Source organism: Rhizobium sp. PK7-22, assembly GCF_056530405.1.
The window spans coordinates 685001-742671 of record NZ_CP096514.1 but is presented as its reverse complement, the minus strand read 5'-3'; the positions used below and the strand labels follow the sequence as shown (position 1 = coordinate 742671).

Genomic DNA, 57671 nt, shown 5'->3' with positions numbered 1-57671 from the left:
TGCTGATCGAGCTTTCGTGCCCGACGGAAGAGACGCTCAACGTCAGCCGCAACGTGATCGCCGAGCACCTGTTCTACTTCAGCGGAGACGATCCGCTGGAGCTGACCTGGTCGGAGCCCGCGCCGCTGGGGCAGCTCCCGAACATTCACGAGGTCACGGTCGTTTCGGCCGAGGATGTGACGCCGAGGATGCGCCGCGTGACCTTTGCCTGTAACGACCTTTCACCCTTTCTCGGCGGCGACATGCATGTGCGTCTGCTGGTGCCGCCGAAGGGCCGGACGCCGGTCTGGCCTGGGCTGCGCGACGATGGCCGCGTCAAATGGCCGGAGGGCGAGGACGCGATTCTGGTGCGGATCTACACCATCCGCGGCATCGATCTGGCGCGCGGGCAGCTGTGGATCGACTTCGTGCAGCATCCGGAGCCCGGCGTTTCGACGCCCGGCGCCGATTTTGCCCGGGATGCGCAGCCGGGAGAGAGAGTGGCACTGCTGGGACCCGGCGGCGGCGACCTGCCCGTGGCGACCTCCCTGCTTCTGGCCGGCGACGAGAGCGCGCTTCCAGCCATCGCCCGTATTGCCGCCGAGATGCCGGCCGGCACTCGCATGAAGGCGATCATCGAAGTGCAGGACGCGGCGGAAGAGCAGCCGCTTCCCGCGGCCGGTTCGCTGGAAGTGCAGTGGCTGCACCGGAAGGGCTATGCCGCCGGCGCCGAGCACGTGCTGGCGGAAGCGATCAAGACCGCTGCCGCTTCGCTCGACGAGGAGGCCTATGTCTGGGTGGCCTGCGAGAAGGAGGACGTCCGCTCCATCCGCAGCTTCCTCAAGAGCCGTGGGCACAGCCGGAAGCGGATGTATGCCGCCTGGTACTGGGAGCGTGGCGTTTCGGGGGCCTAAGAGGCGGGACCGTCCGGTCTCCGGGCGCGGACCTAAGGGCGGCATGTCCTGCGACGGCCAGCGGAAATTGGCATTCGCCTCATCCGCCGGCCGTTACCCAGACGTCACATCAGCCAGTTCGGCAGGAACAGAACGATCTGCGGGAACAGGATCATCACGACGACGAGCAGCAGAACGGCCGCCGCCAGCGGGATCATCTCGACGGTGTATTCCTTGTAGGAACAGCGCAGGATGCCGCAGACCGTGAACATGGACACGCCGACCGGCGGGGTCATGCCTCCGAACGTGACGAGCGTCATCATGATCAGTCCGAAATGCACCGGATCGATCCCGGCGGCCATGATCACCGGCACCAGAATAGGCGTCAGAAGCATGACGAGAACCGTTGCTTCGACAAGCATTCCGAGCGCCAGAAGGAAGCCGCTGATGACGAAGAGCAGCACCGTCGGATCGGTGATCGTCGTCAGCGAGAATTCGGCGATGCTCTGCGGGACCCGCTCGAAGGTGATGACGTAGCCGAAGGCGCCTGAGAAGAGGATGATCAGCATGATCATGCCGATGTCGCGCACACTGCGCACCAGCGCATCGATGAGGGCGCGAATGGTGAGTTCCCGGTAGATCACGAAGCCGATGAACAGCGCATAGGCGACCGCGAAAGCGCCGGCCTCGGACGGTGTGAAAAAGCCGAAGCGGATACCGACCAGCAGCCAGACAGGGAAAAGGACGGCCCAGAAGCTCCGCTTGAAATCCCTCCAGACCTCGCGCAGCGCCGGCGGCCGGTCATTCTCGGGCTGGTATCCGCGACGGGCGGAAATCCACCAGGTTGCCGCCATGAGCAGCACCGTCAGGAGCACGCCGGGCACGATGCCGGCAATGAACAGGCGTCCGATCGAGACTTCACCCAGATAGCCGTAAAGGATGAGACCAAGGCTTGGCGGAAGGGTGGCCGTGATCAGGCCGCCGATGGAGAGCACCGCTGCGGTAAAGCCGCGATGGTATCCCTTGGCGACCATCGGCTCCCCCAGAATGCGGGCCTGCATCGCCGCATCCGCGACGGCGGACCCGGAAACGCCACCCATCAGGGCGCTAAGGATCAGCGTGCTCTGCGCCAGCCCGCCCCGCATCCAGCCGGCGAGCGTCGTCGCCAGCGACACCAGCCGGGAGGTGATCCCGGCGCTGTTCATCAGATTGCCGAGCAGAATGAACAATGGGACCGACAGAAGCGGAAACGACTGACTTGAAGCCACGATTCGCTGCACCGCAGTGCTGTCGGGCAGGAAGACGGAGGGCAGCAGGAAATAGGCGGAGCCGGCAATCCCGATGGCGAATGCGACCGGCATTCCCAGAGCGATGAAGGCGAGCGCGCCGATCAGTACGAAAGTCGAGATCACAGAGGATACTCCTCGGGTGCATCGGGATCAAAGAGTCCCAGCCAGCCCTTTTCAACAATGCGACGCAGGGTGGAAATGATCATCAGCGACGCCCCTATCGGCAAGGCCAAGGTGACGACGCCATAGCTGAGACCGGATCCGCCGAGCTCGCGCGACCAATTGCCTGCAGCCAGATGGAAGCCGTGCCAGGCAACCCAGGCGAGGAAGATGAGGATCAATACCCCGGAGAAAATCGACAGCGCCTTGCGGCCCCTGGCCGATGCCATGTCGAACATCGCCGAGACCCGGATATGCTCCCCCTGCCGCATGCAGAGATCGGCCCCAAACATGCAGGTCCAGATCAGGAACAGCTGGGCGAACTGCGGCGCCGAGGTCAGCGGCAGGCCGATACTGCGACCGACGGCCGCGACGAGCACCGCGACAACCGTTGCGGTCAGAAAGAGCAGGGTGACGACAAGCTCGACCCTGTCGTACAGACGCCACATCATTTTCCATTCCCTTGCATCAACAAAGATAGTTTTCCGCAGGCGGGTGCGTGTGGCCCGCCTGCGGATGTCTTGAACCTGTGCTTACTGCGCCTTCGGCAGGTAGGGCTCCAGCGCCTTGCGCGCCTCGACAAGCCCGACCTCTTCGTAGACCTTGGCCGTGGCTTCGCGGAACGGCGCCAGATCGACCTCGTTGAAGGTCACGCCGGCCGCTTCCATCATCGTCTGAACTTCTGCGAGCTTGTCAGCGGTCATACGGGTGGCTTCTTCACCAGCCGACTTCAGCTCTTCGCTGATGATGGTGCGGATGTCTTCGGGAAGAGCGGACCACCACTGTTCGGAGGTCGCCAGACCCGTGAAGAGCTGGATGTGGTTGGTGAGGGCGACATTGGTCGTTACCTCATGCAACTTAATACCGGCGGCACCTGTCAACTGCGCCTCAGCGCCGTCGATGGCCCCGAGCTGCAGCGCGGAATAGACCTCTGACCAGGCCATGGGAGCCGCGGTTGCGCCCATCGCCGACACGGTCGCGATCCAGCTCGGCGCGTCGATCGTGCGAACACGAACGCCGTTCAGATCCGCCGGCTTTTCGATCAGCTTCTTGGTGAACATCTGACGGGTTCCCTGGAACCAGTTGTAGTTCAGGAGCCGCAGTCCGGCGTCGTCGGCAAGCGTCTCGACCCACTCCTGGTACACCGGGGACTCGGTGATGGACGCATACTGCGTATAATCGTCGACCAGGTAAGGCGCGGCGAGAATGCCGAGTTCCGCCATAAAGGGTGCCAGACGACCGGCATCGACGAGAACGGCGATCGGCGCGCCGCTGCGGATCTGCTCCAGAACGTCGTTGTCTTCGCCCAGCTGCGAGCTGGGGTAGATGGTGACGTCGATACGGCCTTCCGAGCGCTCTTCGATGCGCTTTTCGGCGCCCTGCATGGCGATAACGAGCGGATCCGTCACCGGCTGCGAGGTCGAAAGGCTGAACTGGAACTCCTGCGCGAACACCGGTCCGGACAGGAGCGTGAGAGCGCCTGCGAGTACTGTTGTGTGTTTCAGAAAGTTCATCATGTGGTTTCCTCCCTTGAATGATGAAACGTTAGTCGGCCTGGTGATGGTCCAGGACCCAGACGCCGGCGCGGGCGCCTTCGGTCACGAAGAGCAGGACGTGGTAGATCAGGCGGCTGAGCGCGTCGTCCCAGAGGACGTTGCCGGCGCCGTCGAGCTGGTTGATCCAATGAATACCGCCTGGGCTGAAGTAGTGGGAGAAGATCAGCCTCTCCACCTCTCGGGCGCGATCGGCGGCTCCCGGGTATCCTTGCAGATGGCGCAGGGCGGCAAGTTTTCCCGCCTCGGTCAGCGGCCACAGCAGATGGGTGGCCTCGGTGACACTGCCTCTGGCGTCCACCGCATCGAAGGGGGCGCCGTCAAGGGCATCTCCCGAGTGTCTTACGCCATGGCTGTCGGCAAATGCGGCCATTCGGTCAGCAAGCGGCTTGACCTTGTGATCACCGCCCAGCTCGATGAAGCGCTCCAGCAACCATGCCCATTCATACTGGTGCCCCGGCTCCCGCCGCTCACCTTCGGCGCCTTCAAGAGGCGAAAGATCGTGGGCCACGAATTCGCGGACTGCACCGGTCGAGGCGTCGATGAAATGGCGCTCTGCCAAGGCGACATAGTCCGTCGCGCGCTGCAGCCATGAGCTCTGGCCGGTGAGTTCGTAAGCCTGCAGCAGTGCCTCGAGCATATGCATCTGAGGGTTCTGAGCGCGCCGGTCGCCGACGCGCGCACCTCGAGCGGCCATGACATCATCTTCGTAAAGCGCACCGGTCGCCGGCTCCACCAAGGTCTCGATGAAGCTCCACAGGTCGTCGATCGCATCGCTGTCGACCAGTGCCGGATCCGCCTTCTGCAGCGTCACGAGCGCCAGAAGCGCAAAGGACTGGTCGTAGGCGCGGCAGACGGCGCCCTTCGGATCGGTCCCCGGGTCGCCGTTCGGTTCGACGGAATATCTGTAGCCGCCATGGGGCAGGCGCAGGTGCGTGGTCATGAAGGCGTGGACGTCGCGGGCTGCAAGCAGGAGGGTTTCATTGCCGGTGACGAGGTAGAGATGGGCCAGTGCGAAGATCGTTCTCGCATGGACCAGGGCCGTCTTGGGTTCGCCCTGGACCGGGTGACCGTCTCTGTCCAGCCGCTCGACGACGCCGCCGAACTGCCGATCCTGCGCCACGCCGATCCAGGCCGGCACGAAGTCGTGAGCAAAGTCCCGTGCCGTGATCATGGCTGCACGCCCTCCTCGACCTCGAAGAAGTGCGGCAAAGCCTGGGCCATGACGGGAAGGTCGTTAAGGATCTGACGGAGATGATTGCGCATGGCTGCTTCCGCAGCATCCGGGTCGCCCGTGCGTATGGCTTCCACCACCTGCAAATGCTGCGCAATCAGCTGGTCGTGAGGGAAGTGGCGCGCGTTCAGGTAGCGCATCCTGTCCATCTGCGTTTTCAGCGGCTGGATGATCTGCCAGCCTTTCGCCTGCCCGGCAGCTTCCGCCAGTCGCTTGTGGAACTGTTCGTCCAGCGCCAGGAAAGCCTGTGGCTCGAGCCCGTCCATGACCCGCTCCTGCTCCTGCAGAAGCGTTTCAAGTTCGCTCAGGAGCTGTGCCGTGGGACGGGTCGCCACGAGGCGAACGATGTCGGACTCGACGGCTTCGCGCACGAAGCGGGCAGACATCACCGCATCGACCCGGATCCGGCTGACGAAGGTGCCGCGCTGCGGGCGGATCTCCAGCAGTGATTCTTCCGCCAGCTTGATGAAGGCCTCCCGAACCGGCTGCCGGCTGACGCCGAACAGGGCCGCGACGTCAACTTCCGACAGACGCGAACCCGGCGGCAGTTCACCACGCAAGATCCATTCCCGCACCACATGCCACAGCTGCGGACCGACGGCAGCGTCGAACGCGACCTTCGGCGGCACCGGGAACATGGTTGCAACGCGGGAATTCATCAGATCCTCCAATCCTCACCCGAACAATGGAGGCAACTGCCATACTAGTCAACCCATATCATTGATGCTAGGGATCCTCCCCGAAAACGGAGCGAAGCGGGAGGCAAATACGTGCGGCAGACATGGCGTTGGTTCGGCCCGATGGATCGTGTGTCCATCGATGACATGATGCAGGCAGGCGTGGAGGGTGTGGTTTCCGCCCTGCATCATGTGCCCACCGGAGCGACCTGGACCGCCGAGGACATTGCCAAGCGGCAGGCCGAAATTGCCCGCATGAGGGATGGTTCCGCCTCGGGGCTTACCTGGGACGTGGTCGAAAGCATTCCCGTTTCGGAGGACATCAAACGGCAGACCGGGGCGTGGAAAGACCACATTGCGGCGTGGAAAACGTCCCTGCAGAACCTGCAGGCGGCCGGCATCACCACCGTCTGCTACAACTTCATGCCGGTGCTCGACTGGACCCGCACGGATCTGGCTCACCGACGGCCCAATGGCGCCACCTGCATGCGGTTCGACCTGATCGATTTTGCAGCCTTCGACATCCACGTTCTGAAACGGGCGGGGGCCGCGGAAAGTTTTCCGGCGGAGGTGGTCGAGGCGGCGCGGAGGCGTTATGCGGCCATGTCCGATGGCCAGCAGGAGCAACTGGCGCGCAACGTGGTGTTCGGCCTTCCGGGCGCCGCCGAGAGCTTCTCGCTGGATGACGTGCGCGATCATCTGGCCGCCTATGCCGGCCTCGACGAGGAGCGCCTGCGCGGTCATCTGATCGACTTCCTGTCGGAGGTCGCTCCGGTCGCCGAAGATCTCGGCATGCGGCTCTGCTGCCATCCGGACGACCCGCCGTTTCCGCTGCTGGGGCTTCCCCGCGTGATGTCGACGGAAGCGCACTACCGGCGGGTTCTGGATGCCGTCGATCTGCCCGCCAACGGCGTGACCCTGTGTTCCGGCTCGCTGGGCGCGCGCCCCGACAACGACCTTCCCGGAATGATGGAGCGGCTCGGCGATCGGGTGCACTTCCTGCATCTTCGCAACGTCACCCGCGAAAGCGACGAGGTGATGGGCAGTTTTTACGAGGCCGAGCACCTGGGTGGCGAAACCGATATGGTGGCGCTGATCGCCGCCGCCTTGCGGGAAGAGGACAAGCGCCGCAAGGCCGGACGCTCCGACGTCTCCATCCCCTTCCGGCCGGACCACGGCCAGGACATCCTCGACGACCTCGGCCGTTCCGCCCAGCCGGGCTACCCGGCCATCGGCAGGCTGAAGGGACTGGCAGAGCTTCGCGGCATCGCCGTGGCACTGTCGCATCCGACAGAAGGGCTGAAGTAGCAGCTACGGCTGCTAAGACGCCGGGGTGAACCTTGCGACAAGCGAATGGCTCTCGCCCGGATAGGTGAGGCGGACATAGGTCAGGGGACCGGAGCCGCTCCAGGTTCGACGTTCGATGAGGAGACAGGGGCTCCCCTTGGCAATGTCGAGCATCGCAGCCATTTCGGCAGTTGCGGCAATGGCATGGATGCGGTGTTCGGCGGTGCTCCAGGGCACCTCGCCGAGCAGCCATTGTCCAGGCGAAACCCTGTCGAAATCCGCCTCCGCCGCGTCGGGGACATTGGTCAGGTTGATCAGGCGTTCCTCGACGCAGAACTGTCGTTCGCCGGCAAAGTGGATGCAGACGATGTCCAGGACGTCCGCTGGGGCGCTCACATCGAAGACCTGCAGGTCGCCACCGGCGGCCGGCCGTATCGCCCGATGCTTTACCGCGAAAGAATAGGGCAGGTTCAGGGACCTGACCTCGGCTTCGATGTCGGTGATCTCCAGCACCGCGGACTGCGCCTGAGGTCGCGCCACGAAGCTGCCGGACTTCTTTCGCCGCTTGATCAGGCCGGATTTGGCCAGCTGCGTCATGACCTTGTTCACGGTCATGCGCGAGCAATCGTATTGAGCGGCCAGTTCGACCTCGAAGGGAAGACGATGGCCCGGCGGCCATTCACCGGAGACGATCTTGCCTTCTACGTCGCTCAGTATGCGCTGGTGCAGGGTCAGGTTGGGGGAAATTGCCGCCGTCACGTATGGGTGCTTTCAATCAACGAGTGTCCGGTTTAGCACAGCAGGAGCCGGCACAGGACAGGAATTGTCGCCTGCCTCCGGCGAGCCCTCTACGCCCGCAGGAGATCCACCATGGTCGCTCGGAACCGTGCCTCGACGGCGTCCCGCCTGATGTGGCGCCCCCCCGAGACCTGCTTGCGGCCACGGGCCCAGACCGCTTCGACGGAGACGCCGCCCGCAAAGATCCAGTGGTCGAGCAGCCGGTCCTCCTGGAGGTAGGGAACAGCGTCTGCGTCGAGCGCGACGATATCGGCGTCGCCGCCGACGTGGAGACCCGCGTTCGACTGCAGTGCGGCACCGCCGCCAAGGTGCGCCGTCTCGAACAGCTTTCTTCCGGTCGAGCCGCCGGCGTCCGCGATGACGTTTCGGCTGCGACGGGTCAGGCGCTGCGAGTACTCCAGGGTCCGAAGCTCTTCCGGCACCGACACAAGAACATTCGAATCCGATCCGACGCCATAGCGACCGCCCTCCGCCAGGAACAGCGGGGCATTGAAGACGCCGTCACCCAGGTTGGCTTCCGTGATGGGGCAAAGGCCGGCGATGGCACCGCTTCGCGCCATACGCCGCGTTTCCGCGTCGGACATGTGCGTTGCATGGATCAGGCACCAGCGATCATCCACCGGCATCCTGTCGAGCAGCCATTCCACCGGCCGCGCGCCTGACCAGGCGAGGCAATCCTCGATCTCCTTCACCTGCTCGGCGACGTGAATATGGATCGGCCCGCCACCGGCAAGCGGAATCAGCTCAACCAGCTGCTGCTCCGTCACGGCCCTGAGACTGTGGGGGGCGATGCCAAGCACGCCACCCGGAAGGGAGCCGACGACCTTCGCACAGCCCTCCATCAGCCGGTTGAAGCTCTCCAGCGAATGGATGAAACGGCGCTGCCCTTCGACGGGCGGCTGTCCGCCGAAGCCAGAATGGGCATAGAAGACGGGAAGAAGCGTCAGCCCGATACCCGCCTCCTCCGAAGCCGCGCCGATGCGCGCCGCCATTTCCGCACTGTCGCTGTAATGGGTTCCATCCTCCTGGTGGTGGAGGTAGTGGAACTCGCCGACGCGGGCAAAGCCCGCCTCGAGCATTTCGATGTAGAGCTGCGATGCAACGGCTTCGACATGCTCGGGCGTCATCGTCAGGGCGAAGTGGTACATGGTGGTCCGCCAACTCCAGAAGCTGTCATCCCCCGGGCCGCGAACTTCCGCCAGCCCCGCCATGGCGCGCTGAAAGGCGTGGCTGTGCAGGTTGGCGAGCGCGGGAACCACGACGGTCTGGCGGTCGTCTTCAGGCTGAGGCTCGACACCAGGCTGCACATCCGCGATCCTGCCATCGACGATCCGAAAGCGGACGTCGGACTTCCACCCCTCGGGAAGAAGTGCAGACCTGGCATGAATTGTGGTCATCGGGTCCATCTACAGCTCCATTCGTCCACCGGCGTTCTCTCTCGAAAAACCGGACCTTGTCAAAGAGGACTCTATGTATATACATTAGTGTTCGGAAGAGGAAGATCGACAGATGGACGGACAACGCAGCCTTTGGACGAATGCACGCATCGCCACGCTCGACCCCGGACATGCGGGCCTCGGCGTCATCGAGGGTGGCGCCATCCTGGTGGAGGCTGGGCGCATCGTGTGGATTGGCAGCGTCAGCGAAATCCCCCGCGCCGCGGAGGGCGCCATTGTCCATGACATCGAGGGACGGTGGGTCACGCCGGGGCTGATCGATTGCCACACCCACATCGTCTTCGGCGGCGACCGGGCCATGGAGTTCGAGATGCGGCTCGAGGGCGCCACCTACGAAGAGGTCGCCCGCGCCGGCGGCGGCATCGTGTCCTCGGTCAAGGCCACCAACGCGCTCTCGGTTGAGAGCCTGGTGGATGCTGCCCTGCCGCGACTGGACACGCTTCTCTCCGAAGGCGTTTCGACGATCGAGATCAAGTCGGGCTATGGGCTCTCGATCACCGGCGAACTCAACATGCTGCGGGCGGCCCGTGCGCTGGAGAGGATCCGTTCCGTCCGGGTGGTGACTTCGTACCTGGCGGCGCACGCCACGCCTCCCACCTACAAGGGGCGGAACGCAGACTATATCGCAGAGGTCGTGCTGCCAGGAATGGAGCAGGGCCATGCGGAAGGACTGATCGACGCCGTCGACGGTTTCTGTGAAGGCATCGCCTTTTCCGTCGACGAAATGCGGGGCGTCTTCGACAGGGCGAAAGCGCTTGGTCTTCCGGTCAAGCTGCATGCGGAACAGCTCTCGGATCTCGGCGGCGCCCGGATGGCGGCCTCCTATGGTGCGCTTTCGGCCGACCATCTGGAATATCTCGACGCCGAAGGTGCCGCCGCCATGGCGACATCGGGCACCGTCGCCGTTCTTCTACCGGGCGCCTTCTACGCCATCAACGAGACCCGCAAGCCGCCGGTCCAGGCGCTGCGCGACGCCGGTGTGCCGATCGCCGTCGCAACCGACTGCAATCCCGGCACGTCTCCGCTCACCTCCCTGCTTCTTGCCATGAACATGTCGGCGACCCTCTTCCGGCTGACGGTGGAGGAATGCCTCGCCGGCACGACACGCGAGGCCGCGCGGGCGCTGGGCCTGCTCAGCGAGACCGGCACTCTGGAAGCGGGCAAGTCGGCGGACTTCGCCATATGGGACATCGAGCGCCCGGCGGAGCTGGTGTACCGGATGGGCTTCAACCCGCTTTACCGCCGCATCTTCAAGGGACAAGAGGTCAGCGCATGACGATCACACTCCATCCGGGGAAGGTCTCCCTCGCCGAACTCTCGGAGATCTACTGGAGCAATGCCAGCGCCCTGCTCGATCGCGCCTTCGATGCCGGCATCGAGAGGAGCGCCCGGCGCATCGCGGAAATCGCCGCAGGCAACGCCCCCGTCTATGGGGTCAACACCGGGTTCGGAAAGCTTGCCTCGATCAAGATCGACAGTGCCTACCTAGCCAGGCTACAGCGAAACCTCATCCTCTCCCATTGCTGCGGGCTCGGCAGCCCGCTGCCGGAGAATATCGTGCGCCTGATCATGGCGCTCAAGCTGATCTCGCTCGGCCGGGGTGCATCGGGGGTTCGCCTGGAGCTGGTGCGACTGCTGGAAGGCATGCTGGACAAGGGGGTCGTTCCCGTCATTCCGGAAAAGGGATCGGTCGGCGCATCGGGCGATCTGGCACCGCTGGCGCATATGGCCGCCGTGATGATGGGCGAAAGCAAGGCCGTCTTCGACGGCGACATGCTTCCGGCCGCAGAGGCATTGCGCAAGGCCGGCCTCCAACCGATCGAGCTTGCTGCCAAGGAAGGGCTGGCGCTGATCAACGGGACGCAGGTATCGACGGCGCTGGCGCTGGCCGGCCTGTTCCGGGCGCACCGTGCGGCCCAGACGGCGCTCGTCACCGGGGCCCTGTCGACGGATGCCGCCATGGGCTCGTCCGCGCCCTTCCATCCCGAAATCCACACCCTGCGCGGTCACCAGGGTCAGATCGATGCGGGAGCCGCCCTTCGCCACCTGCTCGAGGGGTCGGAGATCCGCGCCAGCCATGTGGACGGCGACGAGCGCGTCCAGGATCCCTATTGCATCCGCTGCCAGCCGCAGGTCGACGGCGCCTGCCTCGACCTTCTGCGGCAGGTTGCCTGTACGCTGCAGATCGAGGCGAATGCCGTGACCGACAACCCGCTGGTGCTGTCCGACGACGAGGTCGTGTCCGGCGGTAATTTCCATGCGGAGCCGGTGGCCTTCGCTGCCGACCAGATCGCGCTGGCCATCTGCGAAATCGGCGCGATTGCGCAGCGCCGCATCGCACTGCTGGTCGATCCGGCGCTGTCCTACGGGCTGCCCGCCTTCCTCTCGAAAAAGCCCGGCCTCAATTCCGGAATGATGATCGCAGAGGTCACCTCTGCGGCGCTCATGAGCGAGAACAAGCAGATGTCGCATCCGGCATCGGTGGACTCGACGCCCACCTCCGCCAACCAGGAGGACCATGTGTCGATGGCCTGCCACGGGGCGCGCCGGCTGCTGCCGATGACGGAGAACCTGTTCGGCATCCTGGGCATCGAGGCTCTGGCCGCGGTGCAGGGCGTTGAACTGCGCGGGCCGCTGAAATCGAGCCCGGAACTGCAGAAGATCGTGGCTGTCGTGCGTGCGTCGGTCCCGGCGCTGGAGGAGGATCGCTACATGGCGGATGATCTTTACGCAGCGAGCCAGCTGGTTGCCTCCGGAAGGCTGGTCGACGTCGTGACGCCCAACATTCTGCCGGTTCTGGAGGTTCGATCATGAGCGTGTTCGAGGTCGCAAGAGGCAGTTCGCCGGTCATCCTCGCCTTCCCCCATACGGGCACGGCCGTCCCTGCCGACATCCGGGCAAGACTGAACGACAATGGCCGACTGCTCGCCGATACGGACTGGCATATCCACGAGCTCTATGCAGGCCTTCTGGACGACGCCACGACGGTGCGGGCGACCTTCCACCGCTATGTGATCGACGCCAACCGCGACCCGGCGGGTACGAGCCTCTATCCCGGCCAGAACACCACGGGGCTGATCCCCGAGACCGATTTCGACGGCAACGCCATCTGGAACCTGGGCGGTGAGCCGACGGCGGCGGATGTCTCCGCGCGGCTTGAGCAGTTCCATGCGCCCTATCATGCGGCACTCGCCGCGGAGATCGAGCGGGTCAAGGCGATCCATGGAGTGGCTGTCCTCTACGACTGCCACTCGATCCGGTCGCAGATCCCCTTCCTCTTCGAGGGCACCCTTCCCGACTTCAACATCGGCACCAATTCCGGCACCTCCTGCGCCCTGGAATTCGAGCGTGTCACGGCAGAGATCGCCGGCTACGCCGCAGGCTTCACCAGTATCGTCAACGGCCGCTTCAAGGGCGGCTGGACGATACGGCATTACGGAGCGCCCGCGACCGGTGTGCATGCGATCCAGATGGAACTTGCCCAGTTGACCCACCTGGCGAGGGAAACCGTGCCGTTCGCCTACGACGAGGACAAGGCCGGAAAGCTGCGGGAGCACCTGAAGGCCATTCTCTTGCGGCTGGAAGCGGTCGCCTACGAACTGAAAGCAATGGGGAACCGACCATGACCAATCCGCGTCACAATATCCGCGATGTCCGGGCCCCGCGCGGCTCCGCACTCAACGCCAAGAGCTGGATGACGGAAGCGCCGCTGCGCATGCTGATGAACAATCTGGATCCGGATGTGGCCGAGAACCCGCACGAGCTGGTCGTCTACGGCGGCATTGGCCGGGCGGCGCGCACCTGGGACGATTTCGACCGCATCGTCGCAACGCTGAAGACTTTGAACGAGGACGAGACGCTGATCGTCCAGTCCGGCAAGCCGGTCGGCGTCTTCCGCACCCACAAGGATGCGCCGCGCGTGCTGATCGCCAACTCCAACCTCGTTCCCCACTGGGCGACCTGGGATCATTTCAACGAACTGGATAAGAAGGGGTTGGCCATGTACGGCCAGATGACCGCCGGCTCGTGGATCTACATCGGCACGCAGGGCATCGTGCAGGGCACCTATGAAACCTTCGTGGAAGCCGGCCGCCAGCATTACGGCGGCAGCCTGAAGGGCAAATGGATCCTGACCGGCGGGCTGGGGGGCATGGGCGGAGCCCAACCGCTCGCTGCCGTCATGGCCGGGGCCTGCTGCCTGGCCGTGGAATGTGACGAAACCCGCATCGATTTTCGCCTGCGCACCCGCTATGTAGACGAAAAGGCAAAGACGCTGGACGAGGCGCTGGACCTGATCGATCGCTGGACGAAGGCGGGCGAGGCGAAGTCCGTCGGTCTCGTCGGCAATGCTGCCGAAATCTTTCCCGAGCTGGTGCGCCGGATGAAGGCCGGTGGCGCGCGCCCGGACATCGTCACCGACCAGACTTCGGCGCATGATCCCCGCAACGGATACCTGCCGATCGGCTGGACCGTCGAGGAAGCCAAGGCCAAGCGCGAGAGCGATCCGAAGAGCGTCGAAACCGCGGCACGCGCGTCCATGAAGGCGCATGTGGAAGCCATGGTCGCCTTCTGGGATGCGGGCGTTCCCACCCTCGACTACGGCAACAACATCCGTCAGGTCGCCAAGGACGAGGGCCTGGAGAATGCCTTTGCCTTCCCGGGCTTCGTGCCGGCCTATATCCGCCCGCTCTTCTGCCGCGGCATCGGTCCGTTCCGCTGGGCTGCCCTCTCCGGCGATCCCGAGGACATCTACAAGACCGACGCCAAGGTGAAGGAACTGCTGCCGGACAACACGCATCTGCACAACTGGCTGGACATGGCGCGCGAGCGGATCGCATTCCAGGGCCTGCCGGCGCGAATCTGCTGGGTGGGTCTCGGCGACCGCCACAAGCTCGGCCTCGCCTTCAACGAGATGGTCCGCACCGGCGAGCTCGCGGCCCCCATCGTCATCGGCCGCGACCATCTCGATTCGGGCTCGGTCGCCTCGCCCAACCGCGAGACGGAAGCGATGAAAGACGGCTCGGACGCGGTGTCCGACTGGCCGCTGCTGAACGCCCTGCTCAACACGGCGTCCGGGGCCACCTGGGTTTCCCTGCATCACGGCGGTGGTGTCGGCATGGGCTTTTCGCAGCACTCCGGCATGGTCATCTGCTGCGACGGCTCGGAGGATGCCGACCGCCGGCTGGAGCGCGTCCTGTGGAACGACCCGGCTACCGGCGTCATGCGCCACGCCGATGCCGGCTACGAGGTTGCTCTCGATTGCGCCACCGAGAAAGGCCTGCGGTTGCCCGGCATTCTGGGTAACTAGCCATGAAGATCCTGCGGGCGGACGACTACAGGCGGATGCCGTGGAAGAACGGCGGCGGCGAGACGGTGGAGATCGTCGTGTTTCCGCCTGACGCCAGCGTCGATACCTTCGACTGGCGCATCAGCATGGCAGGCGTGGCGGAGGACGGGCCGTTCTCGGTCTTTCCCGGCGTGGACCGCACCCTCTCCGTCCTCGAGGGCAATGGCATCGATCTGACCATCGACGGACGCGGAATAATGCGCCTGACGCAGCAGTCCGCGCCCCTGGCCTTTCCAGCCGATGCACCGACGATGGCGCGGCTCATCGACGGACCCATTCGCGACCTGAACGTCATGAGCCGGCGCGGCGCCTGTTCGCACCTCGTCGAGCACAGGCCCGCCCCAATGGTCGACAGCCATTCGGATCACTGCCGTCTGGTCTTCTGCAAGCGCGGCGACCTGCGTGTCTCGTCGGGCGATCATCACGATACCCTGTGCCCACAGGATGCTCTGCTCTGCGACAGGGGAGAGGTAATCTCGTTGACAGGTGAAGGCGCGCTCACCGTCGTCACGCTGCGTCCGTCGGAGCATATCTTGTCTAGACAAAATAATTGAAGGATGGAAGTATGCCTCTCAAGAGGCAGGCTTTCGAACTGCCCTAATATAAATCAAACAGGGGACCAGCCACCATGAAGACATTGACCATCACCGCCGCCGTCCTGACGGCCCTGCTCGGCTCCACGGCTGCGAGGGCAGAGACATCCGTTGCCATCGGCATGTCCGGATGGACCGGGTTTGCCCCTCTGACGCTGGCGAAGGAAGCCGGCATCTTCAAGAAGAACGGGCTCGACGTGACGATCACCAAGATCCCGCAGGCCAGCCGCCATCTGGCGCTTGCATCCGGCGACATCCAGTGCGCGGCGACCACGGTCGAGACCTGGATCGTCTGGAATGCCAACGGCGTGCCGGCAACACAGATTTTCCAGCTGGACAAGTCGCACGGTGCCGACGGCATGGCAGTGCGCGAGGACATCGCCAGCATTGCCGATCTCAAGGGCAAGACCATCGCCGCCTCCACGCCCGGCACCTCGCCCTACTTCTTCCTGGCCTATATCCTGAAGGAGAACGGGCTCACGATGAAGGACGTGAAGGTGGTGAACCTGGAACCCGGCCCGGCCGCCCAGGCCTTCGTGGCAGGCCAGAACGATGCCGCCATGAGCTATGAGCCCTATCTCTCGACGGTTCGCGCCGCCCCCGACCAGGGCAAGATCATCGCAACCACGCTGGATTACCCGGCGGTGATGGACACGTTCGGATGCACTCCCGAATTCCTGAAGGACAATCCGGAGGCGGCCAAGGCGCTCGCGACCAGCTATTTCGAAGGCCTCGAGATGATCAAGGCGGAGCCGGAAAAGGCCTACGGCATCATGGGCGCCGATGTGAAGCAGTCGGCGGAGGCCTTCGGCCAGTCGGCGAAGTTCCTGGAGTGGCAGGACAAGGCTGCCAACAAGACCTTCTTCGAGGGCGAGTTCATGACCTTTTCGGAGAAGGCGGCCGACCTGCTGATGGAAATCGGCATCATCAAGTCGAAGCCGGACTTGTCGACAATCGTCGATACCTCCTTCATCCAGTAGTCTCACAATCACCGGCGGAGCACGCTCCGCCGGACCAACACCCGGGGCAGCATGCGTCCTCTTGAACCAATCGGCCAGCAGGCCCGCATCCTGCTCGGCATCCTCTTCTTCGTGCTGTTTTTTGCGGGATGGAGCATTGCGACATTCGGGGGCTTCGTGTCGCCGACCTTCCTCGCCGACCCGATCACCATGCTGAAGGACGGCATATATCTGCTGACCCAACAGGGCTTTCTCGCGGATATCGGCATGACTGTCTGGCGGGTCGTCGGCGGCTTCGTCCTGGCGGCACTCGTGGCCGTGCCGATCGGTATCGCCATGGGCGCCTACAAGCCGATCGAGGCCCTGCTGGAACCCTTCGTCTCCTTCTCCCGCTACCTGCCCGCCTCCGCTTTCATTCCCCTTCTCATCCTGTGGGCGGGCATCGGCGAACTGCAGAAGCTTCTCGTCATCTTCATCGGATCGGTGTTCCAGATCATCCTGATGGTCTCCGTCTCGGTCTCTGCCACGCGCCGCGATCTCGTGGAGGCCTCCTACACGCTTGGGGCCAGCGATGCGGGCGTCGTGCGCCGGGTTCTCGTTCCGGCCAATGCACCGGATATTGCCGAAACCCTGCGCCTCGTCCTCGGCTGGGCCTGGACCTATGTGATCGTTGCCGAACTCATCGGCGCATCTTCCGGCATCGGCTACATGATCATCAACAGCCAGGCCCTGATGGCCACGGGCCAGATCATCTTCGGCATCATCGTCATCGGCATTATCGGCCTGATCTCGGACTTCGCCTTCAAGACGGTGAACCGCACCCTGTTTGCCTGGAGACTGGCATGAGCGAACTCATCGTCAAGGGCGTCAGCCGGACCTTTCCCGGCGTGCGCGGCGGTGCGCCCGTGCAGGCACTGCATCCGACCGATCTCGATATCGCCAAGAATGACTTCGTCACCATTCTGGGGCCGTCGGGCTGCGGGAAGTCAACCCTTCTGCGCATCATCGCCGGTCTCGACCGTCCGACGACCGGCAGCGTGCTGCTGGAAGGGAAGGCCATCACCGGCCCCGGCGCCGATCGCGGCATGGTCTTCCAGTCCTACACGCTGTTTCCCTGGCTGACGGTTCGGGAGAACGTCGGCTTCGGATTGCGGGAGCGCGGTATTGCAGCCAGGGAAACCGCCGAGATCGTCGACAGCTATCTGGACAAGGTGGGGCTGCGCGGCTTCGAGAACCATTGGCCGAAACAGCTCTCCGGCGGCATGCAGCAACGCACGGCGATTGCCCGCGCCCTGGCCAACGACCCGAAGATCCTGCTTCTCGACGAACCGTTCGGGGCGCTCGACAACCAGACCCGCGGCCTGATGCAGGAACTGCTGCTCGGCATCTGGGAGCGGGAGCAGAAGACCGTCGTCTTCGTCACCCACGACATCGAGGAGGCCGTGTTCATGGCCTCCCGCGTGGTGACCATGACGGCGCGCCCAGGGCGCATCAAGTCGATCACGCCGGTCGATATCCCGCATCCGCGCCACTATACCGTCAAGGCGAGCCCGGAGTTTTCCGCGTTGCGGCTGAAGCTGACGGAGGAGATCCGCGCGGAGGCCATCCAGGCTGCCACACACGGGTAACACTTCGCGGTGGCCGAGCATCTGATGCGCGGTCGCCGCGGTTGCTGCCGCCCCCGGCGAGCGCGAAACCGGCTCGCACCCGAACCTGTTCAGCAAGCCCTGACCAGCGCGATGTGACGCCCTGCTGGAGGTGGTACCCGTCATGGGAAATTCCCGGACCTGAGCTTTCCATGCCGATCAACACGATGAGCAAGATCCTCTCGCCCCCGCTGATGGAGGAGCTTGATGGCCCTGTGGAGAAAATGCTGCTGAATACGACCGTGAGCATGCAGCACGACTTGGAGGCATACAAGGTCGCCGTCCAGCACCGCCGCAATTGCCGAGCGCACGATGATGTGGATGATGGCGGACACATCAGGATCTGAGGACTCTCAATTGAGCCTCACCCATGCCTCCTCTCCCGCGGCGACATTTCACTGCAAAGTGGTTTTTGGAACCGATGGCATAGTGTATGTACCGACATGGCTCTGAAAGCTGAACAGTCAGATCTCTGGTTGCGGTGCAAGGGAGGGAATGGTCTCCAAAATTCAAGAAGGGGAGAAGACCGTGGTGCAAAGTCCTGCTGTGCTTACGGTCAGCGGCTTATCTGCCCAATATGGGGTCAGGAACGTTCTGCGTCGCGTGGACCTTACTATCGAGCCGGGTGAAGTCTTCGGCCTGCTCGGACCCAACGGCGCTGGAAAAACAAGCCTGGTGCGCGCCATATGCGGACGCTTGCGTCCCACGGCCGGAAGTGTCGAGATCGCCGGGAGAAAGAGCGGCAGAAGCGCCTTACGGTCAATCGGTCTCGTGCCACAGGAGATCGCGCTTTATCCCAGCTTGACCATTCGGGAAAACCTTGAAGTGTTCGGCCGCTTATCCGGCCTTACGAACAAGGAAACAGACGTTGCGGTTGAAGAAGCATCCGAAGCTGCCCAGCTCGCTGAACGGCTGGGCGAGCGGGTGGATCGCCTGTCGGGTGGCTGGAAACGGCGTGTCAACATTGCTGCAGCGATTCTGCATCGCCCTGCCCTGCTTATCCTGGACGAGCCAACTACAGGCGTGGACCTTGATGCACGCAACGCCTTGCATCGCCTCATCCAGACACTCAGCAAGGGCGGAATGGGCATCTTGCTGATCACACACGATCTTCAACAAGCAGAGCTCTTATGCGAGAGGGTCGGCTTCTTGCTCAACGGCACCCTCGCGCCGCAGGGGCGGCCCAAGACCTTGTTGGATGCGGCTTTCGCGGGCCAGGGCGAGCTAATCATTGATGTCGCAGAACCAGTTTCGGCTGACCAAGCGAGGAGATTACAGCAGGCGGGCTTCGTTGCGTCGAGCGGCGGGCTGAGCTGGTGTCTGGTCGCAGACTGCTCGCCTGCTCACGTGATGGCGGATCTGGAACAGTCCGGGATCAAGCCACGCGAGATGCATTTCAGACGGCCGAACCTGGACAGTCTGTTCCTGCGGCTCTTGCGCGAACCAACCTCAACTGAGTTAGAGGCTGCAGCATGATCGTCACGATGCTTCGTGTGATGGCTCTCAGCCTTATCCGCGACCGCGGTGCGCTGGTTTTAGCGTTCGTGCTACCGCCCGTCATCTTCGTGATCTTTGCCGCCATCTTCACGGTAACGACAAACGATGGACTTCCGCTGAAGGTCGCCTTGGGCAAGGCTGCTAGCGGTGATATCTGGGATCGGTTCGAGCAGGTCTTGCGCGACGATCCCTCTTTGCGCCTCCTGGCGTCCACGTCCAGCAATCAAGCAGACGTTAGCCGGCAGATCGAGCGCGGAGTTGCGGATGTGGGCCTGTTCATAAAGGGCAATCAGGATGACCCTCGGGCCGCGCCACTCGTGGTCCTCGTGGATCCGAGCAAACCGCTGACCGGTGCAATCCTGGCCGGGCAAATCCAGAAACTCGTTGCTCGTCAAATGCCGGATCTGGCGCTTTCTCAAATGATCCCGACGATCGAGACCCTGGCTGGCGGCTTTACGGCGGAGCAATCGGCGCGACTGAAAAAGACGATGGCCGAGCTCGCGGGCGCAACAACCGGCCAGGCTTCCAGCAATACGCCTGGTTTGGTGGAGACAGCTTTCGTAGGACGCCTGGAGAACGCCAATGCGGCAGTAACCTACTACGCTGGCGCCGTGGCAATTCTCTTCTTGCTGTTTTCGGCCATGCAGAGTTCCGCCATCCTCATCGAGGAGCGCACTTCCGGAATTCTTGATCGCATTGCTGTCGTGCCGACCGGACCGGAGATGGTGGTGTGCGGCAAGTTCCTGTTTCTCACCGTGCAAGGCGTCATGCAGGCGGGGCTGATCTTCATCGCTGCGGCCGTTGCTTATGACGTCACTGTGATGAGCCACCTGTGGCTGTGGCTGATCATCACGATTGCCGCAGCGATGGCGGCTTCCGGACTGGCGCTTGCAGTCGTAACAACTTGCACGACCAAGCAGCAGGCTCAAACAATCTCCACATTTGTCGTGCTTATCTGTTCGGCCGTCGGGGGCTCGATGGTACCGCGTTTCATGATGCCTCCATGGTTGCAGGACCTGGGGAGTTTCACGCCAAATGCTTGGGTGATAGAAGCATATCACGGGGTTTTGTGGCGGGAGGAAGCCTTGTCGGAACTGCTGCCGGAACTAGGTAGTTTGCTGACCTTGGCGATCACAGGCACAGTCTTTGCCATTATCGTATCCAGGCATAGGCTGCGACTTTAAGGTAGTGGCATGGCGACTTTAACCAGGAATGAACCACGGGTAGGACGCGATACTGCTGTAAGCCTGACGCTTGCTGCACTGGTTGTGATTGCCTGGTTGAGCGTCCACGTTGCCAGCATCTTCTTCATCGATTGGACGGTGGCCGGCCGTATCTTCCTGGCGCCCGTCGTCATTGTGGTGCAGTGCTGGCTCAGTGTCGGCTTGTTCATCATTGCCCATGATACAATGCATGGCTCATTGGCTCCGCGGTACCCGTGGCTCAACAAGGCAATCGGCCGGTTCTGCGTTTTCATCTATGCAGGCTTTTCCTACGAAAAGCTCTTCGACAGCCACCACGCGCACCACCGCCACGCCGGTACTGCCGACGACCCGGATTTTGATGCCGATCATCCGGCTCGCTTTTGGCCCTGGTACCTGACATTCTTCCGTCACTACTTCGGCTGGCGCGAATTCGGGACCCTTACAGTCGTAGTCGTCATCTACCTGGTCATCCTTCGCGAGCAATTTCCGGCAATGCTCGTCTTCTGGGCGCTGCCGGCGATCCTCTCGTCAATCCAGCTCTTTTACTTCGGGACTTACCTTCCCCACCGCGTCGACGAGATCCCTTTCGATGATCGCCACCGGGCGCGCAGCAATGACTTCTCCCCAATCATGTCTTTGCTGACCTGCTTCCATTTCGGTTATCATCATGAGCATCATGACAGGCCGGGTGTGCCGTGGTGGAGGTTGCCCGCGCAGCGCAAGCTTGCGGTGCGCGACGGAGTGAGCCGAGGTGAAGCATGGAAAGCATGATGTATTATCTGATCCCGACGATGATCGTCATCGGCACCGTTGTCTTCATGGAGTGGTTCGCCGCCTGGTCGCACGAGCACATCATGCACGGCTGGGGATGGCGCTGGCACAAGTCCCATCACGAACCCCACGACGAGACGCTTGAAAAGAACGATCTTTATGCCGTCGTCTTTGCCGTCTTCGCCATTGGCTTGTTCTGGATTGGCTCGCACTGGTTCTGGCCCCTGTGGTGGGTCGCCATCGGGATCTCCATCTACGGGGTCCTGTATTTCTTCATGCATGACGGACTGGTGCATCAGCGCTGGCCGTTCAAGTACATTCCGCGAACCGGCTATCTGAAGCGGGTGTACCAGGCGCATCGTCTGCACCACGCGGTGGAAGGACGCGAAGGCTGCGTCTCCTTCGGTTTCGTCTATGCCGAACCGGTCGACAAGCTGGTCAAAAAGCTCCACGACAACAAGCGCAAGTATGATCCAGAGGCGCTAAACGATAAAGATCGGCCGGCCGCCTCGCTGTAGTCATGGGCGCTGCCACAGCCCGAGCCTCGGAACATCATCCGTCATCGCGCGTGTACGCGCCACATCGCCAAGCGCCAGCCCCAGGAGGGCGATCTTCTCACCTTTCGATGTGGAAACCCGCTCGTCCCAGGCCGCCGGCCCGCCAGCGCGTAGCTTGTCGCCAATCGCACGGTACACACGCCGAGCTGCCGCGATCGCCCAGGCCGAGCGAGGCGGCAGGGCCGTGATCCCGGCATAGGCAGACGCATAATAGTTGTCGGCTAGGTCCAGAAGCTCAAGAGCCGCTGCATGAAGCGCCGGCCGCTGCGCCATGTCCTCCGGATCGATCGCATCCAGTCCATGCCGCGCAAGAAGTTCTGCGGGCAGGTAGATCCGCCCTGCGCGCGCGTCTTCCACGACATCACGAGCGATGTTGGTCAGCTGAAACGCAAGGCCCAGGTCGCACGCGCGGTCCAGCGTCTTCGGATCGCGCACGCCCATGATCATGGCCATCATGACGCCGACCACGCCGGCAACGTGATAGCAGTAGTCCAGGGTATCGGAGACGGTCTCGTAACGCCGCTCCGTCACATCCATTTGAAAACCGGCAAGCAGTTCCTCCGGGTGTCGCACCGGAATTTGGTGCCGTTCCACGACCCTCCTCAGCGCCTCGAAGACTGGATCGGACACCTGTTCGCCTTGCAATGCGCTCGCCGTCTGCCGGCGCAAGAGATCCAGACGCTGCTGCTGGCCTTCACGGAAATCATCCTGCTGCTCGTGCCCGAGCGTCTGTCCATCCACGACATCGTCGCAATGACGGCACCAGGCGTAGAGAAGGACCGCGTCCTCGCGGGTGTGCCGATCAAACAAACGCGCCGCCGCGGCGAAGCTTTGGGATCCCTTGGCTATTGCGATCTTGCTGCTGGCCAGGACGGCATCGCTCATGCCCGAGCGTCCTCGATCATCAGACCTGCCGTCGCCTTCGCCGACCCGACGACGCCGGGGATGCCGGCGCCGGGATGCGTTCCGGCACCGACGATATAGAGGTTGGAGATCTCGTCGTCGCGATTGTGAGGTCTAAACCAGGCGCTTTGGGTGAGAACGGGTTCCACCGAGAAGGCCGAGCCCAGATGGGCGTTCAACTCGTCGCGGAAATCGAACGGCGTGAAGTGGCGCACGGTCACCAGGTCTTCGAGAAGACCAGGGATGTAGTGGTCGTTCAGGTATTTCAGGATGCGGTCGCGGTATTTCGGACCCTCGACGCTCCAGTCGATATCGGCGGTACCGAGATGCGGTACGGGGGACAAGACGTAGTAGGCGCTGGACCCGGGAGGTGCCAGGCTGTCATCCGTCACTGACGGGGCGTGCAGGTAGAGCGAGAAATCCTCCGCCAGGCCGTCGGCGGAGAAGATCTCGGTGATCAGTTCGCGGTAGCGCGCTCCGAACAGAACCATGTGGTGCTTGAGCTCCGGATGCTCGGTCTTGAGCCCGAAATAGATGACGAAGAGCGACATGGAGAAGCTCTTCTTCTCCAGCGCACGAGCGTTGGATCGGCCGCGAGACGTCTCCCGCAGCATGTGCTTGTAGGTGTGAACGACATCGGCATTCGATGCGATCTGGTCAAACGCGTGCCGGCTGCCGTCTTTCAGGACGACGCCGGTGACACGGTCGTCATTTGTATCCATCTGGTCGATCTCGGCGTTGAGACGGACGGTCCCTCCGAGATCCTCGAACAGCTTCACCATGCCGGCAATGAGGGCACCGGTACCGCCCTTGGCGAACCAGACTCCGCCCTTGCGCTCCAAGGCGTGGATCAGACCGTAGATCGACGAGGTTCGAAACGGGTTGCCACCGACCAGCAGCGAATGAAAGCTGAAGGCCTGCCGCAGTTGATCATCCTTGATGAACTGGCTGACCTTGGAATAGACGCTGCGGTGACTTTCAAGCCGCATCAACTGCGGCGCCACCTTGATCATCGACCAGAAGTTCAGGAACGGCACGGTCCCGAGCTTCTCGTAGCCTTCGCGATAAAGGTCCTCGGAATAGCTGAGGAACCGGCGGTAGCCTTCAACATCATCCGGCGACTTCTCGCCAATCTGGCGGTCGATCTCTTGCTGATCGTTGGCGTAATCGAAGCGGTACCCATCTTCCCAGCACAGTTGATAGAAGGGGGTGACCGGCAGGAGCGTGACGTAATCGGCAAGGCGCCTCCCCGACAGCGCCCAGAGCTGCTCCAGACAATCGGGATCGGTGATGACGGTCGGACCTGCATCGAAGGTGAAGCCGTCATCGGTATAGACATAGGCGCGACCACCGGGCTTGTCGCGCTTCTCGAAGATGGTGGTCTGGATGCCGGCGCTCTGGAGGCGGATTGCCAGCGCAAGTCCGCCGAAGCCGGCACCAATCACTGCCGCGGTCGTGGGATGATCCGTCATGAGGGTTTGTCTCTCAGTAGTGGCGCTTCCCGCAGGCAGGCCAGTGCACGATGAATGGGTACGGGAGGCTTTCCAACCAGAATGCGGAGAATATCCGGGGCACTGGTGCGCCCCGCATAGAAGCGCTCGATCAGGGGCGTCGGAAGCTTGTAGAAGCGCTCGAGCACCAGATGGCGGCGATCTGGCTCTGCTGCCCTGAACAGCATCCGGTTCAGCAGCCGGTAGAACTTCTGACCGCGATGTCGTGCAGCAGCGTATCGGCGAATGGCTTTCGCCAGATCTGGACTGTTGCTCGGCCATCGCGCGGCGATGAGATTGGCAAGGCGGACTGCGTCCGGAAGGCTGTACCCTGTCGTCGGATGGAAGAGCCCGGCGCGCATCCCGGCGTGCGGGATATCGGAGGGCAGTTCTGACCAGAACTGCTCGAAATCATGTGCCAGTGAGATCGGCAGCACACCGTGCTCCTTGCGCACGATGCGTTCGACCGACCAAGCGCGCGCGGACGCGTAAGCAAGCATGTCCTGCTCCAGTGCCCCATCGTCCAATCCTGCATGGTCCGAATAGCGGGTATCCTCGATCAGCATCCGTTTCGGTGAAAGCGGCAGCAGATACATGAAGCGGTAGCCATCATGCTGATCGACCGTCGCGTCCATGATCACGGGACACGACAGGCCGTGAGGCCGACCAAGTTCTACCTCAAGCCCGACAAACTTCTGGTAGCCGAGGACCATGGCTCGGGTCGGCCGATAGCCGCGGCAGTCGATGACGCAGGAAGCGCGCAGCACCGTCCCATCATCCAGTGTGACATGGTCTGGAGCGAGCGACGCAACCGGCGTGTTGGAGCGAATTTCCACTGTGGCCAGCCGTTCGATCGCCGTTGCTACGGAGGCCGAGGTAAGCGATGCATAACCGGAGGCAAGCTCGCGATCGAGATTACGGAAGCGAACCGACTGCCTGTCCCACTCATGCGCAATCAGGGGCCTGAGCCAGGTCAGGTCCGCTCCTTCGACATCCGCATGGTGAAACGACCAGGTATGTTCGCCGAAAGGCTCTGCTGTCGCTTCCAGGATCAGGATCTTGCCCGGCAACGGTAGCCGGGACAGCCGCTGGGCAATGATCGCGCTGGCAAGGCCGGCGCCAACCAGCACCAAGGGAGGTTTTGCGTCAGGCAAGAGCGCACCTCCTCTCTTCACTTACGACGAGGTCGACCAAAAGCCGGTGCTCCCGGACCAACGAAGGCCCGATTGGGTTGTCTACAGCGGCTGTCGGTGCGAGTGAATAGGTCATCCCTCGAACGGAACGGCCTCCAGCCTTGCCACGCGCAGATCGGCGAGGTTCGATGACCCGGTGCAGAAGCACGCCACGCGCAGTTGCGCGGACATGATCTCGAAGTGCTCTGCCACCTCTTCCGGAGAAGACGTCGCGGACTTCAAGACCGAGGCAGCCTGTCCAACGAGATCGGCGCCTAGCCGGATGGCCTTTGCCGCATCAACACCCGTCCGGATGCCGCCCGAGCCAATGATGAACGCGTCAGGACAAGCTTTGCGAAGCGCCACAATGGCAGAGGCCGTGGGCTGACCCCAATCGGCGAATGCGGAAGCCACAGCGGCCTCGGCCGGCGTTCTGGCACGCAACGCCTCCACTGCTGCCCAGCTGGTTCCTCCTGCTCCGGCGACATCGATGATCTTGACTCCAACGGCCGCAAGCGCCTTGGCTGTGGCCGGCGATATTCCGCTCCCGACCTCCTTCACAACCACCGGAACGTGAAGCGTGTCGCACAGAGCACCGATCTTCATGGTGAGACCGCTCCAGTTGCGGTCGCCTTCCGGCTGAACCGCTTCCTGCAGGGGGTTGAGGTGAATGATCAGTGCGTCTGCATCGATCATTTCGACCGCCCTGCGCGCCTGCTCGATGCCGTATCCCGTGTTCAGCTGCGCAGCGCCTATATTGGCGAGGATCGGCACCGACGGAGCAAGACGTCGAAGCTCCAGGTTCATTCCCCAGTCGCTGTCCGTATCGATCGCAACCCGTTGAGATCCCACAGCAAAGGGTATGCCCATGGCTTCACACGCGATAGCGATATTGTGATTGATGTCCTGAGCTTGTTCCGCCCCACCTGTCATGGAACTGACGAGGAATGGCGCAGTGATCCGCTTGCCCAGGAATTGCGTAGACAAATCAATTGCCGCCATATCGACTTCCGGGAGCGCCACATGCTCGAACCGTATCGCTTCAAATCCCGTCCGAAGGAGCCCGGAAACGGACCCGCTGCCCAGAACAATATCAAGATGTTGTTTTTTTCGTTCGGCGAGCATTTGGTTCTTTCATACGGCCGGGCGTGCCACAGATATAACGTTGAGAACCGGCAAGCCGGCTTTGAAACTAAGATATAGGTTAGGCTTGCTGAATGTCCTGCACACCGTCGCAACTTTCTGTCATCCGCGGTGATACGTTGAAGCCTGCTCCGCAGATCAGCTGGATGCAGAACAATCCGTCGCACAAGGGTTTTCGGCTGCGGATCCAGAACATCAGGCGGCAGGTTGAAGACCGGCTGGAGGTGCTGCTGGAGGACGGGGGAAATGCACCGCCGAACCTGCTTGCGGCGATGAAGCATGCCCTCCTCGGCGGCGGCAAAAGGTTCCGGCCTCTTCTTTTCATCCTGACCGTGCCCCAAGGGAGCCATCAGGACGCCGCCCTTGATATTGGTTGCGCCCTCGAGATGGTCCACACCGCTTCTCTCATACTCGACGATCTTCCATGCATGGATGATGCAGACCTGCGGCGCGACAAGCCGACAACCCACAAGGTGTTTGGTCAAGCGACTGCCATTCTGGCCGCGATCTCCTTGCTAACGCGCGGAATGAATACCATTGCTTCGCTACACGGGGTACCGGGCGACAAACGTGCAAGGCTTGTATCTGTCCTGAGCCAAGCGGTCGGCCATACAGGCTTGGCAGCCGGTCAAGAGGTTGACCTGACGGAAGCGCCTGAGTTCCCGATGGACGTGGAGCAGAAGAACTGGCTGAAAACCGGCATATTCTTTTTGGCGATGGCAGAGATGGCATCCATCCTCAGCGATCGCTCTGAAGAGGAAACCGCAGGTCTCTCGGAGCTTGCTTTTCACATCGGCTCAGCTTTTCAGGCCCTCGATGACCTTCTCGATGCAACGGCTGTGCCCGGGTCACTTGGCAAGGATATCGGCAAGGATGTCGGCAAGAGCACCATGATCAACGACAGGGGGGAAGCGGGTACACGCCTCTGCTACCTGTCTCACCTCGAGTTGGCGAATGCGGCGCTGGCGCGATGCGGGGTCGAGCAGGAGCCGATCTGCATCCTGTTGCAATCGATCCACCAGATGGCCTTCGGGAACGACGCGCCGGTCTGAAGGCAAAGGTGCTGCCACGGCAGACGATGAGGTGCGCGCCGGTGGTCGCTGCTGGCAGCTGGATCGTGCGTGTCAGCGCTGCACGAGATTTGATGTCTGCCCCACCGCAGCTTCGATGATGGTGACAGCCTTTTGAAGACCACCTGCGGCGGCGATAGACCGGCCGACCTTCCTTGCCCGATCGACATAACCTTGATCCGCTAGCAGTCTCGTGATTGCTTTTTCCATCTTTGCCGCAGTCACGTAATGAGGCGAAAGACGCAATCCAACATCGTGATGAAGGACGCGGGCCGAGACCCCCGGCTGGTCGAAGGCTATCGGCAGCACGAGCAGCGGCGTGGCGAACTCAAGCGCATCCATCACGGTGTTGAGCCCTCCATGCGTTATGCACAAATCGGCGCGCTCAAGGACCGCTCTTTGCGGTGCAAAACTGGTCACCCAAGTCGCGCCCAATGCGTCTTCCTGCTGCTTGCTCAAGCCCCCACAATGGGCGACCAGCAACTGTACATCAAGCTGCCGGCAGGCAGTCGCTGCGGCTCGAAACAGCCGGTAGCGATGCCCCTGAAGCGTCCCGAGCGACATGAAGATGAAAGGCCTGTCCGGATCCACAGCGAAGGGAAGCTCTTCGGCTTTGCCATCGCTTCGCAGGGGGCCTACTGGATGAAGGCGGTTGCTGCTGTGAAGCCGCGGGAAATCGAAAGCCGCTGTCGTCTGCGCTATCGTCGCCGTTTCGGAGATGCAGGCTTGAAGATCTTCGATGGGATGCATGCCCATCCTGAGTGCCCATCGCCTGAGCAACCGCCGTTGCTCGGTCAGCAGAAGCCTCGCCACACGCTCGCCTCCTCTGTTGCGCCGCTGACCTCTTAGGCTAGGGTCGTATGGCCACGACAGAAACGGAAGCGGGATGCCCTCATCCCGCTCCACCGGCAGGGCGCAGGCAATGGACAGCAACGGAAGACCAAGATGCCGCGCAATGAGCCCGGCCGCCGGCTCCATCTGGTCGCCCAGGATAGCGTCCACGCGGAGTGATCTCAGATACTTGGGTGCATGCTGGCAAAATGCGTCCGTCAGCACAGCGCCATCGTGCACCGTGCGGAGAATACCCAAGGGGCCGCTTGGACGTGATGCGCGAGAGATGATCTTGTCGAGCCGACGCTTGTCCGTTCCTTCCACAGGTTGAACGTGAAAATCGACGTCAAGGTCCTGCTCCACCCCCTCATTTACAAGCAAACTGATGCGATGGCCTCGACAAGCGAGCGCTCTGCCGAGTGCTGCAAACACAGCCAGGTGACTCTTGAACGGCGGGCAAATCAACGCGTAGTGCAAAGAAAGATCCAAGCTCCAAAACAATCTATGTGGCCGGCAAGACCCGTCCTTCAAGCCTCGGCATCCTTCGACTCGCTCAGCCGATGTTTATCGGCAGCCCGGCGATGCGCAGGAGACCCGCGACCACACCGTCACCGATCATAAAAAAAGTCAGTGTCTCCAAGAAAATCATGGCGGCGACGGCCGAGCCGGTGGAAAGGCGCGAGGCGAGCGTGAAACCCACAATCACAAAGATGGTGTCGGAAACCGAGTTTGCGATGCTGTCCCCCGAGTAGTGAAGGCCGCTTCCGTCGTTGACGAAGACTCGAATGATGAACGGCAGGTTCTCGAAGATTTCCCACAGGGCGCTGCTGGCGACGGTATAGGTGAGTAGGCGAGCCAGAGGCCAATGCGGCCTGATTGCACTCAGCCACACAAACAGCCCAACACCGAAGGCAAGGTGAAGGAGAGAGTAGTAATCCGTCAGTTGCTGTGAATTCTGATGGGGATCCAGCGCGCCCTGCCAAACACGTATCGATCCGCAGGTGCAGAACCACGAGCGGCCAAACAGCAACAGAACCCCTATTTGACCGGCAACGATCAGAAACGGGAGATAAAGATAACGATCGCCATGGCGTTGCGTCCATAAACCATACTCCCGCTTCTCAGGCACTGACTCTCCTTCAATCTGCGTGCCAAACATCGTGGTGACACTCGGCAAGCGACGGAGATAGGGCTACAAGGGCCTGTAGCCAAGCCTTTGGAACCCACCGCGTCACGACGTCACTTCATCAACCTCGCATTGTCCCATCTGGGCACGGAGGGTGATCAGAGGCGTCTTTGCGGGCACTTGACAATCATGGCGGCCACAGCAAGATGCCGCCCATGGGGTTGCGATCACCCCACGAGGCCACGGCCAAAGAATCGCGTCCTATGAAACCGATCAAACGGAGGGACGCGCTATGCCGTCATATCTGGAAATCACACCTGACAAACTCAGCCGCATCATCGGCACGCCGAACCTGCCGACAATCATCGATGTGCGCAACGACGAGGACTTCGGCAGCGATCCCAGGCTGATCCCCGGCTCTATCCGCCGCGATTTTCGCCGCGTGACGGAATGGGGCTCTGACATATCCGGTCCCGCAATCGTCTTCTGCCAGAAAGGGCAAAAGCTTGGCCACGGCGTGGCCGCCCATCTGCGCGCCATGGGCAAGCAGGCCGAAGTGCTCGAAGGCGGCTTTGAGGCTTGGCGTGATGGCGCAGGAGCGCTCGTTCCGGAAGACAAGCTTCCGGCCCGAGATGCCCAGGGCCGCACAGTCTGGGTGACCCGGGCAAGACCGAAGATCGACCGCATCGCCTGCCCGTGGCTCATCCGCCGCTTCATCGACCCGTCTGCAGTCTTTCTGTTCGTCCCCGCGAGCGAGGTGGTCCTCGTGGGAGACCGCTTCGGCGCGACGCCTTTCGACATCGAGGACGTCTTCTGGAGCCATCGCGGCGAGCTGTGTACCTTTGATGTGATGGTGGAGGAGTTCGGCCTGAAGACGGATCCCCTCCTGCATCTGGCAAGGATCGTGCGGGGGGCCGATACGGCACGGCCTGACCTTGCCCCGGAAGTGCCCGGTCTTCTGGCGGCATCGCTCGGGCTGTCGCGCATGTTCAACGACGATCTCGAACAGTTGGAGGCGGGGCTGACGCTCTATGATGCCTTCTACCGCTGGTGCCGAGACGCCACCGGCGAGAGCCACAACTGGCCAAATCCGAGGAGAGGATGAAGAACATGACGGACCTCGGTAAAGTTGAGCATCATTCCGTGGCTGACGCTGACATCGTTCCTCTTTCGGAAGCCGTCAAAGTCTGGGCTCGCGTGGCAGCCCTCAGCTTCGGGGGACCTGCGGGCCAGATCGCGGTCATGCATCGTATCCTCGTCGACGAGAAACGGTGGATCGGCGAGCATCGCTTTCTCCATGCGCTGAACTACTGCATGCTTCTGCCGGGCCCGGAGGCTCACCAGCTCGCCATCTATATCGGCTGGCTCCTCAACCGCACCTTGGGCGGCATGATCGCAGGCCTCCTCTTCGTGCTGCCGGGCTTTCTCTCGATCCTGGCACTCAGCTACATCTACGTCCTGTTTGGCAACGTCAGCGTGGTCGAGGGCATGTTCTTCGGCCTGAAATGCGCAGTCCTTGCCGTCGTGATCCAGGCCGTGTTCAGGATCGGAAGCCGGGCGCTCAAGAACGGCCCGATGATCGGCTTGGCCGCTGCCGCCTTCGTGGCGATCTTCTTCCTTCACGTGCCTTTCCCGCTCATCATCGTCACCGCTGGGATCATCGGTTATCTCGGCGGTCGCAGCGGAGCCTCAGCCTTCCGCATCGGTGGCGGGCACAAGTCAGGTGCTGGTAAAATCCTGGAAGATCGAGATTCCCTTCTTGGCGAAGACATCCCGCCTCATGCCGCGCCGAACCTTGCATGGTCGCTGAAGACGTCCGGCGCTCTTGCGGCACTCTGGCTTCTTCCGGTTGCCGGGCTGCTGCTGGCGCTCGGTCAGGACAATGTCTTCTCCAAGCTCGGCGTCTTCTTCAGCCAGATGGCCGTCGTCACCTTCGGCGGTGCCTATGCGGTGCTTGCCTATGTCGCGCAGGAAGCCGTGCAGGGATTCGGCTGGTTGCGGCCTGGAGAAATGCTGGATGGATTGGGAATGGCTGAGACCACGCCCGGTCCCCTGATCATGGTCACCCAGTTCGTCGGCTTTCTTGCGGGCTATCGCGAACCCGGAACCATGAACCCTCTGGCCGCCGCCACGCTCGCCGCCGTGCTGACGACCTGGGTCACGTTCATCCCGAGCTTCCTCTGGATTTTCGCCGGAGCGCCCTTCATGGAACGGATGCGGGGCAATGCGGCACTCAGCGGGGCGATGGCCGCGATCACAGCGGCGGTGGTCGGCGTCATTCTGAACCTTGCTGTCTGGTTTGGGCTACATGTGCTATTTAGCGAAGTCACCACGCTGGCTCTTGGGCCCCTATCGGTGGATGTCCCGGCTCTCGGTTCCGTGAACTGGCCCTCGCTCACTCTGACGCTGTTGGCCGCCGTCGCACTGTTTGCCCTCAGGCAGTCCGTGATTGCGGTGTTGCTCGTCTCGGCTTTGCTCGGGATCGCATGGAAGGTGATAAGCGAAACGCAGTAAGAGAGAGCCATAGTAGGGATCATGCGGCACTGCCTTGAGCACGTCGTGGAAATAGTTTTCCGTTTAGCGCCTGCTTCTGGTCATTCGGTCGATCACGCTCGCCTGTGATTTCAAGCCGATCGGCCGGTCGTCGAGCCAGATCTCTCCGCTCTCGACCATCACCGGCAGTTCTGAGGCTTCTCTGATGGAGCGGTGGAGCAAACAGAAGTCTGAGAATTTGCGGCCTCGCCAGAGCCGCCACTTCGCCTCTGTCCATCAACGCGCATGCCCTAGCGGTCGCCCGGTGCAATCTTCAGTCGCCGCATTTTTTCCCAAAGTGTGGTGCGCGAGACGCCCAAGCTTTCGGCAGCGTCCTTCGCTGAGCCGCCAGCTCTCGCCAAAGCGGCTTTGATATGGGCACGCTCGGCGGAATCGCGGACATCCGACAGCGTGGCGTTGACGCCCGGGGTGCCCGCGACGGCGCTTTCCGTCGCCACCGGTCCTTCGGGGAAGAGATCCGCCTGCGATAACACACGCCCGTCACCCATTGCGATGGCGCGGTCGACGCGGTTGATCAGTTCGCGAATGTTTCCGGGCCAGCTGTGGCTTTTGGCGGCTTCATATGCCGTATCGTCCACGACGAGACTGCTGCGTCCGAGCCTTGTGGCGGCGGAGGAGACGATGGTCTCGAGCAGGGATGCAAGCTCTTCCTTTCGTTCCCTGAGCGGTGGAAGCGTGCAGGCAATGACATTGATGCGGAACCAGAGATCCTCACGGAACAGGCCCTCGGTGACCATGGCTTCAAGATCCCTGTTGGTAGCGCAGACGAGGCGCGCTCCAAAATTGCGGACCTCGCTTCCTCCCAGCCGCCGAAATTCCCGCGTCTCGAGAACGCGGAGCAGCTTCACCTGCAGGACCGGCGACAGGTCACCGATCTCGTCCAGGAACAGGGTGCCGCCTTCCGCTTCTTCAAAGAAGCCGCGATGGACGCCCGAGGCGCCGGTAAAGGAACCGCGCTCGTGACCGAACAGGAGAGAGTCGGCCAGGTCTGCCGGGAGGGCGCCACAGTTGACCGGCACGAACGGCAGGCTCCGGCGCTGGCCGGTCTCATGGACATAGCGTGCGGCGACCTCCTTGCCTGTTCCGGTCTCGCCGAGAAGAAGGACAGGCAGGTCTATGTCCGCTGCTCGCAGCAGCGTCATGCCAACCTTGCGCATGGCGCTACTGCCGGAAAAAGCAGCGCCGAGCTCCGGTACGATGTCGTTGCGGCGCGTGATGCCGCGCAAGGTCTCGACAAGTCCATCGAGATCGAAGGGCTTGCTGACGTAGTCGAGCGCGCCGTCACGCACCAGCCGAACGGCCTGGTCGATGTCGCCATAGGCCGTCATGAAAATCACGGGAACCAGGCCAAAGCGGGCGAAGTGCCGGCGCATCACGGTTTCTCCGTCGCCATCTGGAAGCCGGATATCGGAGAGGATGATGTCGGGTGCTCCGTCTTTCAGAGCTGCATTGGCCTCTGCCGCAGACCGCGCCCATTGCACGGTGAACCCTTCCAGCACCAGTCGCTGCTGCAGCGACATGCCGAGCGTCGCGTCGTCCTCGATCACCAGTATGCGACCTGCCTTCATGGGTTCATGCCTCCGCTTGCCGTTCCGGTGCGGCCGAGAGTGTCAGTTGCACTGTCGTTCCCGTACCGTCCTCGCTTCGGATCGACAAATCGGCGCCAATCCGCTCCACCAGGGTGGCAACGATCCAGATGCCTATGCTGCGCTCCATGGGGATGTCGTTCAATCGGCCGGAGATCATTGCGGCGACGATTTCGGGGGGCATTCCCGGTCCCTCGTCGGCGACGCTGAGGATGACCGTTCGTGCATCCTTGCGGGTGAGCGAAACGGTGACGGTTGAACCTTGCGGTGACGCCCGTACGGCATTCAGCATCAGATTGATCAGGATCTGGCGCAGGGCATCGACGTCGACCACGAACTGCGTCGGCTCCTCAAGTTTCCAGACCAGGTCAACGCCGGCACGGCTCGCTTCCGGAGCGATCAGAAGCTCGAGATCCCGGATGTCCTGGGCGGCCATCCCTCTGGATCCGGACCGCCGGCGATAGGTGGACAGGGTGACGTCCACCACGCGGCCGATGCTATCGAGCCCGTTTTCCAGAAATTCAAGTGTTTCCTTCCGTACATCCTCGCGGTCGCCGAAGCGCTTGAGCGTCGAGATGCCGTTCTTGAGCCCGGCAAGCGGGTTGCGCACCTCGTGGGCGATGCTGGCCGCCATGCGGGCCAGGAGCCCGTCGCGCTCCTGCTGTGCCATCTGTTCCAGGATCAAGACCCGTTGTGCTTCCGATCGCTCGCGCATGACCAGGGCGGCTTCCAGTTGACGCAATTCGTCGCCGCGCCGCCAGTCGGAGTCTTTCGCGGGAGATCCCGCCGGCTCGGCCAACCGGTCGATGAAGCGATCGAGAGGTTTGAGCGCACGCCGCGTCACGGCATAAGCCGCAATTGCGGCGATGATGGCCACCAGGATGTCTATTCCCACGGCGGCATCGGACGCAGTATCAGCCGCATCCTCAAGCGGTCTCGTGTCGAACGTTGCGGCCAGAAACAGGCGACCCTCATTCATCCCATAGCTGCGTGCAACCAACAGGACCGATCGCTCCGGAACCGCCCTGATGCTGACCTCGTCGGGGCTGATTGACTGTGCGTCAGTCAAGGCGGCATCCAGCAGGTCTCCGTCGGTCTCGGCCAGTGCGACCGTGACGAGGCGGCCCGACTCGTCGGTCCAACGTACGGCAATGCTTTCTTCCAGAAGCGCGGTGCGAAACTCCAGCGACGCCGCCAGGGTCTTGCGCACGGATTGCCGCGCATCATCCCCATTGATTTCCGCCGCAATGTTGCCGGCGACGGCATCGAGGAAAACCAGAGCCTGATCGCGCAGGCCCGTCTCATTGCTCGACCGCAGCACCATCACGCCGATCTGGGTCGTGCCGACTGCCACCAGAAACATCGCGACCGCCACAAACAGGGGTAGCGCGATGGAAAGAGGCAGCCTTGGGCGCAGAGGCGAGGACATGCGGATTGATTAGACCATCTGCAAGTCGGCCTGCCAGCACTTTATCGCGGTTGGCCCCTTCATCGTTCCATGATCAGGACATCACCAGCCATGTCAGGTGCGATACGGTCGAGCCAAGAGCTGCCATACCACCTTGTCCGCAGCGGTCGTGGCGTGCGACCGAGCACGACTGCGCGCAGGCCTTCGATGCCGTGCGGTATGGCGCATCCGCGCTCTGACGCGGCGAGCCTGATGTAACTGCAGCCGAAGCGATCCGCGATCTCGGGCAATCGGTCATCCCCGAGCTGCTTGTCCGTGACATGCAGGAGCTGTGTCACATCCCAAAGCCCACAGAGCAGTGCCCATTCCACAAGGGGAGCCAGGTGGTCTTCGCCGCAATCGCGCACCACCAGCGTACGGGCGGTATCGGGCAATGGCTTGTCGGCCACGAAGAGGACAGGGCCGCGATGGCAGTCCGGCAAACGCAACAGGCCATCCGGCTCCCAGGTCGTGTGTTCCTGCCGCGCCTCGACCTGATGATGGAACCAGCCCTGGCACGGCAGCACGAGAAGTGTCCGGCCCGGTTCTGTTTCACAGCGAAGAATGTGTTCGGGATCGCCTTCGTCGTAGTTGAAGACCGAAGCGACGTCGGCGCCTGCCGTGACCGATTTGAGGTCGCTGATGGCGCTGCTGGCACGCTCGCGGATCAGCCGGCGCAGTTGGGCCTGATCACCCGCAGCATGAATCGCATGCGTGTCTATGACTGTATAGGCCGAAAGGCTCGCTCCCGTCCTCTGGGCAATGGCGCAAGCGCGCTCGGCCACCGGCAGGACATGTCCGTTGATGACGGCAAACCGGACAGCCTCGATGGCCGGCAGCGCCAGCATGTTGTTTTGGGGCTTCGGTCCTGGCCGCAGGGTCGCCTTGGGCCGCTCGGAGGTGTTTCGACCAGCATCTCCCTGTTCTTTTGGAGCCAGGGCAATCCAGCCGGCTCGCTTGTCGAGGGATTGGCCGGCCCGCGTCAGAACGCCGTCGAGGGCATCATCGCCGGTGAGCGTCAGCCGCGCACCGGAGACATAGGCGGCGCGTCCCAGAAGATGGCCTGCGACAGGCACCGTCAGCAGCAGGAAGATGACGGTCAGCAGTCCCATCAGCGTCGCATCGACCTCTCCATGAGCAATAACGCTGCCAATGATGACCAGGCCGGCACCAAGCGTTCCAGCCTTGGTGGCCGCATGCATGCGCTGGAACGGATCGGAAAGCTTGATGACGCCCAGGGCGGCGATGCAGAGAAATGCCACGCCGGACAGCTTGAACAGGATGCACAGGATCGCAAGCATCACAGATCCTCCTTCTTCTTCTCGAGGAGCGCTGACAGCGAACAGGTCGCCAGGAAGCCGATCAGCGCGATCCCGAAGGCGACGTCGAGAAACTCTCGCCGACCGGTGACGATCATCGTCAGGGCGGCAATCGCAACGGCGATGCCGGTCAGCATGTCGAGCGCGATGAAGCGATCGGCATAGCCGGGGCCGGTCACCATGCGTACGGCGGCCAGCAGAAGCGGTAGCATCAGGACCGCGATCATGACGGCGGCAAATGTCGATAGGATCCCATCCAGAAGCTCAATCATCCTTCGATCTCCTTTATGCGTGTCTCGAACGTGGTCTTGATGCTTTCCACCACCGCATCGGGCTGCGGCGCATCCAGAACGTGAACATAGAGGGTGGCGAGATCCTCGCTGACGTGGAGCGAGGTCGTCCCCGGCGTCAGACTTATGCAGTTTGCGAGTGCCGTAACCCCCGCTCTGCTGCGCAGGTCGAGCGGCACGGCGATGATCGCGGGTTTGAGCTGCGAACTGTCACCCAGCACCTGGCGCGCCACGGCAAGGGACGACCGGACGAGCTCGCTGATGAACACCGCGCCCAGGGTCATGGACATGCCGATGCGGTTGACGATGGTCATGGCGTCACTCCTGCTGTGGGATTTCCGTCAAAGATGGCGCCGATATGCACGGCACGGTTTCCGATGCTGTCGGCGGCCAGAGTGGAGAAGGCGACGAGGGGTTCGGGGTTGAAGCCGATGGCGAGGGTGATGACCCCGAGCACCGCAATCGGAGCGATCATGGCCGCCGGCACGGGACGGAGCCGGACCTGGCGCACCGGCTCCTTCCAGAAGGCCTCGATCCAGATCTTGCTCATCGAGAAGATCGTAAGAAGGCCGACGAACAGCGCAACACCGGCAAGCCAGGCCGCATCCCCCTGGAAGGAGGCATCTACCACCATCAGCTTGGCCCAGAAGCCCGAGAGCGGCGGAATGCCCGCGAGCGAAAGGGCCGGTATGGCAAACAGCACCGCCAGCATGGGCGAGGACTTCATTAACCCGCCGGATTTGCGCAAGTCGAAGGTGCCGGTCGCCCGGTGGATGGCGCCGGCGATGAAGAACAGGTTCGCCTTCACCACGATATGATGGATGATGTAGAAGACGGCACCGGCAAGTGCGAGCGGCGTTGCGATTGCCAGACCCAGCATGATGTAGCCGATCTGGCTGATGATGTGGAACGACAGGATGCGCCGGACATCCCACTGCACCGCGGCACCGAAGACACCGAACACCATGGTGCCGGCTGCAAATAGTCCGATCAGCGGCTTCAACGTCCCGTTATCCACCTCGAACAGGAGGGTGAAGACGCGAAAGAGCGCGTAGACGCCCACCTTGGTCAGGAGACCAGCGAAGACGGCGGATACGATGATGGACGCCGTGTGATAGGAGGCCGGAAGCCAGAAGAACATCGGGAAGAAGCCGGCCTTGATGCCGAAGGCGAGCAGGAACATCATCGCCGACAGCGTCAGCGCCGCTGACGATTCCGTCTGCGGCAGAACCATGGCCAGATCCGCCATGTTCAACGTGCCGGTTGCGCCATAGAGCAGCCCGATCGCCATCAGGAATAGGATGGTCGAGAACAGATTGAGGACCGCATATTTGATCGCGCCGTCGATCTGGGCGCGTGTACGGTCCAGCGTGATCAGGCCAAGCGTTGCGATCAGCATCACTTCGAACCAGACATAGAGGTTGAAGATGTCGCCGGTCAGAAACGCGCCGTTGACGCCGATCATCAACCCCATGAACAGCGGGTAGAAGCCGCCACGGACCTGGCGCTGGCGAAGGTCGGCCATGGAAAAGATCAAGGCACAAAGCGCCAGCAGGCTGGAGATCACCACCATCGCGGCGCTGAAGCGGTCGGCAACGAAGACGACGCCGAAAGGTGGCATCCAGTTGCCGAAGGCCTTGGTCAGGATGTCGCCCTCCATCACCGCATTGGCAAGAAGAAGCGAGGCGCCGAGCGTCAGTGTCATGACCGCGAGCGCGATGATGCGCTGGACCGCGGGCCGCGACTGGAAGGCAGCGGCGAGCGCTGCACCCAGCAGCGGCAGGACGACGGGCCACAGGAGAAGCGTGTCAGCCATTGCGTGTGGCCTCCTTGTCGAACGGCGAGCCGAGTGCCTCGGCGTCGGTATGATCGTCGGTAAAGACCGAACCGAGGGCGTAATAGGCCTTGAGCACCAGGGCCGCTGCGAACGACACGAGTGCGAACCCGATGACGATCGCCGTCAGGATGAGCGCCTGGGGGAGCGGGTTGGCTGATCCTTCGCCCAGCGTCTGCGCGCCCTGCTGAATGACCGGCGGCGCCGTAAACTGCAGGCCGCCCGCGATGAAGATCAGCAGGTTGACTGCGGTCGACAGGAGAACGACGCCGAACAGGATGCGCATCATGTGGCGCGACAGGAGGAGGTAGATGCCGGCACCCATCTGTGCGGCGACGACAAACGCGTAGATCAGGCTCACTGCTCCACTCCTTCATAAAAACGGAATACCAGGGAGAGGACACCACCGATCACGACCATGAAGACACCGATATCGAATGCGGTCGCGGTACCCAGATGCGTCGAGCCAAGCACGAACCACCAATGGGTCAGGAAGGAGCCATCCGACACGAGGCCGGGCAGGCCGCTGACGAAGGAAAGCACAAGGCCCGTCCCGATCAGCACGACCGGGTGGACGATCAGCGCCTTGCGGGCCTTGGCCACGCTGTCGGAGAGAGCAATCAGGGCAAATGCCAGGGCCGCAAACAGGCCGCCGATGAAACCTCCGCCAGGCTCGTTGTGCCCGCGGAACAGCATGTAGACGGCGGCCGCAAGCATGAGCACGAAGAAGAGGCGGGACATGGTGGAAAAGATGACGGACATGACCGGTCACTCCTTGTTGCGGGCGGGTTTGAGGGTGCCGCGAAGCAGTCCCCAGGCGGCGATGGTGGCGAGTGCGACGACGACGATTTCGCCCAGCGTGTCGATCGCGCGGTAATCGACGAGGATGACATTGACGACGTTGCGGCCGTAGGCCTCCAGATAGCTCGTCTCGCCGAAGTACTCGGAAAGGCGCAGGTCGATCGGTGTGACGCCGAGGGAGGCCAGTGCGATGAACATCATCCCGGCAAAGCACGTGGCGATCATTCCGTCACGCCGACGCTCGGAGAGCGTGCGCGAGTGCCGGCGTCGGGACGGCAACTTCAGGAGCACGGCCGTCATCAGGATCACGATCAGCGTTTCGACAGCCATCTGCGTCAGCGCCAGGTCAGGCGCGCCGTTCAGCATGAAGATCACGGCCGAGCCGAAGCCGACGATGCCGACGGAGACAAGCCCGGCGATCAGAGAGCGAACGACAATCGTCGCCACGGCGCCGACGACCGTCAGCAACAGGACGAGCGCGACCGAGATGCGGATGCTGCCTTCCGACGTCAGGAAATCGTCGGACGGTGCAGCCAGGAAGGCGAGTGCCAATCCTGCGGTAACGGTCAGGATGACCAGCGTGGTGTAGCGATGCTGATCACCGTTCTGCAGGACCTGTGTCGACAGGCGTGCCGCTGCCAGTATGCCGTTCAGCACCTTGTGGTAGAAACGGTCGCCAAGCCAGGCATACAGTCCGTCGTGACGGCGCAATGCGTTGTGGATCTGGGTCCATTGCACGACGATGACGGCGCCGATGGAGACGACGAGGATCGACAGGACCAGCATCGGCGTCAGGCCGTGCCAGAGCTTGAATGACACGTCGATCGGCTGTCCGAGAAGCGCGGAGGCGGCCGGGCCGATCAGCCATTGCCCCGCTGGTCCCGGCACCAGACCGATCAGAATACCGCCGGCCGCCAGCAGCAGCGGTCCCGCCAGAAGGCCGGGCGTTTCGCCGTGGTGGATCTCCCTGACGTCTTCCGACTTGAAGTAGAACGGTCGGATCGACACGACGCCCGCCACGCCGACCATGACGGCATTGACGAGGACGGCGGCGGCGATGGGCAGGATATTCGAATCGTTGGCAAGCTGCGCCTCGAACAGATACTCCTTGGAGATGAAGCCGACGAAGGGTGGCAGGCCGGCCATCGAGAGGCTGGCAAGGACTGCGGCGACGGCAGTGACCGGCAGGAAGCGTGCCAGCTCGGCGAGCCTGTGCAGCCGGGCTTCGCCGGTTGCATGGATGGCGGTGCCGGCGCAGAAGAACAGTGCCGCCTTGTAGAGCGCGTGCGTCAGGATGAAGCCGACAGTGGCGACAGCCGCGACCTCGCCGGTGAGGCCGATCAGCATCACCAGAATGCCGAGCGAGGCGACCGTGGACTGGGCGAGAACCGCCTTGAAGCCTTCGGCACGCAATGCCTGCAGCGCGGCGATGACCATGGTCAGAGACCCGAAGACGACCAGCGTGTGTCCGAAGGCCGGCATTGCGGCAAACACGCTGTCGAAGCGCGCCAGCAGGAACACGCCAAGCTTCACCATGGTTGCTGAATGCAGGTAGGCCGAGGCGGGCGTCGGGGCGGCCATGGCATTGGGCAGCCAGAAGTGGAATGGGAACTGCGCGCTCTTGGTGAAGGCGCCGATGATGATCAGCACCGCGATCGTTCCGGCCCAGGGGCTTGCGACCAGTTCATCCGACCGCGCCAGCACTTCCGTGAACGAGAAGGTGCCAAGCGCCGTGCCGATGACGAGGATGCCGGCAAACAGCGCCAGTCCACCGCCGCCGGTGACGATGAGGGACTGCAGCGCGGACTTGCGCGCCGCTTCCTTGTGGCCGTCGAAACCGATCAGCAAGAAGGAGGCAAGGCTCGTCAGCTCCCAGAAGACGAACATGACGATGAGATTGTCCGACAGCACGGTCCCCAGCATTGCGGTCATGAACAGCATGATCAGGGTCAGGAAGCGACCGATCTCGGCGCTCGGCTTTTCGGCGAAATAGGCCCCGGCGTAGATCACGACCAGCGTGCCGATGCCGCTGATGAGCAAGGCGAACAGGAGCGAGAATCCGTCGAGCCGGAAAGAGAGCTCAACGCCGAGCGAGGGCACCCAGGCAAGCTGGGCCATCAACAACTCCCCGTTCGCCACTGGTGCAAGTTGCATCAGGAACGATGCGAAGATGGACAGTGGGATGAGACTCATCACCCAGCCGGTATGCCGCCCGAACACGGACGAAGCCGGCTTGGCAATAGCGGCCCCGGCCAATGCGATCAATATGCTCCACTCAAAGTTCACGGCATGGCTTCCTCTTGTTGTCCATTCTTGGACAGCAAGAGGCATGCCAATCTGAAAACCGCTTTCAAATAAGGACTTTTGCCGCCGGGCTACTGGGGCTGTGTTCGGATTTCCGAAGGGCAATGTATCGGAATCCGGAATTCCGAACGCAGCGGCGACAGTGGAGCCTCAGAAGATTGCGCTCGGCATATCATCGATTACCACCGGGGCCATCGGCTTGATTTAAGCGCTTGCGCGCTAGCCCATGCTCACTGCCGTACGTCTTGTGGTTGCACGCCCTCGAATTCCTGGTCCGAAAGCGGAAGCAATTGCCGCCAACTCTCACCGCATCTGTCTGTCGATCAGCGTCTCCAGCGCCTGCACCGCCAGCGGATAGCCCTGCGCGCCCAGTCCGGCCATGACTGTCGTTGCCGTCATCGAGACGTAGGAGCGGTGGTAGATCGCTTCGCGCCGATGGACGTTGCTGATGTGGTACTCGATGATGGGTCCCTTGAACATCTTGAGAGCATCGAGAAGCGCCAGAGAGGTGAAGGTGAAGGCGGCCGGATTGATGATGATGCCGGCACCCTCGTCGATTGCCTCGTGGACCCAGTCGATCAGCTTTTCCTCGCTGTTGGTCTGGCGAAATTCCACCGGGCGCTCGCCGGCGGCCTCGCGGCACAAGGCCTCGACTTCTGCAAGCGTGGTCGTCCCATAGATCTCGGGCTCGCGCTTGCCCAGCCGATTGAGGTTCGGACCATTGAGAATGTAGATCGGCTTCATGAGCTCTCCCATCAGCCCTGATAGCCGAGCAACCGCGGCAGCCAGAGCACGCTGTCGGGCACGAAGGTGATGAAGGCGAGGCAGACCACCATCCAGAACAGGAAGGGTGCCGCATCGACGATGATGTCCTTGATCGGTGCGCCGGAGATCTTCGCCACGATGAACAGCAGCAGCCCGTAGGGCGGCGTCACCAGCCCCAGCATGATGTTGACCACGACGACGACGCCGAAGTGGACGAGGTCGATGCCGAGCGCCTGCGCTGTCGGGATGAAGACCGGCACGATGATCAGCAGGATCGCCGTGCCTTCCAGGATGCAGCCGAGGATGAGCAGGATCACGTTGACGAGGATCAGGAAACCGGTCGGGCTGAGGTCCCAGGCCGTCAGCATGATGCGGATGCTGTCTGGGATGTTCTCGATCGTGATCACGTAGTTGAAGACCAGTGCGCCGGCGATCAGCATGCCGATGGATGCCGTCGACTTGGCGCTGGCGGCCAGCGACCCGTAGAAATTCCGGATGCTGATGCTGCGGTAGAGAACGACCGAGATGATCAGCGCATAGGCTGCCGCGATGGCGGCCGCTTCCGTCGGCGTCGTGATGCCGGAATAGATGCAGCCGAGCAGCACGACCGGCATCATCAGGGCCGGGAAAGCGCGCACGGTGATGCGCGGGATCTCGCGCATCGGCACAGGCTCCTCCACGGGGAAATTCCGGCGCCGGGCCGTGATCACCACCTGCACCATCTGCAGGCTGGCCATCAGGAGCCCCGGCACCATGCCGGCGAGGAAGAGGTAGCCGATCGAAGCATCGGACACGAGCGAATAGAGGATCATCGGGATCGACGGCGGGATGATCGGGCCGACGACAGCCGTTACGGCGGTCAGCGCTGCCGCAAAGCTTGGCGTGTAGCGGCCCTCGCGCGTCATCATGCTCTGCATCATCTTGCCGCTGCCGGCCGCATCGGCGATCGCAGAGCCGGACATGCCGGCGAAGATGATGCTCTGCACGATATTGACCTGCGCGAGGCCGCCGCGGAAGCGTCCGACGAGGACGTTGCAGAAATTCAGCAGGCGCTCCGTCATCGAGCCAACGTTCATGAATTCGGCCGCGAGAATGAAGAGCGGCACCGCCAGGATGACGTAGTTGGAATACATGCCGTTCAGGAACTGCTCGGCGACGATCCCCATGTCGGCTCCGACAAGCAGAAGGTAGAGGATCGAGCCGCTGATCATCGACAGGCCGATCGGCAGGCCCAGGAAGGCCAGGACGGTGATGACGATGAGGGTGATGGAGAAGGGACTTGCGAAATTCATACGCCCGAGCCTGCCTTGGTTGGATCGAAGGCGTCCGGTGCACTGCCCCTGATGGCCTGGAAGGCGAGCCACAGGTAGCGGATGATCGTGGCGACCGCGAAGATGATGTAGCTGGAATAGAGGTAGTCGAAGCGGATCTTGAGATAGGCCGTGCTTTCCACCTTCATGAAGGTGACGTAGTCGATCACCGCGGGCAGCGATATGCCGAACAGGAACACGAGAGCTATCGCGCAGATGATCTGCATGATCCGGCGGCTCTTGTCGCTGGCGCCGCCCCAGATCAGATCGAAGCGGATTTCATCGACTTCGCGAACGACAAAGGCCGAACCGAAGAGCACGATCCAGATCCACAGCGCCACGCTGACCTCATGGGTCCAGCCGATCGACATGTTCAGCGCATAGCGAAAGACGATCTGCAGGATGAAGACGACGAACATCGTCAGGAGCATCAGGCACAGGAGGTTTTCCGCGCGCCGTCGCAGCCATCCACCGATGGCCATCAGTCTTGGGGGCATGTCCATTTCTCCAGGAGGCAGCGAGGCGGATCTTCCGATCCCGCCTCACCGCTCTTTACAGTCCACGAGCGAGAGTGGCTGCGGCTTTAAAGAGCCGCCACTTTCTCCAGGATACCTTCAGGCCAGGACTTCGCCAGATCGGAGTTCAGGTACTTCTCCTGGGCAAACTTGCGGAAGGCTTCCAGATCCGGCTCGTAGATGTCGAGGCCGGCGGCGCGGAACTCCTCGAGCAGGGCCTTTTCCTGCGCAACATGCTTGTCTTCGCTGAACTTCATAGCCTTGTCGGCTGCCGCCTGGAAGGCCTGCTGCTGTTCCGGCGTCATCGCTGCCCATGACTCGTTGGAAATCACGAGAAGGTCATATCCGATCAGGTGCGACGTCAGGGCGATCTGCGACATGACTTCGTAGAACTTCATGTTCTTGACGTTCGGCAGCGGGTTGTCCTGGCCGTCAATCGCGCCGGTCTGAAGCGCGGTATAGACTTCCGCATAGGCGACCGGGACGGGATTTGCGCCAAGAGCCTCGCCGAGGAACTGCCAGGCATCGCCACCCGGCATGCGCAGCTTGATGCCGGCCATGTCCTCAGGCGTCATGATCTTCTTTTCCGGCTTCAGTCCCACCTGCCGGGCACCGAAATAGGTTGGGCCGAGGATGTGAACGCCGAGCTGATCTTCGGCCATCTTCTTGAATTCGGCACCGACGTCGCTGTTGAAGAAGGCGCTCAGATGGGCAGCGTCCCGGAACAGATACGCCGAGGTCAGCACCGACCATTCCGGGATCTGCTTGGAAATGTCCTGGGGGGCGATATTGCCCATCTGCAGGTTACCGCGCTGGATGGCGACGAGCTCGGTCCCCTGCTTGAAGAGATTGCCGCCGTAGTAGGGCTCAAGGGTGAAATCATCCTTGATGTCGTCGGCCAGCATCTTGGTCATCTCGGCGCGGATGTCCTGCTCCGAAAACACGGCCGAGAACTTGAGCGTCGGCTTGTCCTGGGCGAACGCCGGAACGGTGATTGCGGCTGCAGCCAGCATGGTTGCGCCGATGAGATACCGGCGTGTGAGATTGAAGTTCATGGTTTCTCCTCCTGTTGTTTCTGCATTATCCGCTGTTCGGACAATGTCCTCCAGAGCGATGGTCATTCCTCAAGACCAAGACTGATCTCAGAATGTACGGAATGGTTCGTTTAGTCAATTGATCATCGTCCGCCGGCTGTTCGTTCCCCCTCACCCGATTTCGCGGTCATGCGACCGGCATTCCCTCCGGCCGGATCTGTTTCTTCAGCGCCGCAATCCGGAAAATGGCATTCGCAGCGCCGTAGCCACCGTAGCCGCTGCGCTGGACGATCTCGAAGAAGAAACCTTCGCCGTAGGTGCCGCTGTAGAGCTGGAAGTACTCGCCGTGTTCGTCGCGGTCATAGAGGATGTTGTCAGCCCTCAGCCGCTCGGTCAGCTCCGGGTCGAGGCCGAAACGGGCTTCGACATCGCCATAATAATTCGGTGAGATCGGCAGCGCCTTGAAGCCATTGGCACGAAGTGCTGCGGCCGTGGCGAAGACGTCTTCGGTGCGGAAGGCAATGTGCTGGATCCCGGATCCGAAGGTCTCGGCGATGAAATGGCCGGCAAGCGTGCGGCGGTTCTCCGCGCCGTTCATCGTGATCCGCAGCGTTCCCTCAGTGTTCTGGATGACCTGGCTGCGCACCACACCCGATGGATCGATGATGTCGACCATCGGCGACTTCTCGGTCTTGAAGATCGCGGTGTAGAACAGGAGCCAGGTCAGCATCTCCTCGTAGGCCACCGTCTGGGCCACATGATCGACCGCCAGCAGATGCGCCGGTTCCGGAGCGGCTTCGTCTTCGACGGGTTGGAAGTCGATCTCCCACATGCGCCCCAGGTTGGACGCGGCGTCAACCAGATAGATCAGCGCTCCTCCGACGCCGCGGATGGCCGGAACCTCGAGTTCACCGGGGCCAACAGGCTGGCTGAAGGGCTCGGCACCGAGCGCCACCGCCCGCGCCATGGCTGCCGCTGCATCCTCCACCTGCAGGGCCATGGCGTAGGCCGAGGCACCGTGAACGGCGTAGGCGGTGCTGGCGAAGCCGATCTCTTCCCGGTTGATGAGGATGCGGACCTCCCCCTGCTGGTAGACGCTGACATTTTTCGTCCTGTGCTTGGCGGTCTTTCGAAAGCCGAGCGACTGCAGCATCACGATCAGCGACTCGGCATCTGCCTTGCCGACCGAGAACTCGACGAAGGCGACGCCCGCAACGGACGCGCGGTCCGGCATCGACGGCACCGTCAGGCTTGCGGCGTCCGGCTTTCGCCGCACCTGGTCCCCCAGATAGACCAGCGAGCGGTACCCGTCGGCGGCAATGGCCCTCGGCGAGCCGCCGCGGAACTGGTCGTTGAAGATCTCCAGGGAGAGATAGCCGTCATATCCGGTGGCCGCGACGGCCGCGACGAAGTCGGCGACCGGTAGATCCCCCTCGCCCGGCATGTTGCGGAAGTGCCGGCTCCAGTAGAGCAGGTCCATGTCGATCAAGGGCGCATCGGCCAGTTGCACGATGAAGATCTTGTCCTTCGGCACCGAGCGGATGGACCCGATGTCGATCTTGCGGGCAAGCGTATGGAAGCTGTCGAGGATCAAACCGATGTTGGGATGGTCCGCGCGGCGGACGATCTCCCAGGCGTCACGATGGTCGAAGATGTGCCGTCCCCAGGCCAGCGCCTCATAGCCAACCTTCAGGCCGCGCCTTGCCGCCCTCTCCCCCAGTTCGTGAAAGTCTGCCGCGGCACGATCGATGCCGCCGAGAGAGACGGGCGACACGTTGGAGCAGACGAGAACCAGGTCTGTCCCCAGTTCCTGCATGATGTCGAACTTGCGCTCGGCGCGATCGAACGTCCGCGACCGGTGCGGCTCCGGCATGCCTTCGAAATCCCGGAACGGCTGGAACAGCGTGATCTCCAGCCCGTGATCGCGAACCATGCGTCCGACATCGCGCGGACTGCCGTCGAAGGCGAGAAAATCATTTTCGAAGATCTCGACGCCGTCGAAACCGGCCTTGGCGATTGCCTCCAGCTTTTCGGGTAGCTCGCCGCTGATAGAAACGGTGGCGATGGAGGTCTTCATGAGACGGCTCCCGCTGCACGCGCCGGGGGTGGCGCCTGGGTGAGTTCGGCAAAATGGCGCCGCATCCGCTCGGAATCGGGCTTGATGCCGGTGAAGAGCTCGAAGGCCTTCACGGCCTGGTAGACCGCCATGCCACCGCCGTCGAGGACCCTGCAACCGCGACGCCCTGCTTCCAGGAGCAACTGAGTGAGCAGAGGGAAGTAGACGATCTCGGCGACCCAAAGGGACGCATGCAGCAGTTCGGCAGGCAGCGGCAGCCCGGGGTATCTGGCCATGCCCGTCGGGGTCGCGTGGATCAGACCCGAGGCTCTCGCCATGGCCACCGGCAGATCGTCTCCCGCCTCGACGACCGCATGCGGAAAGTGTCTTTGCATCGTCTCTGCCAGCCCGGCGGCACGGGCATGGTCCTGATCGAAGATCGTCAGCCTGGCTGCGCCTGAGCGGAGCACGGCAAAGGCCGTCGCCGCACCTGCTCCGCCCGCGCCGAGCTGAACGACGGTCCCGAGATCAGCATCCGGCAGTCCCAGCCGAAAGCTTTCGGCGAACCCCCACCAGTCGGTATTGTGCCCGTACCGCCTGCCGTCGCGAAGAACGATGGTGTTGACGGCACCCAGAACCTTCGCTTCCTCCGACAGCGTATCGAGGAGGCCGAGAACCGCCTGCTTGCACGGATGGGTCACGTTCAACCCACCGAAGCCTCGGGCTTCGGCATCGGCGATCACGTCGGGAAGCTGATCCACACCGACCTGCATCTGGTCGAGGTCCAGAAGCTCGTAACCATAGTCGAGCCCTTGCGTACGTCCTTCCGCGACATGCATCGCCGGCGTCAGCGATGCCTGAATTCCCTTGCCGATAAGTCCGGCGCAAAAGGATGTCTTCTGTGATTTCATTTTGTATTCGCCGAGGCCAGGAGCGCGGAGGATCCTGGGCGGACGGCGCTCCTCCCGAACAACCGACGGCATGCAGCACCGCGCCCAATGCAATAATGTACGAACTAGTTCGTGTCAATTCTGACGACCATTGAAACCCGTTCGCAAGCCTCTTAAGACGTAACCATTGAAGAGCGAGCCGGCATGGGCTCTGCAGATCGACGGCGGACGAGTGATTGTGAGAACCCCTGTGGAGCGCGAAGGCCGAAAAAACGACCCGGAGAAGACGAAGGACGACATCCTCACCGTCGCGACGGAGGAGTTTTCGGAATACGGGCTGTCGGGCGGGCGCGTCGACGCCATTGCAGAGAAGACCCGCACCTCAAAGCGGATGATCTACTATTATTTCGGCAGCAAGGAAGGCCTGTATCTGGCGGTGCTGGAAAAGGCCTACAGGAAGATCCGGTCACTGGAGGCCGATCTGGAACTGGCCGACATGCCACCTATCGACGCGCTGCGGACGCTGATTGCCAGCACCTTCGACCACGATGAGAACAACCCCGAATTCGTGCGGCTGGTGAGCATCGAAAACATTCACCACGCCAATCACATGAAGCGATCCACGGAGATCGGCGAACTCAACCTCTCGATCGTCAGGACGATCAGCGACATCCTCGAACGGGGACGCAGCCAGGGCGTGTTCCGCCGCGAGGTCGATGCCATTGACCTCCACATGCTCGTCAGCGCCTTCTGTTTCTTTCGGGTCTCCAACAGGCACACTTTCGGCACCATCTTCCACCGCGACCTTTCGGAACCGGAACTCTATGCGCGGCACAAGCAGATGATCGCCGACGCGGTCATCGCGTATGTGACGCAATCGCCGGAGAGCGGGCAGTGAAACCTTTTAATTATAGCGGTTGATGACGAGGGTGTGCCTGGTCAACGTCCGTCCACACCCTGTGGGCAACAGGACGATTTAGTTGCTGTCCGGTTTTGGATTTTTCCTCTCCGTGAGCACGATAGTACAGGTCCAGGCGGAGCGGCCTTGCTGGCGCGCCGGCTAAGCCCTCTTCTCCACGTAACGGTTCCGGCCGCGTGCCTTCGCCTCGTACATGGCCTCATCCACCGTTGTAAGGAGGACGTCACGGTCGATCTCTCCTTTGGTGACGACGATGCCGCCGATGCTGGCTCCGGCCTGGACGATCTTGCCGTCGACAGGGATCGGCTCCAGGAAACTTGCGAGCAGACGTTCGGCCACCCGCTTCAACTGGTCGCGAGTTTCCAGATCCGGCATGAAGATCGCGAATTCGTCGCCACCCATGCGCACCACCACGTCACTGGACCGGAGAATCTGGCGGAGCCTGTCTGCCACCGTATGCAACGTCACGTCGCCTGCTCGGTGGCCGTGGGTATCGTTGATCGCCTTGAAGCCATCCATGTCGAGGTAAAGAACACCCAAAAGGTCGCCCCTCCCATCCTGCGCGTTCAGGTTGGCATCAACGACCTTTTCCAGCGCCAGCCTGTTATAGAAACGGGTCAGCGGATCGCGCATCGCTGCATCAACGAGGTGGCCCTCGCTGATCCTCAATATGCAGTTCGCTTGCTGCAGGCGCAGCAGCGCAGCAGCAACCTCACCGAAGCGATAAAGGGCCGCAATATCATCGTCTGTAAGCGCCTTGGTCTGGTCGTGGAGCAGGCAGAAGGTGCCGACGATCAGCCCTGGCTCCAGCTCGAGGGGCACTCCGGCATAGAAGCGCAGCTGCGCACCACCTGTCACATAGGGCATGAGGCGCAGCTCGGGATGCTCCCGAAGATCTCGGATGATGACCAGGTCACGCTTCTGGACGACGCGGGTGCAGATGGCCATGTCGCTCTCGCATTCGTCGATCTGCAAGCCGGCCTGACTGGCAATTCGCAGCCAGTTCTCGTCAAGGACATGCACGGCAGCCCGGGCTACGGAAAACACGCCTTGGGCGAGCTCGGCTGCCGCAGCGAGTTCGGGAGTCGGTCCGAAATGGACATCCAGAAGCGAACGAACCGCCGTCAGTCGCCTCAGTTCCAGCGGCAAATTGGCCGCGAGTGTGCTTCCCATAAGCATCTCCTGTCTTGCTCGCGCATATGTTTGCGCGCTTTCAAGCCGGCTGCCTAAGCAGACAATCAGGGTACAGAAACCGATCGCGATGACCGTTTCGTGGCATCAGTTCAAACCGACTGCGGCCTTGGCGTCGGCCAGTCCACGGCTGGCATCCCTATTACCGGTGGCAGCGGCAGCCTCGAAAAGTCGCAAGGCATCGTGTGGCCTGCTGAGGTTCATGTAGCTATAGGCACGCAGCACCATCAGATCGACCGGCTCGCCGCGGTGGCGTATTTCGGCGCATCGGCCTCACCGCTTTCGGCAATGGCGTCCAGCACGTCATTGGTCACCGGGACGTAGCCGGTGGCGGCGGTGAAGAACATCTGCTGCTCGGGCTGACGCAGGAAGTTGAGGAAGGCCTTGGCGCCTTCGATCTGCGCGTCGTCATGGCCCTTCATCACGTAGATGGAGGCGCCGCCGACGAAGGTGTTGTGGCGCTCGTGGCCTTCATACATCGGCGCCATGTCGACCGTCAGCTCGTATTTGCCCTCGAATGCCTTGGATGCAGCGCCGTAGGAGCCGGAGGACTGTTCCATCATCGCGCATTCGCCGGTGTTGAAGGCGGCGGTGTAGTTGCCGGCCTTGGTATCGGCGGCCAGCCTGACGAGGCCTTCCTTGCGCCATTCGACGAGATTGGCGAGGTGTTCGGCGGCAAAGGTCGTGTTGATCAGGTATTCCGCGTCGAGACCGTCGTAACCGTTATGCTTCGATGCGATCGGCAGGCCGTGGCGGGCAGAGAACTGTTCCAGCACGCGCCAGGTATCGCCATCGGTGACGAACGGGCAGGCATGGCCTGCTTCCTTGAGCGTGCGGGCAGCCGCGATGACCTGCTCGAAGGTCTTTGGCGTCTCGGTGATGCCGGCTTTCTCGAGTTCGGTCTTGTTCGTGTAGAACAGGAGCGTCGAGGAGTTGTAAGGCTGCGCGAAGAGCTTGCCGTCCGACGTCTCGTAATAGGCGCGCGCGCCGGCAATGTAGTTGTCCCAGTCGACTTCCGGCATGATGTCCTGCACCGGAACGACGGCGTCCGACAGCATCAGGTCGAGCGTGCCGGCGTCGAAGAACTGGATCAGGACGGGATGGTTCTTGGCACGGTAGGCGGCGATCGCCTTCTGCATGCCGACCTCGTAGGTGCCCTGGCCAACGCAGTTGACCTGATGCTCGCTCTGCGCGGCGTTGAAGGCATCGCACTGCGCCTTGATGGCCGTCTCGACATTGCCGGTGTTGCCATACCAGAATTCGATGTTCGCGGCCTGTGCGGACCCCGCGCAGGACAATAGGGCGGCCACGGCCGCCAGCTTGAACTTGTTCATGATCACCAACCCTTGTTTCGCGTTCACGCCACGTCCGGGCGCCACGGAGGGGTTTATTACACTTTGGGTGTAACAATTAGGTGACGGTGACAAGGCTTGAAAACGGCGATAAAACCGAATATGCCGGATCGCGTCAAACGACACTGTCGATAGATTTACACCTAGGTTGTGAATTACACATGGCGGATCTGTATCTTGCCGAAGCGCTCATCCCGGATCGTTTCCTGCGGCCGGAAGAGACGGTGGTCGTTTCGAGCAACGAGCGGAAGCTCCTGCAGCTGATATGGCGCAATCCGGGGATTTCCCGATCCGAGATCACCGGCCATGCCGACCTCACCCAGCAATCGGTGCATCGCATTCTCGACCAGCTGTCGGAGCGCGGCATCGTTCAGCTCGGCGACGCTAAGCCGGGAGCCGGACGGGGGCAGCCAAGCCCGATGCTGCGCCTGAACGGCAGCCACGCCTATGCCTGCGGGATCTCGGTCAACACGGACATCATCGGCATCTGCATCCTGGATCTTGCCGGCAAGATACTGGGGGAAAGCGAAGTCGCGCTTCGCGAGCAGACCATGGCCCAGGCGCTCCATCTGGTAAAGCAACAGGTGGCCGAACTGCAGAGACAGAACGGGCTCTCGCCGGATCAGTTCTTCGGCGTGGGGTTCGGGATCGCCGGCTATCACATCGACGGGACCCGCCATAACGCACCGCTTCCCCTTCACGAGTGGTCGCTGATCGAACTCGGACCGATCATCTCCAGCCTGTTTGACCGGCCGGCCTGGGTCATCAATGCGGGCAAGGCGGGTGCCGTGGCCGAATCCATGTTCGGTGCCGGCCGCTTCATCCGGCATTTCGCCTATCTGAGCTTCAATTACGGTTTCGGCGGCGGCGTCATCACCGACGGCGAGCTCATGCACGGCGGCAATGGCAACGCGGGCGAGTTTTCCGGAATGTTCGACATCGAGGAGACGAAACGCCGCCCGGCCCTGCAATATCTGATCGACCGCTTGAACCGCAACGGCGTCAACGTCCCCTCCATCCACTACATGCGCCGCCACTTCGATCCCGATTGGCCGGGGGTCGGGGAGTGGCTGGATGATGTGACGCCGGCCTACAATCGTCTCGTCAACGCCCTGCGGGCCGTCGTCGACCCGCAGGCGATCGTCTTCGGCGGCCAGATCCCGCCGGATCTCGCGCAGATGCTGGCGGATCGAACCCGGATCTTCGACCGGCCCCGCTACGGACTGCACCGCCCTCACCCGAAGCTCATCGTCTCCGAAATCGCGACCGACGCTTCCGCGATGGGCGCGGCGATCATCCCCTTCCGCCGGACGTTTTATTAGCGGAACGACGCGTTGCGGTGGACCTAGCAGGGCGCTCATTCGTAAGTCTGAGAGAGCACCTTCAGGCAGAGGGCAGAATTGCCGCCGTCGCAAAGGCTTCAACCAGACAGACTAGAATCATAAAGTCCAGAAACGCAAAAAGCCCCGTGAGGGGCTTTGTCGTCAAATGGATTGGGACTTTGAGTGACCCGAGACATAGGTGACGTTTTGTACCGGACACATGGGTAACACTTTTCGCTTTGCGGGAGGTGTTGATGCCGTGGAGAGAGTGTTCGGTGATGGAAGAACGTCTACGCTTCGTGGCTCGTCTTCTCGATGGAGAAGGCATGAGCGATGTGTGCCGCCAGTTTGGCATATCGCGCAAGACTGGCTACAAGATCTGGGATCGCTATCGGCAGGAAGGGCTGGAGGCGCTCACCGACCGCTCGCGCCGCCCGGTGCGCTACGCCAACCAGTTGCCCGCCCAGATCGAGCAGTTGATCGTCGAGACCAAACGCAACAAGCCGCATTGGGGCGCCCGCAAGATTAGAGAGCTCCTGGTCAGGAAGCTGGCCGGCGACATGCGCATTCCGGCGAAGTCTACGGTGCATGCGGTGCTCGACCGGCACGGCCTCGTGAGCCGCGCCCGCAAGAGGCGAGCGGCGAACAAGGCGGCAGGCACGGCGCTGTCGCAGGCCGCCCTGTCCAACGATCTGTGGTGCGCCGACTTCAAGGGAGAGTTCAAGCTTGGCGACGGCCGATACTGTTACCCCTTGACGGTAACGGACCAGGCCTCGCGCATGATCCTCTGCTGCGAAGCCCTTGAGAGCACGAAGGAGGCTGCAGTCATCGAGACCTTTGTCAGCCTGTTCCGGGAGCGCGGCCTGCCAGCCGCCATCAGGAGCGATAACGGCCTGCCCTTCGCCAGCCCCAACGGGCTCTACAACCTGTCGAAGCTGTCGGTGTGGTGGCTGCGGCTCGGCATTGCGATCGAGCGCATCAAACCCGGTCACCCACAACAGAACGGCCGCCACGAGCGCATGCACCGCACCCTGAAGCAGGAGACGGCGCGTCCGCCGGGCATGAACGCCCTGCAACAGCAGGACCGCTTCGACCAATTCGTCAGCGAGTTCAACGAGGAACGCCCCCATGAGGCTATCGGCATGAAGACACCCGCCGAGCTCTATACGCCCTCGTCGAGAGCCTATGAAGGCCTGCCAGACGTCGAATACCTCTTCCACGACAGGGACATCCTCGTCACCGCCTGCGGACGCATCTGTATGGCACGAAAGAAGATCAACCTCTCCACCGTACTCGCCAGTCAGAGGCTAGGCATCAAGCAGGTCGACGACGGCATTTGGCTCGTCAGCTTCATGCACTATGATTTGGGTTACATCGACCTGGAACAGAGAACCTTGCAGACCATCGACAACCCGTTCGGCACGAGGTTGTCACCCATGTCTTAGGTACAAGCTGTTACCAATGTCTCCGGGCTGTACACTGTTGATTTGGTTGCGGGGGCAGGATTTGAACCTGCGGCCTTCAGGTTATGAGCCTGACGAGCTACCGGGCTGCTCCACCCCGCGTTATTGGTTTTATGTTTTGGGTCTTTTGACCGAGATCTGTTTTCGTTGAGAAGATTGTTTTGATTGCCTTTAGCAGACCTGGCAGCGACCTACTCTCCCGCGTCTTAAGACGAAGTACCATTGGCGCTGGGGCGTTTCACGGCCGTGTTCGGAATGGGAACGGGTGCGGCCGCCCCGCCATGACCACCAGGTCGGCTAAGGGCAATCCACCGATGCGGCTACGCATGGGTGATGTGTCGAGAAGCTGGTTTTGTTTAGAACACGTCGGTTTGTTCTTCGATGGCCTGGAGGAGTGCTTTGGGCACCCATACAGGCCGATAGGCCGTCGCGCCGAGTGGCGCGGGGCCGTCCGCAGCCTAGCATCCGAAGGATGCGTCAGCGTCAGGACAAAGAACGGCATCATCACCGCGCCGAAGGCGCGTTGATGAGCATGGTCAATGAGAACGATCAAGCCAATCGGGCTATTAGTAAGGCTAAGCTTCATGCATTGCTGCACGTCCACACGCCTCCTATCAACGTGGTCGTCTTCCACGGCCCTGATAGGGAACACTCGTTTTCAGGTTGGTTTCCCGCTTAGATGCCTTCAGCGGTTATCCATTCCATATATAGCTACCCTGCTATGCCCTTGGCAGGACAACAGGTCCACCAGAGATATGTCCATCCCGGTCCTCTCGTACTAGGGACAGATCCTGTCAATATTCCTACACCCACGGCAGATAGGGACCGAACTGTCTCACGACGTTCTGAACCCAGCTCACGTACCGCTTTAATTGGCGAACAGCCAAACCCTTGGGACCTGCTCCAGCCCCAGGATGCGATGAGCCGACATCGAGGTGCCAAACAACCCCGTCGATATGGACTCTTGGGGGTCATCAGCCTGTTATCCCCGGCGTACCTTTTATCCGTTGAGCGATGGCCCTTCCACGCGGGACCACCGGATCACTATGACCGACTTTCGTCTCTGCTCGACTTGTCAGTCTCGCAGTCAGGCGGGCTTATGCCATTGCACTCGACGACCGATTTCCGACCGGTCTGAGCCCACCATCGCGCGCCTCCGTTACTCTTTCGGAGGCGACCGCCCCAGTCAAACTACCCACCATACACTGTCCCGGATCCGGATGACGGACCGCGGTTAGACATCCATGACGATAAGGGTGGTATTTCAAGGATGGCTCCACGAGAACTGGCGTCCCCGCTTCAAAGCCTACCACCTATCCTACACATGCCGACACGAATGCCAGTGTAAAGCTATAGTAAAGGTGCACGGGGTCTTTCCGTCTGACCGCAGGAACCCCGCATCTTCACGGGGAATTCAATTTCACTGAGTCTATGTTGGAGACAGCGGGGAAGTCGTTACGCCATTCGTGCAGGTCGGAACTTACCCGACAAGGAATTTCGCTACCTTAGGACCGTTATAGTTACGGCCGCCGTTTACTGGGGCTTCAGTTCAGAGCTTGCACCCCTCCCTTTAACCTTCCAGCACCGGGCAGGCGTCAGACCCTATACGTCGTCTTTCGACTTCGCAGAGCCCTGTGTTTTTGATAAACAGTCGCTACCCCCTGGTCTGTGCCACCCCAAAATACTTGCGTAAAATGGGGTCACGCTTCTTCCGAAGTTACGCGTGCAATTTGCCGAGTTCCTTCAACATAGTTCTCTCAAGCGCCTTGGTATACTCTACCTGACCACCTGTGTCGGTTTCGGGTACGGTCTATATTGGTGGAGCTATTTCCTGGAACCGCGTCCCTGCACAATCAATCCAATAAGACTGTACAAGTTGAGCAATCCGTCACTACCACCAGGCCCACGAATATTAACGTGGTTCCCATCGACTACGCATTTCTGCCTCGCCTTAGGGGCCGGCTAACCCTGCTCAGATTAACTTTAAGCAGGAACCCTTGGTCTTTCGGCGAGGGGGTCTCTCACCCCCTTTATCGTTACTCATGTCAACATTCGCACTTCCGATATCTCCAGAGGCCCTCACGGGTCCTCCTTCACAGACTTACGGAACGCTCCGCTACCACATACACGTTAAGTGCATATCCTCAGCTTCGGTGCATGGCTTTAGCCCCGTTACATTTTCGGCGCAAAGACCCTTATTTAGACCAGTGAGCTGTTACGCTTTCTTTAAATGATGGCTGCTTCTAAGCCAACATCCTGGTTGTTTTGGGATCCTCACATCCTTTCCCACTTAGCCATGACTTGGGGACCTTAGCTGGAGGTCAGGGTTGTTGCCCTCTTCACGACGGACGTTAGCACCCGCCGTGTGTCTGCCGACTAGTACTCCTCGGTATTCGGAGTTTGGTTAGGATCAGTAAGACGGTGAGTCCCCATAGCCCATCCAGTGCTCTACCCCCGAGGGTATTCGGTCGACGCTCTACCTAAATAGATTTCGCGGAGAACCAGCTATTTCCGAGTTTGATTGGCCTTTCACCCCTAGCCACAAGTCATCCCGATCTATTGCAACAGATATGGGTTCGGTCCTCCAGTTGGTGTTACCCAACCTTCAACCTGCTCATGGCTAGATCACTCGGTTTCGGGTCTAATGCAACGAACTGAACGCCCTATTCAGACTCGCTTTCGCTACGCCTACACCTACCGGCTTAAGCTTGCTCGTTACACTAAGTCGTTGACCCATTATACAAAAGGTACGCAGTCAGGCTTTCGCCCTCCTACTGTTTGTAGGCATCCGGTTTCAGGTTCTATTTCACTCCCCTTGTCGGGGTGCTTTTCACCTTTCCCTCACGGTACTTGTTCGCTATCGGTCATGCACGAGTACTTAGGCTTGGAGAGTGGTCTCCCCATGTTCAGACAGGATTTCACGTGTCCCGCCCTACTCAAGGACAATGAGTGTTCTACGCCTACGGGGCTGTCACCCACTATAGCCAGGTTTTCCAACCTGTTCAGCTTTATTCCTCATTGCCACTGGCCTGGTCCGCGTTCGCTCGCCACTACTTACGGAGTCTCGGTTGATGTCCTTTCCTT

51 protein-coding genes, 1 tRNA gene and 2 rRNA genes (2 of these 54 running past the window's edge) are annotated in these 57671 nt (G+C 61.8%); 21 read left to right on the top strand and 33 right to left on the bottom strand.

Annotated elements, in window-relative coordinates; translation table 11 throughout:
* Positions 1–893: the 3' portion of a DUF2218 domain-containing protein gene (locus M1E10_RS08255; RefSeq protein WP_499175876.1), read on the top strand. It extends 178 nt beyond the left edge of the window; the window shows 893 of its 1071 coding nt (coding positions 179–1071); its start codon lies beyond the left edge, outside the window; its stop codon occupies positions 891–893.
* A gap of 104 nt (positions 894–997) precedes the next feature.
* Here M1E10_RS08255 and M1E10_RS08250 read toward each other — a convergent pair whose 3' ends face one another.
* From M1E10_RS08250 to M1E10_RS08230, 5 genes are all read right to left on the bottom strand, one after another.
* Entirely contained in the window at positions 998–2284 is a 1287-nt protein-coding gene (locus tag M1E10_RS08250; RefSeq protein WP_499175875.1) for a TRAP transporter large permease, read from the bottom strand.
* Positions 2281–2772: a TRAP transporter small permease gene (locus tag M1E10_RS08245; protein WP_499175874.1), complete on the bottom strand. Its 492-nt coding sequence runs from the start codon at positions 2770–2772 to the stop codon at positions 2281–2283. Before M1E10_RS08245 ends, M1E10_RS08250 begins: the two co-directional genes overlap by 4 nt.
* An 81-nt stretch (positions 2773–2853) precedes the next feature.
* The gene (locus M1E10_RS08240; protein ID WP_499175872.1) at positions 2854–3834 is read right to left on the bottom strand and encodes a C4-dicarboxylate TRAP transporter substrate-binding protein; all 981 of its coding nucleotides are present in this window, start codon (positions 3832–3834) and stop codon (positions 2854–2856) included.
* Positions 3835–3865: 31 nt separating this feature from the next.
* On the bottom strand, positions 3866–5047 hold the full coding sequence (locus M1E10_RS08235) for an AGE family epimerase/isomerase (RefSeq protein ID WP_499175871.1): 1182 nt from the start codon (positions 5045–5047) through the stop codon (positions 3866–3868).
* Positions 5044–5766 carry a GntR family transcriptional regulator gene (locus M1E10_RS08230; protein ID WP_499175870.1) on the bottom strand — a complete coding sequence of 241 codons (723 nt, stop codon included), beginning with the start codon at positions 5764–5766 and terminating at the stop codon, positions 5044–5046. Before M1E10_RS08230 ends, M1E10_RS08235 begins: the two co-directional genes overlap by 4 nt.
* A gap of 111 nt (positions 5767–5877) precedes the next feature.
* Between M1E10_RS08230 and uxuA the strand changes: the two genes are divergently transcribed.
* Complete coding sequence (gene uxuA, locus M1E10_RS08225; RefSeq protein WP_499175869.1) at positions 5878–7092, top strand: mannonate dehydratase; 1215 nt, start codon at positions 5878–5880, stop codon at positions 7090–7092.
* Between the two features lie 12 nt (positions 7093–7104).
* Here the strand turns inward: uxuA and hutC are convergent, their stop codons facing one another.
* Together hutC and M1E10_RS08215 are read right to left on the bottom strand one after the other, a co-directional pair.
* The gene (gene hutC / locus M1E10_RS08220) at positions 7105–7830 is read right to left on the bottom strand and encodes a GntR family transcriptional regulator (RefSeq protein ID WP_499175868.1); all 726 of its coding nucleotides are present in this window, start codon (positions 7828–7830) and stop codon (positions 7105–7107) included.
* An 89-nt stretch (positions 7831–7919) separates the two neighbouring features.
* A complete protein-coding gene (locus M1E10_RS08215; RefSeq protein WP_499177122.1) occupies positions 7920–9266 on the bottom strand; it encodes a formimidoylglutamate deiminase in 1347 nt (448 codons plus the stop codon).
* Positions 9267–9378: 112 nt separating this feature from the next.
* Here M1E10_RS08215 and hutI point away from each other — a divergent pair, with 112 nt between their 5' ends.
* The 13 genes from hutI to M1E10_RS08150 all read left to right on the top strand — a co-directional run bounded on the left by hutI (position 9379) and on the right by M1E10_RS08150 (position 21862).
* Positions 9379–10602, top strand: coding sequence for an imidazolonepropionase (gene hutI, locus M1E10_RS08210; protein WP_499175867.1), 1224 nt, complete (start codon positions 9379–9381; stop codon positions 10600–10602).
* A complete protein-coding gene (gene hutH, locus M1E10_RS08205; RefSeq protein ID WP_499175866.1) occupies positions 10599–12140 on the top strand; it encodes a histidine ammonia-lyase in 1542 nt (513 codons plus the stop codon). Before hutI ends, hutH begins: the two co-directional genes overlap by 4 nt.
* Entirely contained in the window at positions 12137–12952 is an 816-nt protein-coding gene (hutG, locus tag M1E10_RS08200) for an N-formylglutamate amidohydrolase (RefSeq protein ID WP_499175865.1), read from the top strand. The genes hutH and hutG overlap by 4 nt, the downstream gene beginning before the upstream one ends.
* On the top strand, positions 12949–14634 hold the full coding sequence (hutU, locus tag M1E10_RS08195; RefSeq protein ID WP_499175864.1) for a urocanate hydratase: 1686 nt from the start codon (positions 12949–12951) through the stop codon (positions 14632–14634). The genes hutG and hutU overlap by 4 nt, the downstream gene beginning before the upstream one ends.
* A 2-nt stretch (positions 14635–14636) precedes the next feature.
* Positions 14637–15227, top strand: a complete 591-nt coding sequence (locus M1E10_RS08190; protein WP_499175863.1) for a HutD/Ves family protein — start codon at positions 14637–14639, stop codon at positions 15225–15227.
* Positions 15228–15301: 74 nt separating this feature from the next.
* Entirely contained in the window at positions 15302–16246 is a 945-nt protein-coding gene (locus M1E10_RS08185; protein ID WP_499175862.1) for an ABC transporter substrate-binding protein, read from the top strand.
* Positions 16247–16297: 51 nt separating this feature from the next.
* Positions 16298–17071 carry an ABC transporter permease gene (locus tag M1E10_RS08180; RefSeq protein WP_499175861.1) on the top strand — a complete coding sequence of 258 codons (774 nt, stop codon included), beginning with the start codon at positions 16298–16300 and terminating at the stop codon, positions 17069–17071.
* Complete coding sequence (locus M1E10_RS08175; RefSeq protein WP_499175860.1) at positions 17068–17853, top strand: ABC transporter ATP-binding protein; 786 nt, start codon at positions 17068–17070, stop codon at positions 17851–17853. Before M1E10_RS08180 ends, M1E10_RS08175 begins: the two co-directional genes overlap by 4 nt.
* A gap of 170 nt (positions 17854–18023) precedes the next feature.
* Positions 18024–18218: a hypothetical protein gene (locus M1E10_RS08170; protein ID WP_499175859.1), complete on the top strand. Its 195-nt coding sequence runs from the start codon at positions 18024–18026 to the stop codon at positions 18216–18218.
* A 148-nt stretch (positions 18219–18366) separates the two neighbouring features.
* The gene (locus M1E10_RS08165) at positions 18367–19347 is read left to right on the top strand and encodes an ABC transporter ATP-binding protein (RefSeq protein ID WP_499175858.1); all 981 of its coding nucleotides are present in this window, start codon (positions 18367–18369) and stop codon (positions 19345–19347) included.
* Positions 19344–20552 carry an ABC transporter permease gene (locus M1E10_RS08160; protein ID WP_499175857.1) on the top strand — a complete coding sequence of 403 codons (1209 nt, stop codon included), beginning with the start codon at positions 19344–19346 and terminating at the stop codon, positions 20550–20552. Before M1E10_RS08165 ends, M1E10_RS08160 begins: the two co-directional genes overlap by 4 nt.
* Positions 20553–20561: 9 nt before the next feature.
* Entirely contained in the window at positions 20562–21344 is a 783-nt protein-coding gene (locus M1E10_RS08155) for a fatty acid desaturase family protein (RefSeq protein ID WP_499175856.1), read from the top strand.
* Entirely contained in the window at positions 21344–21862 is a 519-nt protein-coding gene (locus M1E10_RS08150; RefSeq protein WP_499175855.1) for a sterol desaturase family protein, read from the top strand. The genes M1E10_RS08155 and M1E10_RS08150 overlap by 1 nt, the downstream gene beginning before the upstream one ends.
* Here M1E10_RS08150 and M1E10_RS08145 read toward each other — a convergent pair whose 3' ends face one another.
* From M1E10_RS08145 to fni, 4 genes are all read right to left on the bottom strand, one after another.
* Positions 21863–22786 carry a phytoene/squalene synthase family protein gene (locus tag M1E10_RS08145; RefSeq protein WP_499175854.1) on the bottom strand — a complete coding sequence of 308 codons (924 nt, stop codon included), beginning with the start codon at positions 22784–22786 and terminating at the stop codon, positions 21863–21865.
* Positions 22783–24276, bottom strand: a complete 1494-nt coding sequence (locus tag M1E10_RS08140; protein ID WP_499175853.1) for a phytoene desaturase — start codon at positions 24274–24276, stop codon at positions 22783–22785. The genes M1E10_RS08145 and M1E10_RS08140 overlap by 4 nt, the downstream gene beginning before the upstream one ends.
* The gene (crtY, locus tag M1E10_RS08135; protein WP_499175852.1) at positions 24273–25448 is read right to left on the bottom strand and encodes a Rossmann-fold NAD(P)-binding domain-containing protein; all 1176 of its coding nucleotides are present in this window, start codon (positions 25446–25448) and stop codon (positions 24273–24275) included. The genes M1E10_RS08140 and crtY overlap by 4 nt, the downstream gene beginning before the upstream one ends.
* A 111-nt stretch (positions 25449–25559) precedes the next feature.
* On the bottom strand, positions 25560–26591 hold the full coding sequence (gene fni, locus M1E10_RS08130; protein ID WP_499175851.1) for an isopentenyl-diphosphate delta-isomerase: 1032 nt from the start codon (positions 26589–26591) through the stop codon (positions 25560–25562).
* A gap of 92 nt (positions 26592–26683) precedes the next feature.
* Here fni and M1E10_RS08125 point away from each other — a divergent pair, with 92 nt between their 5' ends.
* A complete protein-coding gene (locus tag M1E10_RS08125; RefSeq protein ID WP_499175850.1) occupies positions 26684–27661 on the top strand; it encodes a polyprenyl synthetase family protein in 978 nt (325 codons plus the stop codon).
* A gap of 72 nt (positions 27662–27733) precedes the next feature.
* Here M1E10_RS08125 and M1E10_RS08120 read toward each other — a convergent pair whose 3' ends face one another.
* Both M1E10_RS08120 and M1E10_RS08115 read right to left on the bottom strand, forming a co-directional pair.
* Positions 27734–28987, bottom strand: coding sequence for a glycosyltransferase (locus tag M1E10_RS08120; RefSeq protein ID WP_499175849.1), 1254 nt, complete (start codon positions 28985–28987; stop codon positions 27734–27736).
* A 76-nt stretch (positions 28988–29063) separates the two neighbouring features.
* Positions 29064–29639, bottom strand: coding sequence for a DUF2585 family protein (locus M1E10_RS08115; protein WP_499175848.1), 576 nt, complete (start codon positions 29637–29639; stop codon positions 29064–29066).
* 289 nt (positions 29640–29928) lie between these two features.
* Between M1E10_RS08115 and M1E10_RS08110 the strand changes: the two genes are divergently transcribed.
* Entirely contained in the window at positions 29929–30741 is an 813-nt protein-coding gene (locus M1E10_RS08110; protein ID WP_499175847.1) for a chromate resistance protein ChrB domain-containing protein, read from the top strand.
* Positions 30742–30746: 5 nt separating this feature from the next.
* The gene (gene chrA / locus M1E10_RS08105) at positions 30747–32150 is read left to right on the top strand and encodes a chromate transporter (protein WP_499175846.1); all 1404 of its coding nucleotides are present in this window, start codon (positions 30747–30749) and stop codon (positions 32148–32150) included.
* Between the two features lie 269 nt (positions 32151–32419).
* Here chrA and M1E10_RS08100 read toward each other — a convergent pair whose 3' ends face one another.
* The 15 genes from M1E10_RS08100 to M1E10_RS08030 all read right to left on the bottom strand — a co-directional run bounded on the left by M1E10_RS08100 (position 32420) and on the right by M1E10_RS08030 (position 48361).
* Positions 32420–33757, bottom strand: a complete 1338-nt coding sequence (locus M1E10_RS08100) for a sigma-54-dependent transcriptional regulator (RefSeq protein ID WP_499175845.1) — start codon at positions 33755–33757, stop codon at positions 32420–32422.
* 4 nt (positions 33758–33761) lie between these two features.
* Complete coding sequence (locus tag M1E10_RS08095; protein WP_499175844.1) at positions 33762–35138, bottom strand: sensor histidine kinase; 1377 nt, start codon at positions 35136–35138, stop codon at positions 33762–33764.
* 125 nt (positions 35139–35263) lie between these two features.
* Complete coding sequence (mnhG, locus tag M1E10_RS08090) at positions 35264–36523, bottom strand: monovalent cation/H(+) antiporter subunit G (RefSeq protein ID WP_499175843.1); 1260 nt, start codon at positions 36521–36523, stop codon at positions 35264–35266.
* Positions 36523–36813, bottom strand: coding sequence for an MrpF/PhaF family protein (locus M1E10_RS08085; protein ID WP_499175842.1), 291 nt, complete (start codon positions 36811–36813; stop codon positions 36523–36525). The genes mnhG and M1E10_RS08085 overlap by 1 nt, the downstream gene beginning before the upstream one ends.
* Positions 36810–37145: a Na+/H+ antiporter subunit E gene (locus tag M1E10_RS08080; RefSeq protein ID WP_499175841.1), complete on the bottom strand. Its 336-nt coding sequence runs from the start codon at positions 37143–37145 to the stop codon at positions 36810–36812. The genes M1E10_RS08085 and M1E10_RS08080 overlap by 4 nt, the downstream gene beginning before the upstream one ends.
* Positions 37142–38647: a proton-conducting transporter membrane subunit gene (locus M1E10_RS08075; RefSeq protein ID WP_499175840.1), complete on the bottom strand. Its 1506-nt coding sequence runs from the start codon at positions 38645–38647 to the stop codon at positions 37142–37144. The genes M1E10_RS08080 and M1E10_RS08075 overlap by 4 nt, the downstream gene beginning before the upstream one ends.
* Positions 38640–39026 (bottom strand): NADH-ubiquinone oxidoreductase chain 4L, encoded by a 387-nt coding sequence (locus M1E10_RS08070; RefSeq protein ID WP_499175839.1) that lies wholly within the window; start codon positions 39024–39026, stop codon positions 38640–38642. Before M1E10_RS08070 ends, M1E10_RS08075 begins: the two co-directional genes overlap by 8 nt.
* The gene (locus M1E10_RS08065; protein ID WP_499175838.1) at positions 39023–39427 is read right to left on the bottom strand and encodes a Na(+)/H(+) antiporter subunit B; all 405 of its coding nucleotides are present in this window, start codon (positions 39425–39427) and stop codon (positions 39023–39025) included. The genes M1E10_RS08070 and M1E10_RS08065 overlap by 4 nt, the downstream gene beginning before the upstream one ends.
* Before the next feature lie 6 nt (positions 39428–39433).
* Positions 39434–41584, bottom strand: a complete 2151-nt coding sequence (gene mbhE / locus M1E10_RS08060; RefSeq protein WP_499175837.1) for a hydrogen gas-evolving membrane-bound hydrogenase subunit E — start codon at positions 41582–41584, stop codon at positions 39434–39436.
* Between the two features lie 489 nt (positions 41585–42073).
* A complete protein-coding gene (locus M1E10_RS08055) occupies positions 42074–42514 on the bottom strand; it encodes a type II 3-dehydroquinate dehydratase (RefSeq protein ID WP_499175836.1) in 441 nt (146 codons plus the stop codon).
* A gap of 11 nt (positions 42515–42525) precedes the next feature.
* A complete protein-coding gene (locus M1E10_RS08050) occupies positions 42526–43827 on the bottom strand; it encodes a TRAP transporter large permease (RefSeq protein WP_499172675.1) in 1302 nt (433 codons plus the stop codon).
* Complete coding sequence (locus M1E10_RS08045) at positions 43824–44342, bottom strand: TRAP transporter small permease (protein WP_499172676.1); 519 nt, start codon at positions 44340–44342, stop codon at positions 43824–43826. The genes M1E10_RS08050 and M1E10_RS08045 overlap by 4 nt, the downstream gene beginning before the upstream one ends.
* A gap of 86 nt (positions 44343–44428) precedes the next feature.
* A complete protein-coding gene (dctP, locus tag M1E10_RS08040) occupies positions 44429–45415 on the bottom strand; it encodes a type 2 periplasmic-binding domain-containing protein (protein ID WP_499175835.1) in 987 nt (328 codons plus the stop codon).
* 166 nt (positions 45416–45581) lie between these two features.
* Positions 45582–47471, bottom strand: a complete 1890-nt coding sequence (locus M1E10_RS08035; RefSeq protein ID WP_499172680.1) for a bifunctional sugar phosphate isomerase/epimerase/4-hydroxyphenylpyruvate dioxygenase family protein — start codon at positions 47469–47471, stop codon at positions 45582–45584.
* Complete coding sequence (locus M1E10_RS08030; RefSeq protein WP_499175834.1) at positions 47468–48361, bottom strand: shikimate dehydrogenase; 894 nt, start codon at positions 48359–48361, stop codon at positions 47468–47470. Before M1E10_RS08030 ends, M1E10_RS08035 begins: the two co-directional genes overlap by 4 nt.
* 217 nt (positions 48362–48578) lie before the next feature.
* On the opposite strand from M1E10_RS08030, the gene M1E10_RS08025 reads away from it, so the two are divergent.
* Positions 48579–49238 (top strand): TetR/AcrR family transcriptional regulator, encoded by a 660-nt coding sequence (locus M1E10_RS08025; RefSeq protein WP_499175833.1) that lies wholly within the window; start codon positions 48579–48581, stop codon positions 49236–49238.
* A 162-nt stretch (positions 49239–49400) separates the two neighbouring features.
* Here the strand turns inward: M1E10_RS08025 and M1E10_RS08020 are convergent, their stop codons facing one another.
* Together M1E10_RS08020 and M1E10_RS08015 are read right to left on the bottom strand one after the other, a co-directional pair.
* Positions 49401–50432, bottom strand: a complete 1032-nt coding sequence (locus M1E10_RS08020) for a GGDEF domain-containing protein (RefSeq protein ID WP_499175832.1) — start codon at positions 50430–50432, stop codon at positions 49401–49403.
* A gap of 245 nt (positions 50433–50677) precedes the next feature.
* The gene (locus tag M1E10_RS08015) at positions 50678–51784 is read right to left on the bottom strand and encodes a type 2 periplasmic-binding domain-containing protein (RefSeq protein ID WP_499175831.1); all 1107 of its coding nucleotides are present in this window, start codon (positions 51782–51784) and stop codon (positions 50678–50680) included.
* Between the two features lie 179 nt (positions 51785–51963).
* Here M1E10_RS08015 and M1E10_RS08010 point away from each other — a divergent pair, with 179 nt between their 5' ends.
* Both M1E10_RS08010 and M1E10_RS08005 read left to right on the top strand, forming a co-directional pair.
* Positions 51964–53124 (top strand): ROK family transcriptional regulator, encoded by a 1161-nt coding sequence (locus M1E10_RS08010; protein WP_499175830.1) that lies wholly within the window; start codon positions 51964–51966, stop codon positions 53122–53124.
* 254 nt (positions 53125–53378) lie between these two features.
* Positions 53379–54569 carry an IS481 family transposase gene (locus M1E10_RS08005; protein WP_499175829.1) on the top strand — a complete coding sequence of 397 codons (1191 nt, stop codon included), beginning with the start codon at positions 53379–53381 and terminating at the stop codon, positions 54567–54569.
* A 43-nt stretch (positions 54570–54612) separates the two neighbouring features.
* Here the strand turns inward: M1E10_RS08005 and M1E10_RS08000 are convergent.
* From M1E10_RS08000 to M1E10_RS07990, 3 genes are all read right to left on the bottom strand, one after another.
* Positions 54613–54689 (bottom strand) — tRNA-Met (locus tag M1E10_RS08000).
* A 76-nt stretch (positions 54690–54765) separates the two neighbouring features.
* Positions 54766–54880: ribosomal RNA gene (rrf, locus tag M1E10_RS07995) — 5S ribosomal RNA — on the bottom strand.
* A 252-nt stretch (positions 54881–55132) separates the two neighbouring features.
* Positions 55133–57671, bottom strand: a 23S ribosomal RNA gene (locus tag M1E10_RS07990); it runs 262 nt beyond the window's last position.

Bases quoted from the DNA above. Each gene is read 5' to 3' on its own strand.
- M1E10_RS08245 (WP_499175874.1), bottom strand. From the start codon at position 2,772: ATGATGTGGCGTCTGTACGACAGGGTCGAGCTTGTCGTCACCCTGCTC.
- M1E10_RS08240 (WP_499175872.1), bottom strand. From the start codon at position 3,834: ATGAACTTTCTGAAACACACAACAGTACTCGCAGGCGCTCTCACGCTC.
- M1E10_RS08235 (WP_499175871.1), bottom strand. From the start codon at position 5,047: ATGATCACGGCACGGGACTTTGCTCACGACTTCGTGCCGGCCTGGATC.
- M1E10_RS08230 (WP_499175870.1), bottom strand. From the start codon at position 5,766: ATGAATTCCCGCGTTGCAACCATGTTCCCGGTGCCGCCGAAGGTCGCG.
- M1E10_RS08215 (WP_499177122.1), bottom strand. From the start codon at position 9,266: ATGACCACAATTCATGCCAGGTCTGCACTTCTTCCCGAGGGGTGGAAG.
- hutI (WP_499175867.1), top strand. From the start codon at position 9,379: ATGGACGGACAACGCAGCCTTTGGACGAATGCACGCATCGCCACGCTC.
- hutH (WP_499175866.1), top strand. From the start codon at position 10,599: ATGACGATCACACTCCATCCGGGGAAGGTCTCCCTCGCCGAACTCTCG.
- hutG (WP_499175865.1), top strand. From the start codon at position 12,137: ATGAGCGTGTTCGAGGTCGCAAGAGGCAGTTCGCCGGTCATCCTCGCC.
- hutU (WP_499175864.1), top strand. From the start codon at position 12,949: ATGACCAATCCGCGTCACAATATCCGCGATGTCCGGGCCCCGCGCGGC.
- M1E10_RS08190 (WP_499175863.1), top strand. From the start codon at position 14,637: ATGAAGATCCTGCGGGCGGACGACTACAGGCGGATGCCGTGGAAGAAC.
- M1E10_RS08185 (WP_499175862.1), top strand. From the start codon at position 15,302: ATGAAGACATTGACCATCACCGCCGCCGTCCTGACGGCCCTGCTCGGC.
- M1E10_RS08180 (WP_499175861.1), top strand. From the start codon at position 16,298: ATGCGTCCTCTTGAACCAATCGGCCAGCAGGCCCGCATCCTGCTCGGC.
- M1E10_RS08175 (WP_499175860.1), top strand. From the start codon at position 17,068: ATGAGCGAACTCATCGTCAAGGGCGTCAGCCGGACCTTTCCCGGCGTG.
- M1E10_RS08170 (WP_499175859.1), top strand. From the start codon at position 18,024: ATGCCGATCAACACGATGAGCAAGATCCTCTCGCCCCCGCTGATGGAG.
- M1E10_RS08165 (WP_499175858.1), top strand. From the start codon at position 18,367: ATGGTCTCCAAAATTCAAGAAGGGGAGAAGACCGTGGTGCAAAGTCCT.
- M1E10_RS08160 (WP_499175857.1), top strand. From the start codon at position 19,344: ATGATCGTCACGATGCTTCGTGTGATGGCTCTCAGCCTTATCCGCGAC.
- M1E10_RS08155 (WP_499175856.1), top strand. From the start codon at position 20,562: ATGGCGACTTTAACCAGGAATGAACCACGGGTAGGACGCGATACTGCT.
- M1E10_RS08150 (WP_499175855.1), top strand. From the start codon at position 21,344: ATGTATTATCTGATCCCGACGATGATCGTCATCGGCACCGTTGTCTTC.
- M1E10_RS08145 (WP_499175854.1), bottom strand. From the start codon at position 22,786: ATGAGCGATGCCGTCCTGGCCAGCAGCAAGATCGCAATAGCCAAGGGA.
- M1E10_RS08140 (WP_499175853.1), bottom strand. From the start codon at position 24,276: ATGACGGATCATCCCACGACCGCGGCAGTGATTGGTGCCGGCTTCGGC.
- fni (WP_499175851.1), bottom strand. From the start codon at position 26,591: ATGCTCGCCGAACGAAAAAAACAACATCTTGATATTGTTCTGGGCAGC.
- M1E10_RS08125 (WP_499175850.1), top strand. From the start codon at position 26,684: ATGTCCTGCACACCGTCGCAACTTTCTGTCATCCGCGGTGATACGTTG.
- M1E10_RS08110 (WP_499175847.1), top strand. From the start codon at position 29,929: ATGCCGTCATATCTGGAAATCACACCTGACAAACTCAGCCGCATCATC.
- chrA (WP_499175846.1), top strand. From the start codon at position 30,747: ATGACGGACCTCGGTAAAGTTGAGCATCATTCCGTGGCTGACGCTGAC.
- M1E10_RS08100 (WP_499175845.1), bottom strand. From the start codon at position 33,757: ATGAAGGCAGGTCGCATACTGGTGATCGAGGACGACGCGACGCTCGGC.
- M1E10_RS08095 (WP_499175844.1), bottom strand. From the start codon at position 35,138: ATGTTTCTGGTGGCAGTCGGCACGACCCAGATCGGCGTGATGGTGCTG.
- mnhG (WP_499175843.1), bottom strand. From the start codon at position 36,523: ATGCTTGCGATCCTGTGCATCCTGTTCAAGCTGTCCGGCGTGGCATTT.
- M1E10_RS08085 (WP_499175842.1), bottom strand. From the start codon at position 36,813: ATGATTGAGCTTCTGGATGGGATCCTATCGACATTTGCCGCCGTCATG.
- M1E10_RS08080 (WP_499175841.1), bottom strand. From the start codon at position 37,145: ATGACCATCGTCAACCGCATCGGCATGTCCATGACCCTGGGCGCGGTG.
- M1E10_RS08075 (WP_499175840.1), bottom strand. From the start codon at position 38,647: ATGGCTGACACGCTTCTCCTGTGGCCCGTCGTCCTGCCGCTGCTGGGT.
- M1E10_RS08065 (WP_499175838.1), bottom strand. From the start codon at position 39,427: ATGTCCGTCATCTTTTCCACCATGTCCCGCCTCTTCTTCGTGCTCATG.
- mbhE (WP_499175837.1), bottom strand. From the start codon at position 41,584: ATGGCCCAGCTTGCCTGGGTGCCCTCGCTCGGCGTTGAGCTCTCTTTC.
- M1E10_RS08055 (WP_499175836.1), bottom strand. From the start codon at position 42,514: ATGAAGCCGATCTACATTCTCAATGGTCCGAACCTCAATCGGCTGGGC.
- M1E10_RS08050 (WP_499172675.1), bottom strand. From the start codon at position 43,827: ATGAATTTCGCAAGTCCCTTCTCCATCACCCTCATCGTCATCACCGTC.
- M1E10_RS08045 (WP_499172676.1), bottom strand. From the start codon at position 44,342: ATGCCCCCAAGACTGATGGCCATCGGTGGATGGCTGCGACGGCGCGCG.
- dctP (WP_499175835.1), bottom strand. From the start codon at position 45,415: ATGAACTTCAATCTCACACGCCGGTATCTCATCGGCGCAACCATGCTG.
- M1E10_RS08035 (WP_499172680.1), bottom strand. From the start codon at position 47,471: ATGAAGACCTCCATCGCCACCGTTTCTATCAGCGGCGAGCTACCCGAA.
- M1E10_RS08030 (WP_499175834.1), bottom strand. From the start codon at position 48,361: ATGAAATCACAGAAGACATCCTTTTGCGCCGGACTTATCGGCAAGGGA.
- M1E10_RS08020 (WP_499175832.1), bottom strand. From the start codon at position 50,432: ATGGGAAGCACACTCGCGGCCAATTTGCCGCTGGAACTGAGGCGACTG.
- M1E10_RS08015 (WP_499175831.1), bottom strand. From the start codon at position 51,784: ATGAACAAGTTCAAGCTGGCGGCCGTGGCCGCCCTATTGTCCTGCGCG.
- M1E10_RS08010 (WP_499175830.1), top strand. From the start codon at position 51,964: ATGGCGGATCTGTATCTTGCCGAAGCGCTCATCCCGGATCGTTTCCTG.
- M1E10_RS08005 (WP_499175829.1), top strand. From the start codon at position 53,379: ATGCCGTGGAGAGAGTGTTCGGTGATGGAAGAACGTCTACGCTTCGTG.